Source organism: Pseudomonas sp. S30, assembly GCF_016518545.1.
Lineage (GTDB): Bacteria > Pseudomonadota > Gammaproteobacteria > Pseudomonadales > Pseudomonadaceae > Aquipseudomonas.
Window position 1 is genome coordinate 113,708 of record NZ_JACVTO010000003.1, and the last position, 56,608, is coordinate 170,315.

Genomic DNA, 56,608 nt, shown 5'->3' on the forward strand with positions numbered 1-56,608 from the left:
GGGCGTAGGGCATGCCGAACACGTAGTCCATTTCCTCGGTGCTCATGGGAATGGGCGGCGGGTTGAACCAGACGTCCACCTCACCGTGCTTCTGCACCAGCGCACGAGCATTGCCGGGGTTGGTTTCCAGGTGCAGCACGCGGTTGGCGTGGGCATAGAGCACCGGGTCGTTGCGCACCTTCTCGAACGACGGCAGGCGGATCACCGACTTCTCGCGGGTCACCCGCGGGCTGTCGAGGATCTGGATCACCTTGGCTTCGTTGGGATCTTCCACCTCGCCCTTGGCCTGCTCGATGGCGCAGGCCTGGGTGTCCTGGGTGTTGACGTAAGGGTTGATGATCTTGTCGACACGACCCGGACGGTCGATGCGGGTGGAGTCGATCTCGTACCAGCCTTCGGGGGTATCACGGCGCACGAAGGCCGTGCCGCGCACGTCGGTGATGGACTCGACACGCTCACCGTTGGACAGGCGCTGCGCCACCTCGACCACGGCACGCTCGGCGTTGCCGAACAGCAGGATGTCGGCGCTGGCGTCGATCAGGATCGAATGCCGGACCTTGTCCTGCCAGTAGTCGTAATGGGCGATCCGACGCAGCGAGGCCTCGATGCCGCCCAGCACGATCGGCACGTGCCGGTAGGCTTCCTTGCAGCGCTGGCTGTAGACCAGGCTGGCACGATCCGGCCGGCTCCCGGCCTGCCCGCCCGGGGTATAGGCGTCGTCGGAGCGAACCTTCTTGTCGGCGGTGTAGCGGTTGATCATCGAGTCCATGTTGCCGGCCGCGACGCCGAAGAACAGGTTGGGCTCGCCCAGCTTCATGAAGTCGTCCTTGGACTGCCAGTTCGGCTGGGCGATGATGCCCACGCGAAAGCCCTGGGCTTCCAGCAGGCGGCCGATGATGGCCATGCCGAACGACGGATGGTCGACGTAGGCGTCGCCGGTCACGATGATGATGTCGCAGGAATCCCAGCCGAGCTGATCCATCTCCTCCCTGCTCATCGGCAGGAACGGCGCTGGCCCGAAGCATTCGGCCCAGTACTTGGGATAGTCGTAGAGTGGTTTGGCTGCTTGCATGTCAGTGACCGGTTCTAGGTATTCAGGGAAATCGCGGGCGCGGAGAATAGCACAAATTTTGATCAAATCCGACGGCGGCGGTCGGATTCTCGCCGGCGACCGGCTGCGCCGGGGATCGCCCACGGGCCGCCGCGGCGAACCACCGCGCCCGCAGGCAGCCTGTTCTTATTCGTCGTCGTCGAAGTTGTACATGCCCGGCGCGAGGTTCTCGAAGCGGGTGTACTTGCCGATGAACGCAAGGCGCACGAAGCCGATCGGGCCGTTACGCTGCTTGCCGATGATGATCTCGGCCACGCCCTTGTGCTCGGTCTCGGGGTGATACACCTCGTCCCGGTAGACGAACATGATCACGTCGGCGTCCTGCTCGATCGCACCGGATTCGCGCAGGTCGGAGTTGACCGGGCGCTTGTTCGGGCGCTGCTCCAGCGAGCGGTTGAGCTGCGACAGGGCGATGACCGGGCAGTTGAATTCCTTGGCCAGGGCCTTGAGCGAGCGGGAAATCTCGGAAATCTCGTTGGTGCGGTTATCACCGGCCGAGCCAGGAATCTGCATCAGCTGCAGGTAGTCGACCATGATCAGGGCGATCTCGCCATGCTCGCGGGCCAGGCGCCGGGTACGCGCACGCATCTCCGACGGGCTGATGCCGGCGGTATCGTCGATGAACAGCTTGCGGTCGTTGAGCAGGTTGACCGCCGAGGTGAGTCGTGGCCAGTCATCGTCGTCCAGCTGACCGGAACGCACCTTGGTCTGATCGATCCGACCCAGTGAAGACAGCATCCGCATGACCAGCGATTCACCGGGCATCTCCAGAGAGAACACCAGCACCGCCTTGTCCGAGCGCAGTACCGCGTTCTCCACCAGGTTCATGGCGAAGGTGGTCTTGCCCATCGAGGGTCGACCGGCGACGATCACCAGGTCGGCCGGTTGCAGGCCGCTGGTCTTGCCGTCCAGGTCGGTGAAGCCGGTGGACACACCGGTGATGTCGCTGTCGGAATTGAACAGCGTGTCGATGCGGTCGATGGCCTTGGTCAGCAGCTCGTTGACCCCCACCGGCCCGCCGGTCTTGGGGCGTGCCTCGGCGATCTGGAAGATCTGCCGCTCGGCGTCGTCGAGGATTTCCTCGGCATTGCGGCCCTGGGGGTTGAAGGCGTTGTCGGCGATGTCGGTGCTGATACTGATCAGCTGACGCAGCGTGGCCCGCTCGCGGATGATCGCCGCATAGGCCTTGATGTTGGCCACCGACGGCGTGTTCTTGGCCAGCTCCGCCAGGTAGGCCAGGCCGCCCACCTGGGTGGACAGGCCTTCCTTGTCCAGCTGCTCGTGCAGCGTGACCACGTCGAACGGCTGGTTGGCGTCCACCAGCTTGTGCACGGCGCGGAAGATCAGGCGGTGGTCATGACGGTAGAAATCGCCGTCCGACACTTGGTCCAGCACCCGTTCCCAGGCATCGTTGTCCAGCATCAGACCACCGAGCACGGCCTGTTCGGCCTCGATGGAGTGCGGCGGCACCTTCAGGGCAGCCGTCTGCAGGTCGAGCTGTTCGGGATGAGTGATCTCGTTCATGGCCACGCAAGAATTCTGAGGATTGCAAAAAGACAAAGGGCACGGCCTGCAAGACAGGACCGTGCCCGATGTTAACCGCCTGGCCCGCGAGGAGCCAGCCGGTCGGCGCAGCTTAGGCTGCTACGACGACCACACGTACGGTGGCTTCGACGTCGCTGTGCAGGTGCACGGCTACGTCGTATTCGCCAACCTGACGGATGGTGCCGTTCGGCAGACGCACTTCAGCCTTGGCCACTTCGACGCCGGAGGCGGTCAGGGCGTCAGCGATGTCGTGGGTGCCGATCGAGCCGAACAGCTTGCCTTCGTCGCCAGCGGTGGCAGTGATGGTCACTTCCAGCTCGGCCAGTTGGGCAGCGCGGCTTTCAGCCGACGATTTACGGTCGGCAGCGGCTTTTTCCAGCTCTGCGCGACGTGCTTCGAATGCAGCCAGGTTAGCGGCGTTGGCAACGGTGGCCTTGCCGAATGGCAGCAGGAAGTTACGGCCGTAACCAGCCTTGACTTTGACTTTATCGCCCAGGTTGCCCAGGTTGGCGACTTTTTCCAGCAGGATCAGTTCCATTTGGTAAAACCTCTTAACTTTTAACCTTCACCGTTCGCGGCGTCATTCCCCTTGGGGGTGTGACGGGCGCGAAAATCAATCAGGCTGTCGACAATGGCCAGGACCACGAGCAACGGATAGATCAGCTGCATGAACAGCACCAGCGTGACGTACAACCCCACCAGCCAGAACCTGGCCAGGCGTTTCTGTGCCACCAGCCCATGCAGCAGGGCGATGCCCGCGAACATGAGCGGCACACTGCACAGCGGCGTGAGCAGGGCGACGGCAGAACCGAAGCTCGGCCCGAACACCATGCACGCCAGCAGCACCAGTGCCGGCAACCGAGGAATGCGCACCGCCTGAAACTCGCGGCCGAAACCTCCGGGGTTATACAACGCGGCCTGCCAGTACCGCCCCAGCACCAGGGCCAGTACGCTGACGACCTGCAGCAACGCTGCAATCAGGCCGTTGAGCACCGGTACGATGATCGCCCCCAACTGGGTCCGCTGCTCTACCGACATCTGCTGGTAGAGCCCGTCGAGCATCTGCGGCAGGGCTTTTTCAAGCGCTCGCGCCAGAGCTTCGATCGGTTCGCGGAATACCGAACCGAGGATGACAGCGTACAACAGGCCCAGGGCGATGCTGGACACCAGCACCCGGTTCCAAGAATGCCCGGCGCGCAGCAGCGCAGCCAGCCCCAGCGTCCCCAGCAGCACCATCAAGGTGCGCGGCTCGCCGAAGATCCACCAGGCCAGCGCGGGCAAGATGCCCCATGCGATGACCCAGGATGCGTCCTTGAAACCACGCCGCAGGAACACCAGGCTCCCGGCGGCGGCACTCAACCAGAACAACAGCGGCATCGCCGCACAACCAGCCACCACCAGGGTGGCCTGCACGCGACCGCGCATGATGAAATCAGCCAACGCTCGCATGCCTATCCCTTACTGCTTGTCGACGACCCGGTCTCAGCGGCCGTGGCTGTCGGTGTAGGGCAGCAGGGCCAGGAAGCGGGCGCGCTTGATAGCGGTAGCCAGCTGACGCTGATAACGAGCTTTGGTACCAGTGATACGGCTTGGAACGATCTTGCCGGTTTCGGATACGTAAGCTTTCAGGGTGTTGAGATCTTTGAAGTCGATCTCTTTCACGTCTTCAGCAGTGAAGCGGCAGAATTTACGACGACGGAAGAAACGTGCCATGGGTTAGGCTCCTCTAAAGGTCCGTGGATTACTCGTCAGCGTTATCGCTGGAGTCGCTGTCATTGCTGTCGTCGCCATCGGCGGAGTCAGCATGCTCAGGACGCTCGCGACGCTCACGGCGCTCGCTGCGGTTCTCTTCAGCCTTCAGCATCTCGGACTGACCGGTAACGGCTTCGTCACGACGGATGACCAGGTTACGGATAACGGCATCGTTGTAGCGGAAGTTGTCTTCCAGCTCGGCCAGGGCCTTGCCGGTGCACTCGACGTTCAGCATCACGTAGTGAGCCTTGTGAACGTTGTTGATTGCATAGGCCAGTTGACGACGGCCCCAATCTTCCAGGCGGTGGATCTTGCCACCATCTTCTTCGATCAGCTTGGTGTAACGCTCGACCATGCCGCCGACTTGCTCGCTCTGGTCCGGGTGAACCAGGAAGATGATTTCGTAATGACGCATGAATGCTCCTTACGGGTTGTAGTCTGCCAGCGAATCTGGTCAGACAAGGAGTGAAGGACACTGTGTGTCTCGCCCTGAGGGAAGGCGCATGCGCACCTGCCAGCCTGGCAAGGGGCGCAATTGTAGAGAAGGCCAGGAGGACAAGCAAGGAGGATTGGCGATTATTTGAACAGCCCGCGTCCACCAGACCGCGCCGCCAGATCCCCCCATGCCAGCGCTAGCGTTTGGCCTGACGCTGCCTCACCGCCTCGAACAGGCACACCCCGGTGGCCACCGAGACGTTCAGGCTGCTGACGCTGCCGGCCATGGGCAGCTTGACCAGGAAGTCGCAGTGCTCGCGGGTCAGGCGGCGCATGCCCTTGCCCTCGGCGCCCATGATCATCACCAGCGGGCCGGTGAGGTCCTGCTGGTAGATCTCCTGCTCGGCCTCGCCGGCGGTGCCGACCACCCACAGGCCGCGCTGCTGGAGCTTTTCCAGGGTGCGCGAGAGGTTGGTCACGGCCACCAGCGGGATCACCTCGGCCGCACCGCAGGCGACCTTGCGCACCACCGCGGTGAGGGTCGCCGATTTGTCCTTGGGAATCACCACCGCCGTGGCACCGGCCGCATCGGCGGTGCGCAGGCAGGCGCCGAGGTTGTGCGGGTCGGTGACGCCGTCGAGCACCAGGATCAGCGGAGCGGTTTCGCTGCGCTCGAGCAACTCCTCGAGCATCGCCTCGCCCCACACCTGGCTCGGACTGACCTCGGCCACGACGCCCTGGTGCACCCCTTCGACCCAGGCATCGAGTTCGCGCCGCTCGGCCTGGCCGACCGCGACGCGATTCTCCGAGGCCAGCGCCAGCAGGGCCTGCAAGCGCGGCTCGCTGCGCCCCTCGCTCAACCAGATCTGCTTGACCCGCCTGGGATGGTGCTGCAGCAACGCCTGCACGGCGTGCACGCCGTAGATCTTTTCCAGCTGACTCATGACTTGCTGCTCTTGCCCTTGCGCGGCGCGCCGGACTTCGACGGCCCCTTGCGATGCTTGGTCTTGCCCGACGCCTTGGCGCCCTTCTCGGTCTTGGTGGAAGCGTGCGTGCGGGCATCGCCCATCAGCGCCTTCTTCATTTCACGACTCTTGCGCACCTCGGCGTTGCGCTGCACGGCATCCTTGGGGAAGTAGGCGTCGGCAGCCTCGCTCTTGCGGCTGCGCGGCTTGGGCGAAATGCGCGCCTCGGTCGCCGGCGCTTCCTCGGCCTTGGCGGTGGCCTTGGTGCTGCTCTTGGCGCTGCTTTTACCACCGCTCTTGGCGGCAGCGGCAGGCTCGGCGGTTTCGTTGCGCCCCTTGCGCCCCACCGGCGCCTTGATCGCGGCCTCGGACAGCTCGAAGTCGATCTTGCGCTGCTCCAGGTCGACCCGCATGACCTTCACTTCGATGCTGTCGCCCAGGCGGAAGCTGCGCCCGGTACGCTCGCCGGCCAGGCGGTGGTGCACGGCGTCGAAGTGGTAGTAGTCGCCAGGCAATGCGCTGACGTGCACCAGGCCTTCGACGTAGATGTCGGTCAGTTCGATGAACAGGCCGAACCCGGTCACGGCAGTGATCACGCCGGGGAAGGTCTCGCCGACGCGATCGCGCATGTATTCGCACTTGAGCCAGTTGACCACGTCGCGGGTGGCCTCGTCGGCGCGGCGTTCGGTCATCGAGCACTGCTCGCCCATCTGCTCCAGGGCGTTTTCGTCGTACGGGTAGATACGCGCCTTGGGAATGGTCATGGCCCCGGCGCGCTTGACGTGCGGCGTGTCCATCTTCGAGCGGATCACGCTGCGGATGGCGCGGTGCACCAGCAGGTCGGGGTAGCGACGGATCGGCGAGGTGAAGTGGGTGTAGGCCTCGTAGTTCAGGCCGAAGTGGCCATTGTTCTCGACGCTGTACACCGCCTGGCTCAGCGAGCGCAGCATGACGGTCTGGATCAGGTGGAAGTCCGGACGACCGGAAATGCTCGCCAGCAGCGCCTGGTAGTCCTTCGGCGAAGGCTCCTTGCCCTTGTGCAGGGACAGGCCCAGCTCGCCGAGGAAGGCACGCAGCTTCTCCAGACGCTCCGGCGGCGGGCCGTCATGGACGCGGTACAACGATGGCACGTTGTGCTTCTGCAGGAACTCGGCGGTGGCCACGTTGGCCGCCAGCATGCATTCCTCGATCAGCTTGTGGGCGTCGTTGCGCACGGTCGGACGGATTTCGTCGATCTTGCGGTCTTCACCGAAGATGATCCGGGTTTCCTGGGTCTCGAAGTCGATGGCGCCGCGGGTGTGGCGGGCGTCGACCAGCACCTTGTACAGGGCATAGAGGGACTTGAGGTCCGGCAGCACCGCGCTGTATTCCTCGCGCAGGGCCTTGCCCTCGCGGGTGCGGGCGTGTTCCAGCATGCTGCTGACCTTGTTGTAGGTCAGGCGGGCATGGGAATGGATGACGCCTTCGTAGAACTGGTAGTCGACCATCTGCCCGGACTTGTTGATGGTCATTTCACAGACCATCGCCAGGCGATCCACGTGCGGGTTCAGCGAGCACAGGCCGTTGGACAGCTCTTCGGGGAGCATCGGCACCACGCGCTCGGGGAAGTACACCGAGTTGCCGCGCTGCTGCGCCTCGACGTCCAGGGCCGAGCCCAGGCGCACGTAGCTGGACACGTCGGCGATGGCCACGTAAAGGCGCCAGCCCCCGGAGAACAGGCGCAGCTTGCCGAGCGGTTCGCAGTAGACGGCGTCGTCGAAGTCGCGGGCATCTTCGCCGTCGATGGTGACGAACGGCAGGTGGCGCAGGTCGATGCGCTTTTCCTTGTCCTTCTCTTCCACCTCGGAACGGAACTTGCGCGCTTCCTTGATCACGTCCTTGGGCCAGACGTGAGGAATGTCGTAGCTGCGCAGGGCGACATCGATCTCCATGCCCGGCGCCATGTAGTTGCCGATCACCTCGACCACATCGCCCTGGGGCTGGAAGCGCGGCGTGGGCCAGTGGGTGATCTTGATCTCCACGAACTGCCCGATCTTCGCACCGCCGTTGCGCCCGGCGGTGACCAGCACTTCCTGCTGGATCTTCGGGTTGTCGGGGGTCACGTAGCCGATGCCGCCCTCTTCGAAGTAGCGGCCGACCACGCTTTCATGGGCGCGGGAGATGACCTCCACCAGCGCGCCTTCTCGGCGACCGCGACGGTCCACGCCACTGACCCGGGCCAGGCCGCGGTCGCCGTCGAACACCAGGCGCATCTGCGCCGGACTGAGGAACAGGTCTTCGCTGCCGTCGTCGGGGATGAGGAAACCGAAGCCGTCACGGTGACCGGACACGCGGCCGCAGATCAGGTCGAGCTTGTCTACCGGGGCATAGGTGCCGCGCCGGGTATAGATGAGCTGGCCGTCACGCTCCATGGCGCGCAGTCGTCGGCGCAGGGCTTCGATCTGGTCTTCTTCGCGCAGGCCGAATTCTTCGGCCAGCTCTTCGCGAGCGGCAGGTTCGCCACGGTCGGCCAGGCGCTGCAGGATCAGCTCACGGCTGGGGATGGGGTTATCGTATTTTTCCGCTTCGCGAGCGGCCTCGGGATCGAGGGATTGCCAATCGGCCATCAGAAGGGGTTCACCTTGGGGTATATAGATAGGAATTCTGGCATAGGCGTATTGAAACCGGAAATGTTCGCCTTGGACAGCCCCTGCCAGTCGGCTCGGCGAGGGCAATAGGTCCCTGGAATCAATGACTTGAATTTTTCGGAATATTTTTTGATCCGGGGCTTTACAGCCATCGGAGGCGTCCGTATAGTGCGCACCACGACGACGGACAGCCGACGTTGTAGTTGAGATGAAGCCTGATGTAAAGCATCATGTGACCTCGACAGAATGTGTGCCCAGGTGGCGGAATTGGTAGACGCGCTGGTTTCAGGTATCAGTGACTTAACGGTCGTGGAAGTTCGAGTCTTCTCCTGGGCACCATATAAAAACCCACTAGCTTGCTAGTGGGTTTTTTCTTGCCTGCGATTTGCCCGCCCGGCCCACCTGCATCGCTGCCCTGCCCTGCGAATTTCCCTCTGCCCAGCCACATGAGAAACGATTTCGTTTACCATTGTTTCGAAATATGTAGCCGTAAGCGAGGAAGTACCCGCATGAGGATTCGCCCGAAACCGCTGATGCGCACCCTGACCGCCGCCGTCCTGGGTCTGGTGATCGGCGTACCGGCAGCCCTGGCCGACGCGCCGGTGACGCTGACGATGTACAACGGCCAGCACAAGGAAATCGGCGAAGCCATCGCCAAGGCCTACGAGGCCAAGACCGGCATCCACATCGATATCCGCAAGGGCAGCAGCAATCAGCTGGCCAGCCAGATCATCGAGGAAGGCGATCGCTCCCCGGCCGACATCATCTACACCGAAGAATCGCCGCCGCTGAACAACCTCGGCGAGCTGGGCCTGCTGGCCAGGATCGACCAGCCCACCCTGGACATGCTGCCCAAGGAATACGTCGCGGCCAACGGCACCTGGATGGGCGTGACCGCGCGCACCCGCGTGGTGGTGTACAACCCGAAGAAGATCGACGAGAAGGACCTGCCCACCACGGTGATGGACTTCGCCAACCCGGAATGGGACCGTCGCGTCGGCTTCGTGCCTACCAGCGGCGCCTTCCAGGAGCAGGCCGTGGCCATCCTCAAGATGCACGGGCGTGAAGCTACCGAAGAATGGCTGACCGGGCTCAAGGCCTTCGGCAAGACCTACACCAACAACATGGTGGCGCTCAAGGCCGTGGAAAAAGGCGAAGTCGCGGCGGTGCTGGTGAACAACTACTACTGGTATGCCCTGGAACGCGAGCGCGGCAAGCTCGACTCCAAGCTCTACTACCTGGCCGACGGCGATGCCGGCAACCTGGTGACCATTTCCGGCGCCGGCGCGGTGAAAGCCAGCAAGCATCCCAAAGAGGCCCAGGCGCTGCTCAACTGGATGGCCAGCGAAGAAGGTCAGCGGGTCATCACCCAGACTACCGCCGAATACCCGCTGCACAAGGGCATGGTGTCCGACCGTGGCCTGAAGCCCTTCGAGGACCTGCGTCCGCCGAAGATCAGCCCCGCCGACCTGGGCAACGCCGAGGAAGCGCTGGAACTGGAACGCGAGGTCGGTCTGCTCTGATGACTGCCGCCGTGCCCGATCCGGCCCTGGTGCGCTTCGTGCCACGCCGCAAGCGTCCCTCCGTGTGGGTAGTGCTGCCTGTGCTGTGCCTGGTCGCGGCGAGCCTGCTGCCGCTGTTCTACGTGGCCATAAAGGCCTGGGAAGCCGGCGGGCACGAGGCAATGCGTCTGCTCTGGCGCCCCTTCGTGTGGGACCTGCTGCGCAACACCTTGCTGCTCATGGCCGGCGTGACCCTCGCCTGCCTGGTGGTCGGCGTGGCGCTGGCCTGGCTGCTCGAACGCAGCGACCTGCGCGGGCGACGCCTGTGGGGCGTGGTGCTGTGCCTGCCGTTCGCGGTGCCGTCGTTCGTCAGCAGTTTCACCTGGGTGTCGCTGAGCTCGGACTTCGAAGGCCTTGGCGGGGCGATCCTGGTGATGGCGCTGTCCAAGTATCCGCTGGTGTTCCTGCCGGTGGCGGCGACCCTGCGCAACCTGGACACCTCGCTGGAAGAGTCGGCGCGCACCCTGGGCTGTAGTCGACGTGGCGTTTTCCTCAAAGTGACCTTGCCGCTACTGTGGCCCAGCATGCTCGGTGGCGGGCTGTTGATCGCCCTGCACATGCTGGTGGAGTTCGGCGCCCTGTCGATCCTCGGCCTGCAAACCTTCACCACGGCCATCTACCAGCAGTTCGAACTGGAATTCAGCAATGCCAACGCGGCGATGTTGTCGGCCGTGCTGCTGGCGCTGTGCCTGGCCATGCTCTGGCTGGAACTGCGGGCGCGCGGCAAGGCTCGGCACGTGCGCATCGGCCAGGGCGTGGCGCGTCGCCCCAAGCCCCAGGCCTTGAAGGGCTGGAGCGTGCCGGCGCAACTGCTCTGCCTGGGCCTGGTGATACTGGGCAGCGGCATTCCCCTGGCGATGCTAGGCTACTGGCTGAGCGTGGGCGCCTCGGCGGCGTTCCCGGTGGCGGCCATCGGCAAGGCGCTGCTCACGTCCCTCGGCGTCTCGCTGGGCGGCGCCGGATTCTGCGTGGTGCTGGCACTGCCGATCAGCTTCCTGGTGGTGCGCTACAAGGGTCGCCTGGCGATCTGGGCCGAGCGCCTGCCCTACCTGCTGCACGCCCTGCCCGGCCTGGTGATCGCCTTGACCCTGGTGTTCTTCGCCTTGCGCTACGTGCCGGTGCTGTACCAGACCACCGCACTGCTGATCCTGGCCTATGCGCTGCTGTTCCTGCCGCTGGCCCAGGCGCCGGTACGCACGGCCCTGAACAAGGCCTCGCCGACCCTGGAAGAAGCGGCCCGCACCCTGGGTGCCAGCAGTTTTGCAGCCTTCTGCCGGGTCACCTTGCCGATCATCTTTCCGGCCCTGGCCGCTGCTTTCGCCTTGGTCTTCCTGGACGCCATGAAGGAGCTGACCGCGACCCTGCTGCTCAGCCCTACGGGCATGACCACCCTGGCCACGGAAGTGTGGGCGCACACCGCCAACGTCGAGTTCGCGGCGGCAGCACCCTATGCGGCCTTGTTGATTCTGGTGTCGGGACTGCCGGTTTATCTGCTGACCACGCGGATGTACCTGAACCGGGCGTAGTCAGCGAACGCGCGCCTCAGTACCCGAGTGCGCGCTTGTCCACAGGCGTATCGGCGACAACGCTCGGTGCGCGCAACTGCAGCACCGCGAACATCAGCAGTACCACCGCCAGGCCCCAGAGGATCGGCGTCGCGCCCTGGCTGAGCGCGACCATCTGCAGGCCCACCACGGCCAGGCGCAACAGCGCGTCGAGTCGGCCATTGGCCACCGAGGGCTCGCGCAGGCGTGCCACGCCCCAGCAGACGTAGGCCAGCGCACCCAGGTTGATGAAGAACATCGACGTGGGGTCGAGCACGCCGAAGTGGCTGCCCAGCCCCAGCCAGGCGTCGAGCCCGGCGAACAACTGCAAGGCCCAGGCGCTCAGCACCGGGATGGCGAATGGCAGCGTGGCCACGATGTCGTAGACCGCCCCCAGGCGGACGAGTGTGGCGTAACGGGACTGACTCACGGGCAAACCTCCAGATCGATGCGTTCGAGAAGATGTCTGATTTCGTAGAACTGCCCCGATTGCAGGGCGATGGCGTGACGTTTCGCCAGCAGGTCGACGATCTGCTGGGCGCGTTGCTCGGGGCTGACGATGTACCCCTCCTGCGTCGAGCGCTCGCGCAGCGCCACCAGCTCGGGGAAACGTTCGTCGGCCTGGAGGATGGTCTGGGCGACGGTGGTGTCGACGTTGCACAACCCCAGTACGGCGAAGAACACGTCCGGGTTTTCCAGGTGATACACCTTGGCCAGCGCGTTGAGCGCAGCCTTGGAGACACTGTAGGAGAGCATGCCGGCACGCTGGCGAATGCCCGACACCGAGGCGGAGAACACCACCTGGCGCACGCTCGCCTGGCGGCAGAGCAGCCGATCGAGCACCCACTTGACCGCCACCAGGTTGAGCTCCAGCACCGAGCGGAACGCGTCCACCGAGGTCTGGCTGGCGAGCTCGGGCGCGGCACCGAAGGTACCCGCGTTGAGGTAGGCCGTATCGAAGGCCGTCTCACCGATGAACGCCTGCACCAGCGACTGGCCGGGATCCTCCGCGCACAGGTCCAGGGCACGGAAATGCAGGCGGGGATGGGTGATCAGGTCGATCGGCGCGCGACGCGACACGCCCCAGACCTCGTCGCCACGGGCCAGGTGCAACCTGGCCAGGGCCAGCCCGATGCCGGTGCTGACCCCAGTGATGAATACCTGTGCCATCAGTGCCTCACTCGAACTTGCCGATGTGGTAACCGCCATCGACGCTCAGCACGCTGCCAGTGATGTAGCTGGCGCCTTCGCTCAGCAGGAACAACACGGCGCTGGCCACCTCGTCCGCCTCGCCGAAGCGCTTCATGACGGTCGCGTTGATCTTGCGCTCGGTGCCTGCAGGGTTGGCCGCCAGGCGCTGCGCCGAATTCATGCCACCCAGGATCGGTCCGGGCGCCACGGCATTGACCCGTACCGCATGACGGCCGTCGCGCTCGCGGGCATTTTCCATCGCCACCACCTGGGTCAGGGCATTGAGCCCGGCCTTGCTCGCCACGTAGGCCGCTTGATTGGGCATGGCCATGACCCCGGCGCAGGACGACAGGTTGACGATCGAGCCGCCCGGTTTGCGAGCGATCAGCCGCAGTTCATGTTGCAGGCAATACAAGGGGCCGCTCAGATTGATGCGCATGACGCGCTCCCAGTCCGCGATCTGCAAATCGGCGACTTGCGCGTAAGGCGCGGTGATGCCTGCGGCATTGACCGCCAGGTCGAGCCCGTCGAAGCGTGCTTCGATCTCGCCGAAGGCATCGTGCACCGCACCCGCCTCGGCCACATCGCACGCGATGAAGCAGGCCTGTGCGCCCAACTGCTCCACTGCGGCCTGGCCTTTCTCGACGCTGCGGCCCAGCACCACCACCTGCGCGCCTTGCTGGATCAGCTGGCCGGCGATGCCCAGGCCGATACCGCTGCTGCCACCGGTCACCACCACGGTCTTTCCTTGAAACTGCATCCGGACATTCCTTAGTCGTATCGAATCGAGGCGGGTCGCTTGTAGCGGTCGTTGACGCAGCAATACACGCGATCCAGTTGAGGGTTGCTCTTGTCGCGAAAGCAGTTGCCTTCGAACCGACAGGCGTTGACGCTTCCAGGCCGGCCCTGCAGCGACTTGTTGACCAGATCGTTGTCGGCGAACAGCGCTCGACTCATGCCGACCAGGTCGGTGACTCCCAGCTCGAGCAAGGCTTCGGCCTGGGCGAGCGAGCCGGTGAAGCCGGCGAAGCCGACCGGCAGCGAGGTCAGCTGGCGGATGTGCCGCACGCCGTGCACCAGCATGGCGTGCACCCGTGGGTCGGCGCGCAGCATGTAGTGGAAGGTCTGCTTGATCGCCGCCGAGCACATCAGCGCCGCCGCACCCGCCCGTTCCAGTGCGGGCACCACCTGTTCGAGCAGCGCCGGCTGCTGGCCTTGTTCACCCAGGCAGTCGTCGATGCCCAGCCGTACGGAGATGTCGACACCGCCTTGGGTAGCGTCCACGATGGCGTCCATCACCTCCAGCAGCAGCCTGGCCCGACGCAGGGGCGTACCGCCATAGCGATCCGTACGCCGATTGCTGTAGGGCGAGAGGAAACTGCTCAGCAGGTAACCGTTGGAGGCCTGCAACTGCACCATGCGCGCCCCGGCCTGCTGGGCCAGCCGCGCGGCATGGGCGAACTGCGCGCAGACTCGGCGGGCGTCTTCATGGGTCATGACCTTCATGCCCTTGACGCTGCGTGCGGGCGTGCTGCGACTGGGCGTCAGCAGTACGCCGCCACTGCGCCCCAGATGCCCCTGGTTGCCGTAGTGCTGCAACTGCACCACCACCGGACAGGCGTTGTGCCGTCCATAGTCGATCAACGGCGCCAGGTGCTCGGCATGGGTCGGCTCGTAGAGACACAGCCCCCCTTCGTGCAGGCGCGTGGACGCATCGACTGCCGAGTTGGCCAGCACCACCATCGCGCAGCCGCCGTCGACGATGCCCTTGTAGAAGTCGAACATCGCCGGTGTCAGGCAGCCGTCACGCCCCAGGTCGATGCCCATGGGCGCGAAGTACACGCGATTCTTCAACGCAAGGTGCCGGCCCAGCGCCAGGGGCTGGCGAGTGAGAGGAAATCCGGACGCCACCCCCGTCACCCGCTCACTCGACTGTCGCAACGCTCGCGACCGGCGTCATTGCTCGCCTGAGCCACCACGGCCAATTCCTGCAGCGGGGTGTGGAAGCAGTGGCACTTGATGACTTCCTTGAGCGTGGACAGGGTGGCACGGTCGAGCGAGTCGAACACGGCCACTTGCACCCCCTGTTGCTGCGAGGCCCGGCAGTGGTCGATCGCAAAGCTGATGAAGCCCAGGTCGCGCACATACAGGGACAGCTGCACCACTTCACCCGGCAGGTTGTCCTGCACGCGGAATCTCACCCCGCGCAGCGAGACATGCTCCAGTCGCCCCTCCACCGCCGCACCCTGGGCGGTGTGAAGCAGCACCTGGGGCAAGACACGGTCGGAAGGTGCGAACCAGTGGTTCTCCGGGAAGTTGACCGTGCGCATCCGCTTGAACAGCGGCATCTTTATGGCACTGCCGCGCAGACGCAGGGTGGTGACCAGGTTGCCGTTCTGGAAGAACATCGCCGTCTTGTCCACCGTCCTTGGCAGCGCGCGCTTTTCGCCGGCGCTGTGCTGCACCACCACTTCGACCGGATAGCTGGACTCGGTGTAGTTGCTGAACGACACGTTGAGGTCTTCGATGGAGATGGAGATCTCGCCGCGTCGATGCCCGGAATGGCTGTAGAAGTAGTGGTACATCGCCTGACGCGCCACCTCGATCAGCATCAGGCCCGGGACGTGCTCGTGCGGCTTGTTGTAGAAGAAGTAGTTGTTGGTGTCGTTCATCAGCGCGTAGGACGACAGGTTGGCGCGGTTCCAGCCCTCGAGCGCATGCAGCTGGTCAGCCAGTGCGCTGACCCGCGCACAGTCGGCGGCCGGCAGACCGAAGCGTACCTGCAGGTAGCATTCGACCTGGCGCGGCAACCAGTCGGCGGTCAGCCGGTAGGCCCCCTGGTGTTCGCCATAATAGGGCTGGGCATTGAGCTCGAAACTGCCAAGGCTGTCGAACTGCGTTGCATCCAGGGTGGCTGGCACGCTGGCCAGCACCCGCCCCGCCTGGCCATCGTCGCGGTACAGTTCGTGCAGTGCGGCAAGCCCCTGGGCATCGAGGCGGGCGAGCAGGAAGTCGGTGTCCTCCGGGCTCAGACGGGCCGGCAGGATATCCTGGAATCCTGAGAGCAGTACGTCGTCCACGGTGCCTTTGTGCAAGACCTGTGGAGTCAGGGGTAACTGACGTTCCATGTTGATTACCTAATCGGATTGGACGGGAAAGGCACGCACGGCGTTTTTCAGCATGCGCTTGACGATGGGGCCATGGGCCGGCCCGACCGGGATCATGTAGAGCCGCCCAAAGACGTTGTAGCGCTGTACCGAGGTGGTCACGCTCAGCCGCAGCACGCCCGCGCGCTGCGGGGTGAGGTCCAGGCAGACCATCACTGCCAGATGCGTATCGCGCGAAGTGAGCACCAGCCGGCGCTCGCTCAGCGCCTCCACGGTGAAGAAGTCCAGGCGTTCGCCCGGCGCTGGCACCCGATCGGCCGTCCTGGGCGTGAAGCCCTGGATATCCGCCACGCGGAACCGGCGAGACACGAAATCACGCATGCGGAACGCGGCCGACAGCCAACCCGGAATATGCGCGGTCATGGCGCAGTAGGCCTGCAATGCCGTGACCCCATCGGCGATCTGCACGGCCGCACAGTGCAGAAAGTCCAGCGCCGCGACGTCTGCCACCAGGCAGACGTCCTCGGGAGCCGACGTGCAGGCCGATACCCTCATCTGCACAGGCCTTTCACTGCTGCAGCAAGGCGATGGCCGCGAGCTCGGCCTTGAGCAGCAGTTTTTCATAGGCCTCGTCCGGCGACTCCTGGCGGCTGGTGATCAGGCCGGCGATCTCGCGAGCCGACGCATCCAGCGGCTCGTCGGCCACGAACACCGATTCGAACAACGGGATCGGCGGCAGGTAGTGCCCTTTGACGTAGGCCACGGTTTGCTGCAGCGGCCGCAGCAGTTCGTCCAGGGTGAAGCGGTTGAAACCACCGGCGCGGTAACCCGAAGACGGCGCACCGACCGTGGTGACGATGAGAAACTCCTTGTCCTGCAGTTTGTCGCCGCCGCGGGCATAGGCGAAGCCCGGGGTGAAGACATCGTCGATCCAGCGCTTCATCAGCGCCGGGCACGAGTACCAGTACAGCGGAAACAGCAGCACGATGCGCTGGTGGGCGCAGAGCAGGCGCTGCTCGGCAGCGATGTCGAAGCCTTCGCTACCCAGGGCCGCCGACAGCGGGTGCAGCGTGACATTGCTGCCCTGCAGGGCTTCGACGATGGCGGCGTTGGCCCGCGAACTGCTCAGGTCGGGATGACCGATGACGACCAGGATGTTGTCCAAGAGAAAGTCCTTTCGAATGACGATGTCCATGCCCCAGCCAGGGGCTTCAGGCGGCTCGATCAATTGAACGATAGAGGCTGGCTTTTGTAACCTCCCCTATTGTGCAGGTGGCGCCGCTCACCTCGATCCAGCAGGCGAACAGCTGGTGATCGCCAACCCGCATCGGTGGCGCCGCTCGCTTGGCACGATAACCGGCGCGGCGCAGCAGGCGCTCGATACCCAGGGGCGAAACGGTGATCAGTTGCCGCGCACCCCGTGCGGCAGCGCAGCGCAACACGGCATCGAGCAACTGCGTGGCGATCTGCGACGAGAACTGGCCCTCGCAGGCCGTTTGTGGCTGACCGAAGTCCATGGCGCAAAACCGTGACAACTCCCAGACGGCCGCATCGCGGGGCACGCGCTGCTCGCCCATCAGTTGCGCGAACACCTCGCCCAGCAGGTAGGGCTGATCGGTACGCAGCAGACGCGCAGCGCCTACCAGTTGCTCATCCTCGCCGTACGCCAGCACGTAGAGCGTTTCGTCATGATCGAACTGGTCGCGTTCACGACCGGGCTCGCAGTCCAGATCCCAACCCAGCGTCTCGACGAACACCCGGTAGCGGTAGCGGTCCAGTTGCTGGCACCGCACCGGCCCCAGTTGCTGCAGTGTTCCAACGACGATGTCCATCCCGCCTCCCGCCACGCAATGAAAAGGAGGCGTATTCGACGCGATGTGACAGGTTGGTAAAACTGCACTATTTGGCAGGTGGGCAGGTGTTCGGGCCTTGTCCCTAGCCCAACATGCCCATCAGCGCGGCCCGCGCCACCGCGGCAGTGCGGTTCGCCGCGCCCAGCTTGAGCGCGGCGTTGCGGGTGTGGAACTTCACCGTCTCGATGGACAAGGTCAGGATGTCGGCCACCTCGTTGAGCGTCTTGCCGTCGGCGGCCCAGCGCAGCACCTCGCGTTCGCGTTCGGAGAGCGGAGCCTTGGGCTTGGGTTGCCAGGTGTCGGTCAACATCCGCGAGAAGCCCTGGTGGGCGACGTTCACCAACCAGCGCATGCGTGGCTCGTGGGCGCGCAATTCGGACTCGCCGATGGCCTCGGCCGAGCGCGCCAGGGTCAACATGCCGCCGCCGTTGCGCCCTTCCAGGCAAGACTGCGCCCAGCCGTGATTCAGGCCGGCGTGGCGGGCTTCGTCCCAGAGTTGCGGGGCGCCGGCGAAGACCTCGTCGCCCCACACCACCGGCTCCATGGAGCGCTGGCAATGCAGCACCGTGGGGTCACGAAGCAGGTAGCCACTGGCGTGGTAGTGCTCGCACCATGAACGCTGGTAGTTGCTGAGCATGACGATGCGCGGTCGGGTCACCGGCAATGGCGCGCGCAGGCCGTACGCGCAGTAGTCGAACCCCAGGTGTCGCGCTGCCGCCTGCACCTCGTCGAGCAGGGTCTGTGAATCGTGCGCATCGTAAACTGCCGACAGCAGGTCGCCCATCCATTGCATTTATTGTGCTCTCCATGAGTCTGTATGCGCTGTGCCCGTACCAAGGGGGGCAGGAGCATAGCGACTTTCCAGCAGCGCCGCATTGCGCGATATCAATTCGACATGACTTATGACGAACATCGCCACACGCTGTACAGGTGCGCGGGGCCACCTCTCGTCGCCGCAGTCTAGCGACGACCCTACCCACTCAGCGTTACGAAAAGACGGACACCCCCACAGCTTTTCTCGCTCCCTGGACCCTCAGGCCCTGAACTGTCCCAGACTGGCCCGCAGTTGCGCGGCCAGGTCGTCGAGCACCTTGCTGCTGGCCGTGGTCTGCATCACCACCTCGGCCGAGCGCTCGGCCTGGGCATGAATGATCTGCACCCGTCCGCGTACCGCCTGGGCACCGCTGGCCTGTTGCTCGGCGGCGCGTGTGGCCACGCCGATGGCCGCGTGCACCTGCTCGACGGCCGCCTGCACCGATTGCTGGCGGCGCTCGTTGTCACGCAGCACCAGGAGCCCTTCGCTGGCTTGACGCCCCGCCTGGCCGATGGTCGCCACGGCCTGCTTGGCGCCCTGCTGCAAGGCCACGATATGCGCCTGGATGTCGCCGGTGGAGCTCTGGGTCTTGCTGGCCAGTGCCCGTACCTCGTCGGCGACCACGGCGAAGCCGCGACCGGTTTCCCCCGCTCGCGCGGCCTCGATGGCAGCGTTGAGCGCCAGCAAATTGGTCTGCTCGGCGATGCCGGTGATCACCGTCAGCACCACCTCGATCTGCTCGCTCTGCTTGGCCAGGCGCTCGATCACCTGGGCGCCGCTGTCCACCTCGCCAGCCAGCCGCTCGATCAGGCTGGCCAACTGGGTGGAGGTGCGGCTGTTCTCGTCGGTGGCCTGGCGAATGTCCACCACCTGCTGCAAGGCCGCCTGCATGGCTTGGCTCTCGGCCTGGGCCTCATCGGCCATGCTCGACAGGTCGCGCAGGCTCGCCGCCACTTCATCACGCTGCAAGGCCGCCGCGGCATCGGCGCCGGCCGTGCGTTGGGCCATGCTGCCGATCTCTACTCCCGTGCGCTGGGCCACCTCCCCGGCTTCGCGCACGATCGGCTGCAATTTGTCGACGAAACGGTTCACCGCCGAGGCCATGTCGCCGATCTCGTCCCGGCTGTCGAGCGCCACGCGCTTGGTCAGGTCGCCCTCGCCGGCCGCCAGGTCATCGAGCGCGGCGATCAGCAGGCGCAGCTTGCTGACCACGCGGCGCCCGAGCACCACGGCCACCAGCAGCAGCACGCCAAGACCGACCACGGCCAGCCCGAGGCCGATCCGCCAGCGCAGTTCGCTGGCGGCATCACGCACGGCCTGGGCAGTGTTGGCCTGCATGGCGGCGGCGCTGTGCTGCGCCGTCTCCAGACGCGCCTGCAAGGTTTTGCCACTGTCGGCCGCGGCGGCGCCCAGGCTCTCACCCACCAGTTGCTCGCTACTGGCGATCAATGCCGCGAAGCGCTGGTCGAGGGCTGCGAGCGTCTGCTCCACCGAGGCGGTGGACACCCCCATCAGCACCTTGCCGATGACCACGCCGTTGGGACTGATGGGCGCCTCCACGAAGTACACCGAGGGGTCCTGGCGCGCGGCGTTCAGCACCTTGTCCAGCGCCCGCTCGCCCTGGCCCTTGTCCATCAGGGCCTGGTTGATCGGATTCTGCCGATTGAGGTAGCGGGTCAGGTGCTCGCCATCGGCATTGTCATAGATCACGAACAGCACGTTGGGGTTGCGCTGGGCACGGCGAGCGAAGTCGGACAGGGTCGGTACGTCGTTGTCCCAGATCGCCCTTGGGGCGACCGAGGCCAGCAATTCGGCCATGTCGTTGGCCGAGTCCTTGAGACTCTGCTCCAAGGTGGTGCGCAATTGCTGCTGCTCGCCCTGCAATCGGCTCGAAAGGCCGGCACTCAAGCGCTGGCGGGTACTGGCCGACAGACCGTCGAGTCCCCCTCGTACATCTTGGCCAGCCTGGCCCAGCTCGTCGGCGAGCTTGCGGCTGTCGGCGCCCAGGCGCTGGCCCAGATCGGCCTCCAGCGCTGTGACCGTGGTGCGGGTGAGCATGACCGCGACCAGTACCTGCACCAGCAGGGCGATACCGAGGGCCACAAACACCGGCCGCAAGAGGCGGCTTCGTAACAGAGAGAGGATGGCAGACACGTTTTGAACCCTCGTGTTTCTGGCGCCATTACTTTGATGGCAGCTACAGACGCTTCTTACAGCAAGGGTTATGCCTGTTGCAGCGGGGGAATGCGCCGAGGTGCAGCAGTCCGGGGTAGGACTGGCGCGCTGGAACGCCGACTGGACCGGCGAAGAGGATTCCTCAGGGCTGAAACAGAAACGCCGCAGCCCCTTGCAGGGCGGCGGCGTCGGATCGACCTGGGCGGGCGATCAGGCGAACGGATGGCGCAGCACGATGGTCTCGTTGCGGTCCGGGCCGGTGGAGATGATGTCGATCGGGGCGCCGACCAGCTCCTCGATGCGCTTGATGTAGTTACGCGCGGCCTGCGGCAGCTCGTCCAGGGCCTTCACGCCCAGGGTCGACTCGCTCCAGCCCGGCATGGACTCGTACACCGGCTCCAGGCCGATGTAACTGTCGGCATCGGACGGAGCATCGATCACCGCGCCGTGCTCGTTCTTGTAGCCGACGCAGATGTTGATGGTCTCCAGGCCGTCGAGCACGTCCAGCTTGGTCAGGCAGATGCCCGAGATGCTGTTGACGTCGATGGCACGGCGCAGGATCACGGCGTCGAACCAGCCGCAGCGACGCGCGCGACCGGTGGTGGAACCGAACTCGTGACCCCGCTTGGCCAGGGTGGCGCCGGTCTCGTCGAACAGCTCGGTCGGGAAGGGACCGGAGCCCACGCGGGTGGTGTAGGCCTTGGTGATGCCGAGGATGTAATCCAGGTACATCGGGCCCACGCCGGAACCGGTGGAGATACCGCCAGCGGTGGTGTTGGAGCTGGTGACGTACGGGTAGGTGCCGTGGTCGATGTCCAGCAGCGAGCCCTGGGCACCTTCGAACATGATGTCCTTGCCGGCCCGGCGCAGGTTGTGCAGCTCGGCGGTGACGTCGAGCATCATCGGCTTGAGTTGCTCGGCATAGGCCATGCACTCGTCCAGGGTCTGCTGGAAGTCGATGGCCGGCTCTTTGTAGTAATGGACCAGCTGGAAGTTGTGGTAGTCCAGCAGTTCGCCCAGCTTGGCAGCGAAGCGCTCGCGGTGGAACAGGTCGCCCACGCGCAGGCCACGACGGGCGACCTTGTCTTCGTACGCCGGGCCGATACCACGACCGGTGGTACCGATCTTGGCTTCGCCGCGGGCTTTTTCACGGGCCTGGTCCAGTGCCACGTGGTAGGACAGGATCAGCGGCGCGGCCGGGCTGATGCGCAGGCGCTCGCGCACCGGCACGCCCTTTTCTTCGAGCTTGGTGATTTCACGCATCAGCGCATCGGGTGCAACCACCACGCCGTTGCCGATCAGGCACTGCACGCCTTCACGCAGCACGCCTGAAGGGATCAGGTGCAGAACGGTCTTCTCACCGTCGATCACCAGGGTGTGGCCCGCATTGTGGCCACCCTGGTAACGCACGACGGCGGCAGCATGTTCGGTCAGCAGATCGACGATCTTGCCTTTGCCCTCATCACCCCACTGGGTGCCCAGGACGACGACATTCTTACCCATAACACTTGTCCTCATTCACGCAATCTTGGTTGCCGGCCCATTGCCGGCGAAGAATCTCAATGGGTCAGCGGCAGAACCTGCCAGCGCCCGTCCTGCTGAATCAATTGCCGATCACAATCCGCCTCGAAGGCAGCACTCAGCGGCTGCCCAGGCAGGGCCTGGACGACACGCTGGCCTTCGTTGCGCAACTGGCAGACCTGCTGCCAGAGGGTCGCGTCGCCGCTGTCGGGCATCCAGATGCCCCCAGACGGCAGCGCGACCTCCGCCCGCCCCAGTGTCACCAGGGTCTTCAAATCGGTGGAAAAGCCGGTGGCCGGGCGTGCCCGACCGAAATCGGCGCCGATGTCGTCGTAGCGTCCGCCCTGGGCGATCGACTGACCCTCGCCAGGCACGAACACGGCGAACACCACGCCGGTGTGGTAGTTGTAGCCACGCAGTTCGCCCAGGTCGAAGTACAGCGGCAGTTGCGGGTAGCGGGCGGCCAGACGGTCGGCAATGGCCAACAGGTCATCCAGGGCCGCCAGCACGCTGGCAGGCGCACGCCCCAGCCGCACGCGCGCCTCGGCGAGCACTTCGCGACCGCCGCACAGCTCGACCAGCGCACGCAGCATGTTGCCCAGGTCCTTGGGCAGCTCGGCGGTGAGTGCATGCACTTCGTCCATGGCCTTGCGCTGCAAGGCGTCGAACAGTTGTTGCTCGACGGCGCCGGACAGGCCGGCCGCCCGTGCCAACCCACGGTAGATGCCCACGTGACCCAGGTCCATGTGCAGGTCGGCGACATCGGTGAGCTGCAGGGTGCTCAGCATCAGGCTGATCACCTCGACATCGCTGGTCGGGCTGGCATCGCCGTACAACTCGGCGCCCAGCTGGATGGGGCTGCGCGAGGTCGACAAGGCGCGCGGCTCGGCGTGCAGGACGCTACCGGCGTAGCACAGGCGGCTGGGGCCTTCACGGCGCAGCGTGTGGGCGTCGATACGCGCCACCTGGGGGGTGAAGTCGGCACGGAACCCCATCAGGCGACCGGACTGCGGATCGACCACCTTGAAGGTACGCTGGTCCAGATCCTGGCCGGCGCCGGTGAGCAGCGACTCCAGGTACTCGATATGCGGGGTGACGACCAGTTCGTAGCCCCAACTCTGGAACAGGTCCAACACCTGCCGGCGCGCGATCTCGATGCGCGCCGCTTCAGGTGGCAGTACTTCCTCGATGCCATCTGGCAGCAGCCAGCGGTCTACCGTTGTCATTACGCCATTTCCCCTCTGGTCCGGGCGGCTGCCCTTAGGCTTTGTACGAAAAGTGCCTGCGCGACGATCATTCTGCGTTGAAAACAGGCTCGGAATGCTCATTTGCAGCCAGCAAAGTCGAACGCGACTCCGACCGTTCCTCGCCTGTTTTCGCCTTGTCTGATCGCCGCTCGGCGACTTCTCGTACAAACCCTAGGGTGAGCCGTCTGTGAAGCAGGCATTGGTCACAACAGCAGGCAGCACCGATCCCAGCGCTGCCGCCGTGCCAACACCCTCGAAATCTCTGCGCACTGACCGATCGGTCAAGAGGCGAAGCGCCAATCGACCTTGCAGACGCAAAAAAGCCGGGAATTTCCCGGCTGACTTATCATACACCCCTTTTGATTCGGGATGCACCCCGCCAGGCACTTTAGCTGCCCGGCGGGGGCTTTGACGTTACGGCTTGCTCTTGTCCAGGAAGCGGAAGAACTCGTTCTTCGGATCCAGGACCAGCACGTCGCTCTTGCTGGAGAAGCTCTCGCGGTACGCTTGCAGGCTGCGGTAGAACGCATAGAAATCGGCGTCCTGGCCGTAGGCCTTGGCATAGATGGCCGCCGACTGGGCGTCGCCATCACCGCGGGTTTCTTCCGCTTCGCGGTAGGCTTCGGCCAGCAGCACGCGACGCTGACGATCGGCGTCGGCACGGATGCCCTCGGCCAGCTCGTTACCCTTGGCACGGTGTTCGCGCGCTTCCCGCTCGCGCTCGGTGCTCATGCGGTCGAACACGCTGCGGTTGACTTCCTTGGGCAGGTCGATGGCCTTGACGCGCACGTCGATGACTTCGATGCCCAGCTCCTTGTTGGCCATGCGGTTCAGCGAAGCGGTGATGTCGGCCATCAACGCGTCACGCTCGCCGGAGACCACTTCGTGCAGGGTGCGCTTGCCGAACTGGTCACGCAGGCCGCTTTCCAGACGACGGGACAGGCGCTCGTCGGCGATCTGCTTCATGCCCGAGGTGGCCGTGTAGAAACGCTCGGCATCCTTCACTCGCCATTTGGCGTAGGCATCGACCATGACCGCTTTCTTCTCCAGCGTCAGGAAACGCTGGGTCGGTGCGTCCAGGGTCATCAAGCGGGCGTCGAACTTGCGCACCTGGTTGACGTACGGAACCTTCACATGCAGGCCAGGCTGAACGTCGGCCTGGACCACGCGACCGAACTGCAGCAGTACCGCCCGCTCGGTTTGCGACACGATGTAGAAGCAGTTCCAGGCGACGATCGCCAGCACCACGGCGGCGATCAGGGCGAACAGCGATTTATTGCTCATCAGCGGCTCTCCCTCGTGCGCAGCGGCTGTTGTTGCTGTTGCAGGTCAGTGCTCGAGCGGTTGGCGTTGTCGTTGACCGACGGCGCTGCGCTACTGCCCGACACCGCATTCTTGCGGCTGCCTTCGACCATCTTGTCCAGCGGCAGGTAGAGCAGGTTGTTCTGCCCGTCCTTGGCGGTCACCAGGACCTTGCTGGTGTTGCTGTACACTTCCTGCATGGTCTCCAGGTACAGGCGTTGACGGGTGACGTCCGGCGCCTTGCGGTACTCGGCGACCAGCTTGGTGAAGCGGTCGGCCTCACCCTTGGCGCGGGCGATCACTTCATCGCGGTAGCCATTGGCGTCCTCGATGATGCGCTGCGCCTGACCGCGGGCCTCGGGCACCACGCCGTTGGCGTAGGACTCGGCCTGGTTGCGCGAACGCTGCTCGTCTTCACGGGCGCGGATCACGTCGTCGAAGGCTTCCTGCACTTCACGCGGAGCTGCCGCGCTCTGCACGTTGACCTGGGTGACGGTGATACCGGTGCGGTAGTTGTCGAGGAAGCGCTGCAGGCGCTCGCGGATGTCCACGGCCATCTGCTCGCGGCCTTCGGTGAGCACCTGGTCCATGGAGGTGGAACCCACCACGTGGCGCAGGGCGCTGTCGGTAGCGTGCTGCAGGCTCACCTCGGGCTGGTCGACGTTGAGCACGAAGTCCTGCAGGTTGCTGATCTTGTACTGCACGGTCAGCGGCACCTCGACGATGTTCTCGTCTTCGGTGAGCATCTGGCCCTGCTTGGTGTACGCCCGCTCACGCGTGACGTTTTCCATGTACTTGCGATCGATCGGCGGGAAATAGATGTTCAGACCCGGACCCACGGTTTCGTAGTACTTGCCGAAGCGCAGCACCACGGCCTGCTCCTGCTCGTCGACGACATAGACGGCGCTGTACAGCCAGATGGCCGCCAGCACGGCCAGGCCGATGCCCAGCAGGCCGAAGCCGCCGCCCTTGCCGACGTTGCGGTCACCGCCGCCGCCGCCACCGCGTTTCTTCTTGCCGCCGAACATGCCGTTGAGGCTGTCCTGCAGCTTGCGGAAGGCCTCGTCGAGATCCGGTGGCCCCTTCTTGTCGCCACCGCCGCCATTACCACCGCGGCGGCCGCCCCAGGGATCCTGATTGTTCGAGTTGCCACCCGGCTCGTTCCAAGCCATAGCGCTCTCCATCTGATAAAGCAAAGACGCGCCCACGGCGCGCCGTCCAATGCTACAGAATGCCTGTCACGGCTGCCCGGCGACCTCGACGGGCATTTATTGCAAAGTGTGTTGCGCGATGAACGCGTCTGGCTCGAGCCCTTCGCGGCTGACCATGCGGTTGAGTTCCACCCGTGGCAGACGCACGCTCAGCAGGCTGCTGCCCTCCTCGTCGTGCTCCTCGCCCTGCACGGCCCCCAGCTCGAAGAACTGCGCACGCAGACGTGCGAGTCGCTGCTCCAGACGCAGGGTACCGACGAACAGGTCGTCCCCGAGCAGTTCGGCGACCGCCTGCCCCACCAGTTCCAGACCTCGCCCGTCACGCGCCGAGACCCAGACCCGCTCCGGCTTGCCGTCGGCGTCGCGCTGGATCTGCGGCTCGACGTCTTCGAGCAGGTCGAGTTTGTTATAGACCTCGAGGATCGGCAAGCCTTCGGCACCGATCTCGCCGAGCACCGCCAGCACCTGCTCGATCTGCTCCATGCGCTCGGGCTCATGGGCGTCGATCACGTGCAGCAGCAGGTCGGAGTTGCTCGACTCTTCGAGCGTAGCGCGAAACGCCTCGACCAGCTTGTGCGGCAGGTGGCGAATGAAGCCCACGGTGTCGGCCAGCACGATCGGGCCGAGATCGTCCAGCTCGAGCCGCCGCAAGGTCGGATCGAGGGTAGCGAACAGCTGATCGGCGGCATACACGTCCGAGCGGGTCAAGGCGTTGAACAGGGTGGACTTGCCGGCGTTGGTGTAGCCGACCAGCGACACCGACGGGATATCGGCACGCCGACGCCCGCGCCGGGCCTGCTCGCGCTGGCTGCGCACCTTCTCCAGCCGTGCCTTGATCTGGCGCAGGCGCACCCGCAGCAGGCGACGGTCTGTTTCCAGCTGGGTTTCGCCCGGCCCCCGCAGGCCGATGCCACCCTTCTGCCGCTCTAGGTGGGTCCAGCCGCGCACCAGACGCGTACTCATGTGCTCGAGCTGGGCCAGTTCGACCTGCAGCTTGCCTTCGTGAGTGCGCGCCCGCTGGGCGAAGATATCGAGGATCAGCCCGGTACGGTCGAGCACGCGGCACTCGAAGACGCGTTCGAGGTTGCGTTCCTGACTGGGCGTGAGAGTGTGATTGAAGATGACCAGATCGGCTTCTTCGGTTTTGACCAGGTCGCGCAGTTCCTCGACCTTGCCGCTGCCGATCAGGAACTTCGCCGTGGGTTGGTGCCGGGCCACCGTGGCCAGATGGACGATGTCCGCTCCGGCCGACAGCGCCAGCTCCTGGAACTCCTGCGGGTCTTCGCGCGCCTCAGGGTTCTGACCTTCCAAGTGAACGAGCAGCGCCCGCTCACCACCACCGTGGCGCTCAAAGAACAATGCAGGCTCCTATCAGGCGTTGCCTGGCTCGCTGTCGCCGTGATCCGAATCGGACGGGCTTGGCAGACGAACCGGACGGGCAGGGACGACCGTGGAAATGGCGTGCTTGTAGACCATCTGGCTGACGGTGTTCTTCAGCAGCACGACGAACTGGTCGAAGGATTCGATCTGGCCTTGCAGCTTGATTCCGTTGACCAGATAGATCGACACCGGGACTTTTTCTTTTCTCAAGGTGTTCAAGTAAGGGTCTTGTAGCGAATGCCCTTTTGACATATGCCGCACTCCTGTAAGGATCGATAGTAGAAAGCTGAAGAATTCATTGATTAAGGCCGTCTGTCGCAAGAATAGACGGCATTTGCAGGGACTCAGCTCAATATGGAGGCCGAATCCAGGTATTTCAAGGTGCGGGGCAGATTGTCGCAGGCCAGGCTGTCCAGCCAGTGAACCTCGGACCAACTGCGCAGCCAGGTGAATTGCCGCTTGGCCAGCTGGCGAGTGGCGATGATACCGCGCTCGCGCATCTGCTCGGCGGTCAAAAGACCGTCCAGGTAATCCCAGACCTGCCTGTAACCCACTGACCTTATAGACGGCAGCCCCACGTGCAAGTCACTTCTGGCCCGCAATCCTCGGACCTCGTCGATGAAGCCCTGTTCCAGCATCTGTGAAAAACGTAGCGCGATGCGCGTGTGCAGGACCTTTCGATCGGCAGGGGCTATCGCCAGGCGCGCCACAGTATAGGGCAAATGTCCGCCCGCGCTCGCGTCTGCCGTGCGGCTTTCGCAGGATTGACGCGCGCGGTGGGCGGTCATGCTCTGGCCGCTGACACGGTACACCTCGAGGGCGCGCATCAGCCGCTGGGGGTCATTGGGGTGGATGCGCGCAGCCGAAACAGGATCGACCTGCGCCAGTTGCCGATGCAGCTCGCCCAGCCCCAGTTCGCGCGCCTGCATCTGCAGCTCGGCACGCACCTGGGCGTCGGCCGGCGGCATGTCGGCCAGGCCCTCGACCAGCGCCTTGTAGTAGAGCATGGTGCCACCGACCAGCAGCGGGATCTTGCCGCGAGCGGTGATCTCGGCCATGGCCTGCAGGGCATCGGTGCAGAACCGGGCGGCCGAGTAGCTCTGCGCCGGGTCGAGAATGTCGACCAGCCGGTGCGGGTGAGCCGCCAGCACCTCGGGCGCGGGCTTGGCGGTGCCGATGTCCATACCTCGGTAGACCATGGCCGAATCGACGCTGATCAGTTCGCACGGGAGGGCTTGAGTGAGGGCGATGGCCAGGTCGGTCTTGCCGGCCGCCGTCGGGCCCATGAGGAAGATCGCAGGGGGGTTGGGCTTCATTCATCGACCGCGCAGGAAGAGTTTGTCCAGCTCGTCCAGGCCCATCTGGGTCCAGGTCGGCCGGCCGTGGTTGCACTGCCCGCTGCGCTCGGTGTTCTCCATGTCGCGCAACAGCGCGTTCATCTCCGGGATCGCCAGGCGCCGATTGGCCCGCACCGCTCCGTGGCAGGCCATGGTGCCCAGCAGTTCGTTGATGTGCGCCTGAACCCGGTCGCTGGTGCCGTACTCCATCAGGTCGGACAGCACGTCCTGCACCAGCCGGTTGGCCTCGGCCTGCTTGAGCAGTGCCGGAATCTGCCGGATCGCCAGGGTTTCCGGTCCCAGGCGCTGCAGCTCGAAGCCCAGGCGCTGGAACGTGCTGGCGTGCTCTTCGGCGCAGTCGGCCTCGCGCTGGCTCACCGCCAGCGATTCGGGCACCAGCAACGGCTGGCCGCTCAGGCCCTCGCTGGCCATCGCCAGCTTCAGGCGCTCGTACATGATTCGCTCGTGGGCGGCGTGCATGTCCACCAGCACCAGACCGACAGCGTTCTCGGCGAGGATGTAGATCCCCTTGAGCTGCGCCAGGGCGTAGCCCAGGGGTGGAATGTCGCCCTGGCTTTCAGGCAGGCTGGCAGGTGCTGGCGCTGCGCCTTCCAGCGGCGCGTAGAACTCGCGATAGACCGCCTGGGCTTCGGCAGCGGGCACCGGCTGCGCAGGACGGGGCGAGTACTGGTATTGATAGCCTGCCCCGGCGCCACCGTTTGAAAACGAAGTCCGCGGCTCGGCCTGGGGCGGCTCGAGCATCGAGGCCGCCAGGCGCATCTCGCCCTGGGGACCGAACTCGCCGGCCTGCTGGCCGGTGGGGCGCACCAGCTCGCTGCTGGCCGCTGGTGTGGCCAGCTGGTCTTCGGGCCGCACATCGGCCAGGGCACGGTGCAAGGTGCCGTAGAGGAAGTCGTGCACCGTGCGTCCTTCACGGAAGCGAACCTCGTGCTTGGTCGGGTGCACGTTGACGTCGACGCCCGAGGGGTCGAGCTCCAGGAACAGCACGAAGGTGGGGTGGCGGCCATTGAACAGCACGTCGCGATAGGCCTGGCGCACGGCGTGGGCGACCAGCTTGTCACGCACCGCGCGACCGTTGACGAAGAAATACTGCAAGTCGGCCTGGCTACGGGAAAAGGTCGGCAAGCCGACCCAGCCCCACAGCCGCAGGCCGTTGCGCTCCACCTCGATGGGCAACGCCTGCTCCAGGAAACCCGGTCCGCAGATCGCTCCGACGCGGCGGGCACGGGCGACGTCGTCCGGCGCTTCGTGGAGGCTCAGGATGCTCTTGCCGTTGTGGCGCAGGTGAAAGCCTACGTCGAAGCGCGCCAGCGCCAGGCGCCGGATGACTTCCTGGAGATGATCGAATTCGGTTTTCTCGGCCTTGAGGAACTTGCGCCGGGCCGGGGTATTGAAGAACAGGTCGCGCACTTCCACCGAAGTGCCGACCGGGTGCGCCGCAGGCTGCACACGTGGCAGCATGTCCCGCCCTTCGGTCTCGACCTGCCAGGCCTCGCCCGCGTCGGCGGTGCGCGAGGTCAGGGTGAGGCGCGCCACCGAACTGATGGAAGCCAGTGCCTCACCCCTGAAGCCCAGGCTGAGCACGCCTTCGAGGTCTTCGAGCTCGCGGATCTTGCTGGTGGCGTGGCGGGCCAGCGCCAGGGGCAGGTCGTCCGCGGCGATACCGCGGCCGTCGTCGCGCACTCGCAGCAGCTTGACACCGCCCTGCTCGACTTCGATGTCGATGCGTCGGGCGCCGGAGTCCAGGCTGTTCTCCAGCAGTTCCTTGGCCACCGAGGCAGGGCGCTCGACCACCTCGCCCGCGGCGATCTGGTTGGCCAGCCGCGGGCTGAGCAGCTGGATGCGCACGGCCTGGCTCATTGCTGCGACGCCAGGGTGGTGGCCGGGATGTCCAGGTGCTGGCCGACCTTGAGCTCGTCGCTTTTGAGGTTGTTGCTGCTGCGCAGGCTGGCCACGCTGACCTGGTAACGCACGGCGATCATCGCCAGGGTTTCACCGGGACGCACGTTGTGCTCGCGCGGACCCTGGGCGATCTTGCCGGAGTCGCGCAGCCAGGCGATGTAGGTGCCGGGCGGCGGATTCTGCTGGAAGAACTGCCGCACGCCGGTGTGGATCGAACGCGCCAGGGCTTGCTGATGGCTGCGGTTGGCCAGTTTGTTGGCTTCGGCAGCGTTGGAAATGAAGCCGGTCTCGACCAGGATGGAGGGGATGTCCGGCGATTTGAGCACCATGAAGCCGGCCTGTTCCACCCGCTGCTTGTGCAGCGCGGTGATCCGGCCCATGTTGCCCAGCACCTTCTGTCCCACGTTCAGGCTGGAGCTGAGGGTGGCGGTCATCGACAGGTCGAGCAGCACGCCCGCGAGCATGCGGTCCTTGTCGTCGAGGCTGACATTGCCGGCGCCGCCGATCAGGTCGGAACGGTTCTCGCTGTCGGCCAGCCAGCGCGCGGTCTCGGAGGTGGCGCCGCGGTCGGAGAGGGCGAACACCGATGCGCCGAAGGCGGCGGTGGACGGTGCGGCATCGGCGTGGATCGAAATGAACAGGTCGGCGCCTTTCTTGCGGGCGATCTCGGTGCGCTTGCGCAGCGGAATGAAATAGTCGCCGGTACGGGTCAGCTCGGCCCGATAGCCTTTCTCGGTGTTGATCTGGCGCTGCAGTTCACGGGCGATCTGCAGCACGATGTCCTTCTCGTGCTGGCCACGCGAGCCCGAGGCGCCCGGGTCTTCACCGCCGTGACCGGCATCGATGGCGACGACGATGTCGCGCTTGCCATTGGGCACCGGCGGCAGCTTGAGCGCCGGTTGCGCCGGCGTGACGGGCACTGCAGGCGTGGTCGCCGGCGCCGTGGCGACCGGTGCGGGCGTGGGATTGCTGGCGGCGATGGCGTCGGCTTCCTGGTCGTACAGGTCGACCACCAGGCGATTGCCGTACTGGGCGTTCGGCGCCAGGGTGAAACTCTTGGGCGTGACGGCCTTCTTCAGGTCGACCACCACCCGCAGGTCGGTCGGGGTACGCTGGGCCGAGCGCACGCTGGTGATCGGCGTGTTCGAGGTGGAGACATTCAGCGGCGAAGCCAGCGTCGCACCGTTGATGTCGATGACCAGGCGATCGGGGGCGCTGAGGGTGAAGACGCTGTGCTGCACCGGCCCGGACAGGTCGAACACCAGCCGCGTGTTGTCCGGCGCGCGCCACAGGCGCACGCTCTTGACTTGAGTGACGGCCAGGGCGTCGAAGGTCAGCGCTGTCAACAGCAGCCCCACGACGGCGACCAGTGCGCGGATGCGCGGCATACCTTTCCCCACTTACTGTTTGAATTCGGCAGCCAGAGCGGCACACCAGGCTTCGCCGCGAGCCCCCTGCGGCGACAGGTTCAGCGAGCGGCCGCCCGCCTGGGGGCTTATGGTAATGGTCAGGTCGGGCTTTGGCAAAACGCCCGCACCCTTCTGTGGCCACTCGAAAAGACACAGGGGATCGCCTTCGAAATAATCGCGAATGCCCATGAACTCCAGCTCTTCGGCATCCACCAGCCGATACAGGTCGAAATGGAAAGCGCGGATATCGCCGATCTCATAGGGCTCGACCACGGTGAAGGTAGGACTTTTCACCGCGCCGCTGTGGCCCAGTCCACGGATCAGCCCCCGTGACAACGTGGTCTTGCCAGCGCCCAGGTCGCCCTCCAGGAAGATCACGCCATGGCCGCCGGTGATCCTGGCCAGGGTCGCGCCAAAGGCGACGGTGGCCGGCTCGTCGGCCAGAAACAGGGTTATGCCTGACACGCTGAATGCTCCTCCAACAAATTTCGAATGACCGGAACCAGATCGCTGGCCGCCAGGCCTCTGCCCTGCACACCCAGGCGCTCGCCGGCGCAGGCGTGCAGCCACACGCCCAGCCCGGCGGCCTGCCAGGCGTCCAGACCCTGGGCCAGAAGCGCCGCCAGGACGCCGCTCAACACATCGCCCAGCCCCGCGCCGGCCATCGCCGGGTGGCCCCGCTCGCAGATGCGCAGGCGGCCATGGGGGTCGGCGATCAGCGTGCCGGCGCCCTTGAGCACGCACACACTGTCGTAGCGACGCGCCAGCTTGCGCGCGGCGCCCGCCCGGTCGGCCTGCACCGCCTCGGTGGACAACCCCAGCAGGCGCGCCGCCTCGCCAGGGTGCGGGGTGATCAGGCTGCCATTGGGCAGTGCCAGCGGCGCTCGCGCCTGCAGGTTCAGGGCATCGGCGTCCCACACCTGCGGCACCTGCGCACCGACCACCGCCGACAGCAGGCTGCGCCCCCAGCCGGCCTGACCCAAGCCGGGGCCGACCACCACGACCGAAGCACGCTCGAGCACCGGCATGAGCTGATTGGCCGAGCTCACGCCCAGGCACATGGTCTCCGGCAGCCGAGCAAGGCCGGCAGGCACATGCTCCGGGCGAGTCGCCACGCTCACCAGCCCGGCGCCGCAGCGCAACGCCGCCTCGGCACTGAGCAGCACGGCGCCGCCGGTGCCCAGGTCGCCACCGACCACCAGCACATGGCCGAAGTCGCCCTTGTGGGCGTCGGCAGGCCGCGCAGGCAGGTGCGCGACGCTCAGGCTGCTGAGCGGTTGCGCAAGGTTGTCGGGGTGTTTGGTCTGACGCATGGGGTCAAAGGCTCCGATGTCTGGCAGAATTATACGCACCTGAGCCTGCAATGCCTTGTCCATCCATGTCCGCCTCTCTTCCAGACCTGCCAGCATTGGCCCTATCGATCAAGGATTGGGGTCACGCCCTCGGTTTTGCCCATGTGGGCATCGCCGATGTCGACCTTGGCGAGCATGAACAGCACCTGCAGCGCTGGCTGGACGCCGGGCATCACGGTGAGATGGACTATATGGCAGCGCATGGCACGAAACGTTCGCGCCCGGCCGAATTGATTCCCGGTACGCTGCGGGTGGTGTCGCTGCGCATGGACTACCTGCCGGGCGACACGCGCATGGCTCAACGCCTGGCGCAGCCGGAAAAGGCCTATGTTTCGCGCTATGCGCTGGGCCGCGACTACCACAAGCTGGTGCGCAAGCGCGTGCAGCACCTGGCCGACCGCATTCAGGAGGCCATCGGCCCGTTCGGCTACCGAGCCTTCGTCGACAGCGCCCCGGTCCTGGAAAAGGCCATCGCCCAGCAGGCCGGACTGGGCTGGATCGGCAAGAACACCCTGCTGCTCAACCGCAAGGCCGGCAGCTACTTCTTCCTGGCCGAACTGTTCGTCGACCTGCCGCTGCCGACCGACCCGGCCCAGACCAGCGAACACTGCGGGCGCTGCCAGGCCTGCCTGGACCTGTGCCCCACCGCCGCGTTCGTCGGTCCCTACCAGCTCGATGCGCGGCGCTGCATTTCCTACCTGACCATCGAGCTGCGCGACGCCATTCCGCTGGAGTTGCGCCCCCTGATCGGCAACCGGGTGTTCGGCTGCGACGACTGCCAGATCGCCTGTCCGTGGAACCGCTTCGCCAAGTCCACCGGCGAGGACGACTTCAAGCCGCGCCATGGCCTGGACAACGCCGAACTGGCCGCGCTGTTCCTGTGGGACGAAAAGACCTTCCTGAGCCGCACCGAGGGTTCGCCGTTACGCCGGGCCGGGTACGAGCGCTGGCTGCGCAACCTGGCGGTGGGGCTGGGCAATGCGCCGTCGACCATCGCGGTGATCGAGGCGCTCAAGGCGCGCCGCGAGCACCCCTCGGCGCTGGTCAGGGAGCATGTGCAGTGGGCGCTGGAGCGCCATCGGGTGGCGTGAATGGCGCGCCGGTCAACGCTCGTCGTTGTAGTGAAACTTGGGCATTTCCCAGTGGAAACGGATCGCCAGCAGCCGCAACAGCAAGCCACCGAACAACGTCAGCAGCATTGCCTGCTCGGCGGGCACCTTGAAGTACACGCACCCCAGGTAGAACCAGGCCGCCGCGAACGACACGCTGGCGTACAACTCGCGGCGAAACACCAGCGGGATGTCGTTGCAGAAGATATCCCGCAGGATGCCGCCGAACACCCCCGTGATCACCCCGCTGATGGACGCCACCAGCAGGCCCTGGCCCATTTCCAGCGCGGTCATGCAGCCGATCAGGGTGAAGGCCACCAGTCCCAGCGCGTCGAGCACCAGGAACAGGGTGCGCAGGTGGCGCATCAGCGGCGCGATGAAGATGGTCAGCAACGCGGCGAAGCTGGTGAGCACCAGGTACTCGGGGTGCTTGACCCAGGTCAGCGGGTAGTGGCCGAGCAGCACGTCGCGCACCGAGCCGCCGCCCAGGGCAGTGATGCAGGCGATCAGTACCACGCCGAACCAGTCCATGCCTCGCCGTCCGGCAGACAATGCGCCGGTCATGGCCTCGGCGGTGATGGCGATCAGATAGAGCAACAGCAGCATGGTGCACCTGAGGAGGCAGTGACGCGCGATGAAAGGCCGTAGGCACGCGGAACGTTGAACGCAGGCGCGGCGTCACGCGCTCATTCAAGCGTGTCGCTCATCGCTCGCCGAAACGCGGCCAGCGGCCTGGCGCTCAGACCTTGATGAAATGTTCGCGATAGTGCCGCAGCTCGGCGATCGATTCGCGGATGTCGTCCAGCGCCAGGTGGGTGCCGCCCTTCTGGAAGCTGTCGCGCACGTGCGGCGCCCAGCGCGCGGCCAGTTCCTTGAGGGTCGAGACGTCGAGGTTGCGGTAGTGGAAATAGGCCTCGAGTTGCGGCATGTGCCGGTAGAGGAAGCGCCGGTCCTGGCAGATGCTGTTGCCGCAGATCGGCGACTTGCCGCGGGGCACCCACTGTTCGAGAAACGCCAGGGTCTGGGCCTCGGCCTGGGCCATGTCGATGCGACTGTCGCGCACTCGCTGGGTGAGCCCCGACGCGCCGTGGGTGCGGGTGTTCCAGTCATCCATGCGCGCCAGCACCTCGTCGCTGTGGTGGATGGCGATCACCGGACCTTCGGCCAGGGTATTCAGCTCGCTGTCGGTAACGATGGTGGCCATCTCGATGATGACATCGGTGTCCGGGTCCAGGCCGGTCATCTCCAGATCGATCCAGATCAGGTTCTGTGGGTTGTGCATGCATGAGCTCCTCGAATAGGCCGCCATATTAGCCTAGTGGAGCGTGCTAAACTGCCTGCCGTTTTCTTTCAGCCTCACCACCACGGAACATTCATGGCCAAACGCCAGCTCAACCGTCGCCAGAACTGGCGCATCGAAAAGATCCAGGGCGAACGCGCCGCCCGCGCGGCCAAGCGCGAGCAGAATGCCTTGCACGAGCTGGAAGGCGGCGACCTGGGCCCGGAACAACTGGGCCTGGTGATCGCCCATTTCGGTGTCACGGTCGAGGTCGAAGCGCAGGATGGCGACCGCGCAGGCCAGGTGTTTCGCTGTCACTTGCGGGCCAACCTGCCCGCGCTGGTGACCGGCGATCGCGTGGTCTGGCGCGCCGGCAACCAGGGCAACGGCGTGATCGTCGCGCAGATGCCGCGCAGTGCCGAGCTGTGTCGCCCCAACAACCACGGCCAGCTCAAGCCGGTGGCGGCCAACGTCGACCTGATCGTGATCGTCTTCGCCCCGGCGCCCGAGCCGCAGGCCAACCTCATCGACCGCTACCTGGTCGCCGCCGAGCATGCGGGCATCCGTCCGCTGCTGCTGCTGAACAAGGCCGACCTGATCGACGCGCACAATGCCCCGACGCTCAACGCCCTGCTGGCGGTCTATCGCGATCTGGGCTATCCGCTGCTGGAAGTGTCGGCCCATCAGGGCGATGGCATGCAGCGCCTGCAACAGACCCTCGACGGCCACATCAGCGTGTTCGTCGGCCAGTCGGGGGTGGGCAAGTCGTCGCTGGTCAACAGCCTGCTGCCCCAGGCGCAGACGCGGGTGGGCGATCTGTCGGAATGGTCGGGCCAGGGTACCCATACCACGACCACCGCGCGGCTGTACCACTTCCCCAACGGCGGCGACCTGATCGATTCGCCGGGCATTCGCGAGTTCGGCCTGGCCCACGTCAGCCGGGACGATGTCGAGGCCGGCTTCATCGAGTTTCGCGACCTGCTCGGCACCTGCCGTTTCCGCGACTGCAAGCATGACCGCGAGCCGGGCTGCGCGCTGCTCAAGGCGCTGGACGAGGGCCGCATCTCGGCGCAGCGCATGCACAGCTACCGCGCGATCATCGCCAGCCTGACCCAGGATACCTACTGAGCCCCTCGCACGCCGCCCTGGCGTGCGCAGGCGTCAGTTCTCCTTGACGTCGTCGGTCTTCAGCGCGCCGTTTTCGAAGATGTTCAGCTTTTCGCGCAGCTCACGAGGCTGCATGGGTTGCCCCGGATTGCCCCCAGGCGCGGCGGCGGCGCCCGGAGTAGCCGGAGTGGCGGGTGCGCCCGGCGCCGGGGACGTGGCAGGGGCCGGCGGGGTCGAGCTGCCGGGCGCCTCCGGCTGGCTCTGCTCGCCTTCGATGTCTCGCTGGGCTTTCTTGGTCAGCACGATGATGTCGATGCGCCGGTTGACCGGGTTCTGCGGATGCTCGCGGTCGAACAGCGAAGACGAGGCGTAGCCGACCACCCGCGCCACCTGATCGTCCGGGTAACCACCGGCGATCAAGGCGCGGCGCGCCGCGTTGGCCCGGTTGGCCGACAGTTCCCAGTTGCCGAAATCGCCGGTGCCGGCGTAGGGCTTGGCATCGGTGTGGCCGCTGACGCTGATCTTGTTCGGCACCGCCTTGATGGTGTCGGCCATGGCCAGCAGGATGTCTTCGAAATACGGCTTGAGGCGCGCGCTGCCCAGGTCGAACATCGGGCGGTTCTCGGCGTCCATGATCTGGATGCGCAGGCCGTCCTGGGTGATCTCGAAGAGAATCTGGTCCTTGAACTTCTGCAGTTGCGGGTTTTCCTCGACCTTGTTCTGCAGCTCTTGCAGCAGCAGTTGCAGGCGTTCCTGCTCGACCTGCTCGGCCATGGTCTCGACCTTGTCCTTGTCCAGCTGGATGCTGGTATCGGGCGTCGGTTCGGATTTCTCTTCCGGATTGATGGTCTTGTCCGGGGCCAGCTGGGGCGAGCCGCCGAGGTCGATGACGTACGGCGTGCCGCTCTCGGAAAACCCGATCGGGTCCTTGAAATAGCCGGCGATGGCGATCTTCTGCTCAGGCGTGGCCGTGGACAGCAGCCACAGCACGAGGAAGAACGCCATCATCGCCGTGGCGAAGTCGGCGAAGGCGATCTTCCAGGCGCCGCCATGATGGCCGGCGCCGTAGCGCTTGATGCGCTTGACGATGATGGGCTGGTTGTTTTCCATGACTCAGCGACCGCGTACCGCTTGTTCCAGCTCGGCGAAGCTCGGACGGTGCTTGGGGTACAGCACCTTGCGCCCGAACTCGACCGCCAGCGACGGCGGCATGCCGGAGGCCGAGGCCACCAGCGAGGCCTTGATGGCCTCGTACACGTTCAGCTCTTCCTTGGCATCATGCTGCAGGCAGTTGGCCAGCGGGCCGAAGAAGCCGTAGGCCGCCAGGATACCGAAGAAGGTACCGACCAGCGCCGCGCCCACGTGCATGCCGATGGCCTTCTGGTCGCCCTCGCCGAGCGAGGCCATGGTCACCACGATACCCAGTACCGCCGCGACGATACCGAAGCCGGGCATGCCGTCGGCCACACCGGTGACCGCGTGCGATGGATGCTCGAGCTCTTCCTTCATGCTCAGCAGCTCCATGTCGAACAGCCCTTCGAGTTCGTGGGGTGCCATGTTGCCGGTGGACATGATGCGCAGGTAATCGCAGATGAACGCGGTCATGCGCTCGTCGGCCAGCACCGCCGGGTACTTGGCGAAGATCGGGCTGGCGGCGGCATCCTCGATGTCACCTTCGATGGCCATCATGCCCTCGCGGCGGCTCTTGTTGAGGATCTCGTAGACCAGGCCCAGCACCTCCAGGTAGAAGGTATGGGTGAAGCGGCTGCCGAACATCTTCAGCGACTTCTTGACCACGTGCAGCGTCATGTAGCCCGGGTTGGCCTGCAGGAATGCACCGAAGGCCGCCCCGCCGATGATCAGCACTTCGAACGGCTGGATCAGCGCCGCGATCTTGCCGTGGGAGAGGACGTAGCCGCCGAGCACGCTCGCGAATACGACGATGATGCCGATAATTTTAGCCATAGATTGAAAGCACTTGCTGTCGTGGTCAGGGTCTGGAACGCGAGCTTTGAAACTCTGCTTCTACTTATCGGCAGAACTGCGCCAGACTATAGCCACTGAATGCGAAAAGCCAGTTGGGACTGATGTCAAAATGCCAATCGAAAACAAGGTACCCGCGCAGGCCCCCTCCTCTCTCGACGCCTGGATAAGGCTGCTCGACGGCATCCGCGTACCGGTGCCCAAGGAGAGTCATGACCGCGTGCTGGCGGCGGTCAACGACAACCGCCGCTCGCTGCGAGACATCGCCGAACTGATGCAGGACAGCCCCTCGCTGGTGCTGTGCGTGATGCGCGAGGCCAACCATTCGGCCAACGCCAGCATGGCCGAGCCGGCCGAAAGCCTGGAAATCGCGCTGAATCGCCTTGGCCTGAGTCGCATCCTGCAACTGATGGGACGCCTGCCGGCAGTGCCGGGTGACGACATCCCGCCGGTGCTGCGCCAGTTCCTGCTGATCAGCCAGCATGCGACCCAGCAGGCCAACGGTCTGTTCGCCAGCCGCCTGGCGCGGCTGTGGCAGGAAATCCACTGGGGCAGCCTGCTGTTCCTGGCGCCGCTGTGGCCACTGGCGCTGGCCTACCCCAAGCTGCTCGATGCCTGGGAGCTGCGGGTGATCCACAAGGGCGAGGACGCCGCCGAAGTGGAGCATGCCCTGTTCGGCGTGCGCATCATGGAACTGTGCCGGGCCGTGGCCATGCACTGGCGGTTGCCGGAATGGGTCACCCAGGGCTATCGCCTGCTGCTCGAAGAGCGCGAGCAACTGGCCCAGGTGCTGAACATCGCCCGCGACCCGGACACCCTGAGCCAGCAGCATCGCCTGGACGATGAAAGCGGCCTGCGCCGCTGGTTCAACCAGCCGGCCAACACGGTGCTGCTGGCCAACGGCCTGGCGCTGTCGGCCCAGGTGGGCTGGGACAACCCGCACCTGCTGCGCTGGCAACTGCTCACCGCCCTGTACTTGCAGACCACCCTGGACGATGTCCAGCAGCAGGTCCACCAGCAGGCGGCCGCCAGCGCTCGCCACCATGCCCGCCATGCCCTGTTCCACCCGGCCGAGGCGCTGATCTGGCCCTGGCAGCAACGCCGGCCGCACCCGGACATGCTCACTGCGCCGCCGCCCACCGCCCAGGACCTGGACCACTGGCGCAGCCTGTGCGGCGAGCTGCTGGCCCAGCCCAGCCCGTTCAGCAACACCGTGCATCTGGCCGCCCAGGCCCGGGAGGCGTTGGTGGCCTGCGGCATGCAGCGAGTGCTGCTGCTGATGCTGGACAAGCCCAACAACTGCCTGCGGGTGCAACAGAGCGCCGGCCTGGCGCCGGAAACGGCCGCGCTGAAATTCGAGCTGGGATCGAGCACGTTGCTGCAAAAACTGCTGAGCAAAGCCTCGCAATTGCGGCTAACGCCCGCCAATCATGCCCAGTTCGCCCCGCTGCTGCCCGACACCCTGAGGACGCTGTTCAGCAGCGAGCATCTGTTGCTGCGCTCGCTGGCGCTCAACGACCAGGCGCTGATGCTGATCGTCGCCGACCAGCAGGGCAAGCCGCTGGCCGATGTCAGCGTGCAGGCCTTCGGTAAAACCGCGCAATGTATCGAGCGGGCCCTGGCCAGCTTCGCCAGTCGCAATGGCTGAGCGATGGTTTACAATCGCTGCTTGCCCGCCCCCGGAGACCGTGGATGACTGATTTTTCCGGCTTGCCCCTGGTGATCGAGGCCGATGACCTACTCCCGCGCCTCGACTCGCCCGAGCTGATCCTGGTCGACCTGAGCAACGCCAACCGCTACGTCAGCGGCCACATTCCAGGCGCACGCCTGGTCGATGGCAAGCGCACCCAGCTGGGTCAGCCACCGGCGCCCGGCCTGCTGCCGGCGCTGGCAGACCTGGAAAAGCTGTTCAGCGAACTGGGCCACCGCGACGACGCCGTCTATGTGGTCTACGACGACGAAGGTGGGGGCTGGTCCGGGCGCTTCATCTGGCTGCTCGACGTGATCGGCCACAAGGCCTACCACTACCTCAATGGTGGCATTCAGGCCTGGCCTGCCGACCAGCTCTCCACCGCCGTGCCACCGGCAGCGAACAGCGCGGTACGCCTGCGCCTGCACGGCGAGCCGACGGCCACCCGCGAGTACCTGCAGAGCCGCCTGGGCGCCGACGACCTGGTGGTCTGGGACGCCCGCGCGCCGCAGGAGTTTTCCGGCGAAAAGGTCCTGGCCGCCAAGGCCGGGCATATCCCCGGCGCGATCAACTTCGAGTGGACCGCCGGCATGGACCTCAACGATCGGCTGCGCATCCGCAGCGATATCGCCACCACCCTCAGGCAACTGGGCATCACACCGGACAAGGAAGTGATCACCCACTGCCAGACCCACCGCCGCTCCGGCTTCACCTACCTGGTCGCCAAGGCCCTGGGTTATCCGCGAGTCAAGGCCTATGCCGGCTCGTGGAGCGAGTGGGGCAACCACCCGGACACGCCTGTAGACGTTTAAGGAACCTGCATGAAATCCCGTCTGTTCATCATCAGTCAGTACCTGTTGCCGCATCACCTGTTGTCGCGCCTGGCCGGCTGCGTCGCCGAGTGCCGCGCCCGCTGGTTCAAGAACGCCTTCACCGCCTGGTTCGCCAAGCGCTACCAGGTCAACATGAGCGAGGCGCTGGTCGAAGACCTCACTGCCTACGAGCATTTCAACGCCTTCTTCACCCGTGCCCTCAAGCCCGGCGCACGTCCACTGGACGAGACACCTGGCGCCATCCTGTGCCCTGCAGATGGTGCGGTCAGCCAGCTGGGCAGCATCGAGCACGGGCGCATCTTCCAGGCCAAGGGCCACAGCTTCAGCGCCCAGGAACTGCTCGGTGGCGACCCGGCCCTGGCGGCGCCGTTCATGGGGGGCGAGTTCGCCACCATCTACCTTTCACCCAAGGACTATCACCGCGTGCACATGCCCCTGGCCGGCACGCTGCGCGAGATGGTCTACGTGCCGGGCCGAATCTTCTCGGTCAACCAGACCACTGCCGAGAACGTGCCAGAGCTGTTCGCGCGCAATGAGCGAGTGGTCTGCCTGTTCGATACCGAGCGCGGCCCCATGGCCGTGGTACTGGTCGGCGCGATGATCGTGGCCTCGATCGAAACGGTGTGGGCTGGGTTGGTCACGCCGCCCAAGCGCGAGCTGAAGACCTTCCGCTACGACGAGCAGAGCCGTGCGCCCATTCACCTGGAAAAAGGCGCCGAACTGGGCCGCTTCAAGTTGGGATCGACTGCGATCGTGCTGTTCGGCCCCGATCAGGTCAAGTGGGCGCAGAACCTGGGCGCCCTGTCGCCGGTGCGCATGGGCGAGGCGCTGGCGCTGCCGGCCTGAGTCGGATTGCGGACCCCGCCCCGCTGTCGGCGGGGCGGATCATGGATGTGACTCAGCCGACGACACCGACCAGAGCGAGCCCAGACTGCGCGGCATTGCCGGCGTCGCAGCCTCAGACGTGCGTGCGGCCGGCTACAACCCTTTTACCGCTCACACGCAACCGTTGCGATCGCGCCAGCCCAGCAAGTACAGCACGCCATCCAGGCCCAGCGTCGAGATGGCCTGCTTGGCCGACTGGCGCACCAGCGGCTTGGCCCTGAATGCCACACCCAGCCCGGCCAGGGCCAGCATCGGCAGGTCGTTGGCGCCGTCGCCCACGGCGATGGTCTGCTCCAGCTGCAAGCCTTCCTTGTGCGCCAGCTCCTTGAGCAGATCGGCCTTGCGCTGGGCATCGACGATCGGCTCGACGGCGACGCCGGTCACCTTGCCGTCCACCACCTCCAGTTCGTTGGCGAACACATAGTCGATACCCAGCTTGACCTGTACCTGCCTGGCAAAATATGAAAAACCGCCGGAAAGAATCGCCGTCTTGTAGCCCAGGCGCTTGAGTTCGGCGAACAGGTACTCGGCGCCCTCGGTGAGGCGCAACGACGCGCCGATCTGGTCCAGCACGCCAACGTCCAGGCCTTTGAGCAAGGCCATGCGCTCGGTGAAACTGGCGCGAAAATCCAGCTCGCCGCGCATGGCACGTTCGGTGATGGCCGAGACCTGCTCGCCCACGCCTGCCGCCTTGGCCAGCTCGTCGATGACCTCGGCCTCGATCAGCGTCGAGTCCATGTCGAACACCGCCAGGCGGCGGTTGCGACGGAACAGGTCGTCCTGCTGGAACGCGATGTCGACGCCCTGCTCGGACGACAAGGCGAAGAACTCGGCACGCAGCGCCTGGGCGTCGGCGGGCTCGCCACGTACGGAAATCTCCAGGCAGGCACGGCCACGGTCGGTGTCGGCATCCAGGGCGACCCGCGCCGACAGGCGCTCGATACGCTCGATGGTCAGGCCGTACTGGCTGATCAGGGCACTGACCCGCTGCAGCTGCTCAGGGGTGACCTTGCGGCTGAGCAGGGTGACGATGTGGCGGTTGTCGCCGTGGCCATCGGCCCATTGCTGGTAATCGGCCTCGGAAATCGGCGTGTAACGCGCCTGCAGGTTCAGCTCGTGGGCCTTGGACTGCACGCTCTGCAGCAGGGCGGTGGCTACTTCGTTGTCGGGAATGTCCACCAGGATGCCGAACGACAGCGTGCCGTGCATCACCGCCAGGCCGATGTCGAGAATGTTCACACCGCCCTGGAGCAGGACGCCGGTGAGGGCCGCAGTGAGACCCGGTCGGTCTTCACCAGTGATGTTGATCAGGACGATTTCGCGCAAGACCGTGCTCCAACTCGATGAAAAGTGCGCATTCTACCCACTTTCGGTGACCATCGGGCAGCGCCGATACTTTGCCGACAAAACGCGGCTCGCTATACTGCCCGCCATCAATTCCGCCATGAAGAGCCGCGCTCTGTGAACCGGCCCACGCCCGTCAAAACCGACAACTTCTTTCTGATGATCTTCCGAGCCCTCAGCCAGCGTCGCATTCCGCTGGCCTTGCGCATCGCCAGCCACACCATTTTCCTGGTGGCACTGGCCCTGGTCATCTATGCCTGCGTGATGGGCCTGCAGTTCAAGCAGGCCATGCACGAGCAGGCCGATGCCGTGGGCCAGAGCCTGACCACGCAGACGGCCACCTCGGCGACCGAGCTGCTGGTGTCCAACGACATCCTCAGCCTCAACGTGCTGCTGGGCAATCTGGTGAAGAACCCGCTGGTGGCCCATGCGGCCATCTACAGCCCGGACAACCGCATCCTCGCCGAAGCCGGGCAGCGACCGAAAAGCAGCCTGCTGGGCGAAGCCGAGGGCGCCTACCAGACCAAGATCACCTTCCAGGACGTGACCGCCGGGCAGCTGCGCATCAGCCTGGACATGAGCCAGTTCCAGCAGCCGATGCTCATCAGCCTGCAGAGCATGGGCATCCTGGCCGCCATCCTGCTGGCCCTGGCGCTCACCCTGAGCCTGCGCCTGGGCCGCTTCATTTCCACGCCGCTGCTGCAACTGCGGGTGTGGCTGCGCGATCCGCACCCCTATACACCGGGGATCGAGCGGCAGGACGAGATCGGCGACCTGGCCAGGCAGTTGCACGCCAAGCTGGCGCCGCCACCGCCGCCGGAACCGGAGCCCGAGGAAGACGAGACGCAGGACGATTTCGCCGACTTCGAGGTCGAGCCAGCGCCGCGCAAGGCCGTGGCGAAACCGGCCGTGGCACGTAGCAGCGTGGAGGACGACGCGTCCGACGACGACGCCTTCGCCGACCTGATGGACGAACACGACTCGGCACCCAAGGCACTGGTGGCCGCCGAACCAGACGAACCGAATACCAGCGCTGTGCTGGCCGTGCAGCTGGGCTCGCAGGAGCAGCTGCGGCGCCTGCCCCGCAGTCGCCTGACCGAGCTGCTGGAGCGTTATCGCGATTGCCTGGACCAGGCCGCCTCGCTCTACGAGGGCGAAGTCCATACCCTCAACGATGGCAGCACCCTGCTGCTGTTCCATAGCCGGGAAAGTGGCGAGGACTACCTCACCAACGCCATCTGCTGTGGCGAGTTGCTGCGCGCGCTGGGCCACGCCCTGCAGATCGAGGTGGCCGACAGCGGCATCACCCTGCAACTGCAACTGGGCCTGGCCTTGGGCGAGGACCTGCTGGACATGGACCAGGTCGACCTGCTGATGACCGAGAAAGCCCAGGCGGCCCTGGCGCTGTCGCAGCACAGCCGCAACCTGCTGCTGGTGGAACGTCAGGTCAGCGACGACGCACTCATCCGCCAGCGCGCGCGTATCCGCCCGATCGCCAGCCCCGAGGGAGCCTGTTGCGTCGAGCGGCTGATGGAGCCGTATCCCTCGATGCTGGAGCGTCAGTTGGCGCGGATGCACGAGCGCCGCGGCTGATCGCAAGGGCAGCCCTGCCACCGCTCACGAGGTGGCTGACGCTAAAACGAAAATGCCGGAGTCGCTAGGCGACTCCGGCATTTTTTTTATGTGTTGCACAGCCATCCAAGAGCAGGCCCGCTCGGGCCATTTGGTTCAGAAGCGGAAGACTTCCATATCCGTGCGAATGGGCGAAGCCATTGGAATCCTGGACTTCTCGGGTTGCTTCTTGACCTGGACCTGCGCTGGCGCCTTCTTGGTCGTCTCCTCGGCCACCACTGGCTGATTGGCCAGTGGCTTGACCGCCGAGCTCAATTGCTCGGCCAGGCGTTGCAGCAACTGCCCCTGAGCCTGCACCTGGGCCGCTTCACTGCCCTCGTGGTGCTGTTCGAGGTGGACGATGCGGTTGTCGCGCACATGGCCGCGACGATCCAGAACCCGCCACTGGGCGTCGAGAATCGCGGGCTGCTTGGCGCCGGAGTCCAGACGAGTGATCGACAGCAGGACCTGCACGTCAGGTGTGAAGCCAGTGCTGGCCGGCGCCAGGACCACACGCTGACTGTCCAGGCGCCAGGCCAGTTGGCGCACCAGCAACTGGTCGATATCCGACGAAAGGCTGCCGGCCCAGCGGCCATCGGTCGCCGCGGTCAGGCTGCCATCGGGCTGGCGTTGCAGGAAGGTTTCACGTTGCAGGTAGTCGGCGACCGAAACCGGACCGAGCACGACCGCCATGCCGGCTGCCTGCGTAGGCTGGCCGGGGTCGCCACTGTCGAGCTGGTACAGGGCCACGGGCTGGTGCACGCTGCACCCGCCCAACCCAAGCAGTCCCGTCATCAGCAGCGCAAATGGAAGGCGCAGAAATTTCATCATCCCATCCAGGCGGCTGCCCCGCGGCAACCGCAGTGATACTCGTGTGGATTGCTGGGGGCACACGGCCACGCCGGCCCCGCGAGGGGTGTATCATCCGCGAAATGGGCGGCGGACTCCAGCGTTTCCGCCCAGATCGACGCCGAAAGCGCCGTTCCAGGCGGATGCCGGGTCAGGCTAGCCGCTCCACCATCAGGCCGTCGACGCGCTGGAAGCCTCGCGGCAACTTGCTACCACGCCTGCCCCGCTCGCCCTTGTAGTGTTCCAGGTCATCCGGCTTGAGCGACAAGGTGCGTTTGCCCGCCTGCAGCACCAGGGTGCAGCCCTCGCCGATCACGGCCAGGTCGGTGACGTATTCCTCCCGGCTGGCCACGCGCTCGCCGGGAACGCCGATGATCTTGTTGCCCTTGCCCTTGCCCAGTTGCGGCAGGTCCGCCACCTTGAACACCAGCAGCCGCCCTTCGGTGGTGACGGCCGCCAGCCAGTCGTGCTCGCGATTTTCCACCGGCCGTGGCGTCATGACCTTGGCGCCGTTGGGCAGGCTCAGCAGGCCTTTGCCCGCCTTGTTCTTGGCCTGAAGGTCCTCACCCTTGACCACGAACCCGTAGCCGGCGTCGGAGGCCACCACGTACAGCGCGTCGTCTTCGGGCAGCAGCACGCAGTCGAAGCTGGCGCCAGGCGGCGGCGTCAACCGCCCGGTCAGCGGCTCGCCCTGGCCACGGGCCGAGGGCAGGCTGTGGGCCGCCAGCGAATAGCTGCGCCCGGTCGAGTCGATCAGCACCGCGAACTGGTTGGACCGCCCCGCCGCCGCCGCCTTGAAACCGTCACCGGCCTTGTAGGACAAGCCCGTCGCATCGATGTCGTGGCCCTTGGCGCAACGCACCCAGCCTTTTTCGGAAAGCACCACGGTGACCGGCTCGGTCGGCATCAGCTCGTTTTCCGACAGGGCCTTGGCCTCGGCACGTTCGACGATCGGCGAGCGGCGCGCATCGCCATAGGTCTCGGCGTCCTTGATCAGCTCGCTGCGCACCAGTTTGCGCAACTTGGCTTCGCTGCCGAGCAGGCCCTGGAGCTTGGCCTGCTCCTTGAGCAGTTCGTCCTGCTCGCCGCGGATCTTCATCTCTTCGAGCCGCGCCAGCTGGCGCAGGCGGGTCTCGAGGATGTAGTCGGCCTGGATATCGGTCAGTGCGAAGCGCTCGATCAACGCCTGCTTGGGATGCTCCTCGGTGCGAATGATATGGATCACTTCATCGAGGTTGAGGAAGGCGGTGAGCAAACCATCGAGCAGGTGCAGGCGCCGCTCGACCTTGTCCAGGCGGAACTGCAGACGACGGCGCACCGTGCCGATGCGGAACTGCAGCCACTCCTGCAGCAGCGCGCGCAGGCTCTTGAGCTGAGGGCGGCCGTCCAGGCCGATGATGTTGACGTTGACCCGGTAAGTGCTCTCCAGGTCGGTGGTGGCGAACAGGTGCTGCATCAGCTCGGCGGCATCGACCCGGTTCGAGCGTGGGATGATGACGATGCGGCACGGGTTTTCGTGGTCCGACTCATCGCGCAGGTCGGCGACCATCGGCAGCTTCTTGTTCTGCATCTGCGCGGCGATCTGCTCCAGCACCTTGGCCCCGGAGACCTGGTGCGGCAGCGCGGTGACGACGATATCGCCCTCTTCCACGCCATACACCGCACGCATGCGGATCGAACCCTTGCCGCTCTCGTACATCTTGAGGATGTCGGCGCGTGGGGTGACGATCTCCGCCTCGGTGGGATAGTCCGGGCCCTGGATGTGCTCGCACAGCTGTTCGGTGGTCGCCTTCGGTTCGTCGAGCAGGCGCACGCAGGCGCTGGCCACCTCTCGCAGGTTGTGCGGCGGCACGTCGGTGGCCATGCCCACGGCGATGCCGGTGGTGCCATTGAGCAGGATGTTGGGCAGGCGCGCCGGCAGCACCTGGGGCTCCTGCAGGGTGCCGTCGAAGTTGGGAATCCAGTCGACCGTGCCCTGGCCCAGTTCGTCGAGCAGCACCTCGGAATAACGTGACAGCCGCGCTTCGGTGTAGCGCATGGCGGCGAAGGACTTCGGATCGTCCGGCGCACCCCAGTTGCCCTGACCGTCGACCAAGGTGTAGCGATAGCTGAACGGCTGCGCCATCAGCACCATGGCTTCGTAGCAGGCCGAATCGCCGTGGGGGTGGAACTTGCCGAGTACGTCGCCGACGGTACGTGCCGATTTCTTGTGCTTGGCGTCGGCATCCAGTCCCAGTTCGCTCATGGCATAGACGATACGCCGCTGCACGGGTTTGAGACCGTCGCCGATGTGCGGCAGCGCCCGGTCCATGATCACGTACATGGAATAGTTGAGGTAGGCCTCTTCGGTGAAGTCCGCCAGGGAACGGCGTTCGACGCCTTCGAGACTGTCCAGTAAGTCGCTCATGCGAGCCTCGTCATTTCAGGTTCTGGCGCAGCAGCATGGTGCCGCCGCGCTGAGTGAATTCAAGTTGTTTCAACGCGCTCATGCCCAGCAGCACCCCCTCGCCATCCAGACCGGGGACCACCAGCGCGCGCACCTGCTGCAGGCGGATGTCGCCCAGTTGCAGGCTGTCCAGTTGCGTGCGGTAGCCTTGCGTGCGGCCGTTGGCGGTACTGAGGGTCACCGCAGCGCCACGCTGCAGGGACAGCTCGCGGGCCAGCGCCTCGGGAATCGCCACGTCGGTGGCGCCGGTGTCGAGCATGAAGTGCACCACCTGCCCGTTGATCGCGCCGTCGGCCACGAAATGCCCTTGGCCATTGGCCAGCAACCGCACCTCGATGAAGTCCTCACCGTGCTCGGACTGCACCTGCGCATTGGGATTGAGCTGGCGCTCTTCCCAGTGGCCGAAGAATCGCGTGGCCAGGAACAGGCCCGCCACCCAGGCGAGGATCATCAGCACCCGCCCGGCGCGCTTGCCCGGTGGCGGGTTCAAGGCTTGGCGCTCCAGCCACCGGCCGGCGCCGCGAAGCGCCAGACGATGGGCCGGGTTTCACCATCGGCGCGCGAGCCATTATTGTTGTCCAGACCGATCCAGGCGCCGTCCTTGTCGATTACCAGCGCCTCGGCCAGGCCGTAGGGCTGGTCGTAGCGGCGTGACTCGACCAGTGCGTCGGCGGCGAACGACCAGCAGCGCTCGACCGCCCCGCTGTCGGCGTCACGGCGGCACACCCGGAAGGCATTGCGTTCCAGGGTGAACAACTTGCCCTCGAACAGCGCCAGGTCGGCGAAATCCCGCGAGACCGGCCGGGCATTGGGCATCTGCGGCGGCTGCATTTCCACGCCGGCCTCGCTGAGCAGCACGCAACCGACCGCGCAGGTCCACAGCGACTGCTGGCGGCGGATCGAGATCAGGCCACGGCGCTCGCGCTCGGCAGCCAGCCACAGGCGGTCGCCCGCCGGGTTGATCGCCAGGCCCTCGAACAAGGCATTGAAGTGCAGCAGCATGCCGCTGGCGCGCGCCTGACGGACCATGGCCGGGTCGATGCGCAGCCAGTTCGGCTCGCCTGCCACAGGCAACTGCAGCACGGCGGCGTGGGCCTCGCTGACCACATACAGGTTGCCCTCGGCGTCGCAGGTGATGCCCTCGAAGTCCAGCTCGCCGCCGCGCACGTAGGACGCGGCCCAGTTACGCGACTTGAGCCCCCATGGCAATCCGCTTTCCGGCACGGGTGGGGCGGTGAAGGTCAGCGCTTGGCTCTGCCACACCCCGTCCTTCTGTTCGAAGCGGTAGATACGGTCGTCGTCGCGGTCGGACACGCCCCACAGGGCGCCCCGGCATTCGGCCAGCCCGGAGAGGTTGCCGCCGCGCATGCCTTCGATCGGATGCTCGGCCGTCAGGGCGAGCTCCGGCCACGCGTCGGCCAGCGCCGAGAGGCTGGCCAGCGCCAGCAGGACCGCGAGCAGGCCGCGAATCACACCAGGACCTCGGCCAGATTGCCCTTGGTCTCCAGCCATTGCTTGCGATCGCCGGCGCGTTTCTTGGCCAGCAGCATGTCCATGATCTCGGTGGTGCCGCTCAGGTCGTCGAGGGTCAGTTGCAGCAGGCGCCGGGTGTTGGGGTCCATGGTGGTCTCGCGCAACTGAGGCGGGTTCATCTCGCCCAGGCCCTTGAAGCGGGTGACCTGCGGTTTGCCACGTTTCTTCTCGGCGACCAGCCGATCGAGAATGCCATCGCGCTCGGACTCGTCCAGGGCGTAGAAGATCTCCTTGCCCAGGTCGATACGGTACAGCGGCGGCTTGGCCACGTAGACGTGCCCGGCTTCGACCAGCGGGCGGAAATGCTGGACGAACAGCGCACACAGCAAGGTGGCGATGTGCAGACCGTCGGAGTCGGCGTCGGCGAGGATGCAGATCTTGCCGTAGCGCAGTTGCGTGAGGTCGGTGGCACCTGGGTCGACGCCGATGGCCACGGCGATGTTGTGCACCTCCTGGCTGGCCAGCACCTCACCGCCATCGACTTCCCAGGTGTTGAGGATCTTGCCGCGCAGCGGCAGGATGGCCTGGTACTCCTTGTCTCGCGCCTGCTTGGCCGAGCCACCGGCCGAGTCGCCCTCGACCAGGAACAGTTCGGCACGCATCGGATCCTGGCCCGCGCAGTCGGCCAGCTTGCCGGGCAGCGCCGGGCCCTGGGTGACGCGCTTGCGTTCGACCTTCTTGCTGGCCTTAAGCCGCCGCCCGGCATTGCTGATGGCCAGCTCCGCCAGCTGCATGCCAAGCTCCGGGTGGGCGTTGAGCCAGAGGCTGAACGCGTCCTTCACCACCCCGGAGACGAACGCGGCGGCTTCGCGCGAAGACAGGCGTTCCTTGGTCTGGCCCGAGAACTGTGGTTCCTGCATCTTCATCGACAGCACGAAGGTGATGCGCTCCCAGACGTCCTCGGGCGCCAGCTTGACGCCGCGTGGCAGCAGGTTGCGGAATTCGCAGAACTCGCGCATGGCGTCCAGCAGGCCCTGGCGCAGGCCGTTGACGTGGGTACCGCCCTGGGCGGTCGGAATCAGGTTGACGTAGCTTTCCTGAACGCTGTCGCCCCCTTCGGGCAGCCACAGCAGCGCCCAGTCGACGGCTTCCTTGTTGCCGGCCAGGCTGCCGCAGAACGGCTCGTCGGGCAGGCGCTGGAACTCGCTGACCGAGTCGACCAGGTAGGAACGCAGGCCGTCCTCGTAGTGCCACTCCACCTTCTCGCCGGTGCCCTTGTCCTCGAAGCTGATCGACAGCCCCGGGCACAGTACGGCCTTGGCCTTGAGTACATGCTTGAGGCGGCTGATGGAGAATTTGGCCGAATCGAAATACTTCGGATCGGGCGCGAAATAGACGCTGGTGCCGGTGTTGCGCTTGCCGACCGTTCCCACCACCTCCAGCTCTGTGGCCTTGAAACCATCGGCGAAGGTCATCTGGTATTCGTTGCCATCACGCTTGACCCGCACCCGCACCTGGGTGGACAGCGCGTTGACCACCGAGATGCCCACCCCGTGCAGGCCGCCGGAGAACTGGTAGTTCTTGTTGGAGAACTTGCCGCCGGCGTGCAGCTTGGTGAGGATCAGCTCGACGCCCGACACCCCTTCCTCGGGGTGAATGTCCACCGGCATGCCGCGTCCATCGTCGCTGACCTCCAGGGAGTGGTCGGCATGCAGCACGACCTGGATCGAACGTGCGTGACCGGCCAGGGCCTCGTCGACACTGTTGTCGATGACTTCCTGGGCCAGGTGGTTGGGCCGGCTGGTGTCGGTGTACATGCCCGGCCGCTTGCGGACCGGGTCGAGGCCGGAGAGGACTTCGATGGCGTCTGCGTTATAGGCGCTAGCGCTGGGGTTGGCCATGGGTTCTCGTCGTCAGTCTGGTGAATGCAAAAAAGGGGTCAGGATACCGGCAGGTCGAGCAGCGGGTACTGCTCGCGAACAATACCGGCGAAGGTCAGCAAGGCCGGCAGACGCTCGGCGAAGCCCTGGAAACCATGGTCGCCACCGGCCTGGATGCGCAGGGCACAGGCTCGGTAATAGCGCTCGGCATGGCGATAGTCCAGGGTTTCGTCGCCGGTCTGCAGCCACACCTGATAGCGCGCGGCGTCCTGCGGCGGTGGTACTTCGAGTTCGGCCAGGGCCTGCACGTGATCGAGCGTCAATTCCCAGGTTTCACCGCTGTAGTGGTTGCGCTGGGTACCCAGGTAGCCGTCGAAGTGCTGGTGCGGGGTGACCGCCGGGTTGATCAGCAGGGCCTTGAGCCCGTGGCGCTCTGCCAGGTGAGTGGCATAGTAGCCGCCAAGCGAGCTGCCGACCAGCAATGGCCTGCCCAGCTCGGCGATGCTCGCCTCGAGCTGCGCCATCGCCTGGCGCGGATGATGGTGCAGCGCCGGGACGCGCAACTGCTCGGCCAGCCCGAGCTGGCCCATCATGGCCTCCAGCTGGCGGGCCTTGGCGGACGATGGCGCACTGTTGAAGCCATGGATATAGAGGATCGAACCCGACATGCTGCCCCCGGCATCTGTGGCGTGTCGCCCGTCATAATGGGCGCAGGTCGCGCAGTTTAGCCTGTTCGCCGGGGTTTGAGGAAAGGACAGGCTTTTACCAACACGATCTTCGGACAAGCCGTAGCCGGTGGCAACCCTCGCAGCTAAGCCGCGAGGGTCAAACCTGCCCGCAAATCAATAACCGGGGCTGGAGAAGTCCAGCTTCACCTGGAAATCCTGCGCCCGCTCGACGCCGGTTTCCACCCGCCCGTCCTCGTGCAATCGCAACCAGCGATAGCCAGGTTGCTCTTCACTGACCTGGAAATCCTCGCTGCCTGGCGCGAACTGGATGCAGGTAGAAGGGGTGGCCAGCAGTCGCAGGCCTTCGCGCACTTCGTCCCACTCCTGATGCACATGCCCCCACAGCACGGCCTTGACCTGGCGATGGCGAGCCACCCGCGCCAGCAGCTCGTCGGCGTTGCGCAAGCCGATCGGCGCCATCCAGGCGCAGCCGATATCCACCGGCTGGTGATGGCAGCAGACCAGGCAGTGACGCCCGTCGGCACTGGCCAGCGCATCGTCCAGAAGCGCCAGTTGCGCTGGCGCCAGGCAGCCGTGGGTGGCGCCGGGCACCGCCGAGTCGAGCATGACGATGCGCCACGCGCCCAGGTCGGTGACCGCCTGCATCAGCGCACTGCCCTGGGCCACCTGGCCCATGACCCTGGTGTCGTCGTGGTTGCCTGGCAGCCAGCGGGTAGCTTGCGAGAGCCCGTCAGTCAGTGCGCAAAAGGCCTGGTAGGACGCCGCGCTGGCATCCTGGGACAGATCGCCGGTACACAGCAGCAGGTCGATGCGCGGCTGCTGGCGACGCACCTGGGCGATGACATGACGCAGGCTGTCACGGGTGTTGAGCCCGAGCATGGAGCCGGCCGGATCGGCGAACAGATGAGGGTCGGTCAACTGCACCAGGTGCAGCGGTGCGCGAGGCGTGGGTGAGTGCGACAACGGCCGTCTCCTGGGCTCTGCCTGAAAAACCTTGTGTGGAATCGACAGGATTATGGACGCTGCGCGGCACGGCGCAAACACAGCAAAGCCCGAGCGCGTCACATTTCAGCGCACGGTTTCGTACTCGTGACCGCAGGCCAGGCAGTGGCTCAGCCACTCGCCAAGGAACAGGTTGAGCTGGGCCTTTTCGTCAGGCTGGTGCATGTCGGCATTGGGATACGGGTAGATGCTGCGCAGGCGGCGGGCGTGCTCGGCGCTGATCACTTCGGCCATGCGCGCGTCGTGATACACCTGCACTTCGAGCTGCGGCACCGGCAGCCACGGCAAACTGTGCTCCTGACGCACGCGCAGGGTGGTGGTGTAGGGGCAGGCCAGCACCACTTCCAGCACCAGCACGCCGATCATCTGGTCGCCCTGGGTCATGCCGATGCGACGTGAACTCTGGGTGTCACGCATGTCCGGCAGCAGGCGCATCAGGCGGGCATAGTTGGCCTCGCAGGCGGCCTGGAGCCCGGCCAGATCGACCCGATAGCGTTCACGCAACAGGTTCACTTCCACATCCCCCGGACTTCGTCACGGTTCAGCGCCAGCCACTGCAACGCGATGATGCTCGCCGCATTGGCGATGCGCCCGTCACGCACGGCCTGCAAGGCATCGTCGAAGGGCCAGACGCGCACGCGAATGTCCTCGCCCTCGGTCTCCAGGCCATGCACGCCACCGGCGCCCTCGCTGCTGCAATGGCCCAGGAACAGGTGGACGTATTCGTCGCTGCCGCCCGGCGAGGGGAAATAGCGCGTCATCGGCCACAGCGCCGAGAACGTCAGCCCCGCTTCCTCGTCGGCTTCGCGGTGGGCCACTTCCTCGGGCTGCTCGTCCTTGTCGATCAGGCCGGCCACCAGTTCGGTCAGCCAGGGGTTGTCGGTCTTGCCCAGGGCGCCGACGCGGAACTGCTCGATCAGCACCACTTCGTCCCGACGTGGATCGTAGGGCAGCACGCACACCGCATCGTGGCGCACGAACAGCTCGCGGCTGATTTCGCGGCCCATGCCGCCTTCGAACAGCTCGTGGCGCAGGCGCACCTTGTCGAGCTTGTAGAAGCCCTGGAAGCAATTGACGCGCTCGACGATCTCGACCGCACGGGGCACCGAATTCAAGGTGTCTGACATGAAATTCCTCGCTACATCGACTACTGCGTCGCGCCATCCTACTCTGCGTGTCGTCACCTTTCACCCCCTTCCGGCGACCGGGACAGGTCGGGCCGACTCTGTTAGCTTAGTGGCGAACCGAAGGCCGTGCCGACGGTCCAAGACCGATCAATCCCGTTGTGCAAGGACTCCAATGACGCTCGTCAAACTGACCGCCGTCGCCCTGCTGGCGATGACCCTCGGCGCCTGCCAGAGCCTGTTCGCGCCCAATTACCGCGCGCCGGTCGAGGTCAAGCGTGAAGCCTGGGAACACGTCAAGCCAGGTTGCAGCGAACGCGACTGCCCTCTGGTGAATATCGACACCGTGCACTTCCCGACGTTGCCCAAGCTCGATGCGCTGGTCGAACGGCGTCTGCTGCAACTGACCGAGGACAACCAGCGCGTCGCCACCCCGAGCACCCTGCAGCAGTACGAACAGCAATACCTGGCCAGCGCCCCGGCGCGCAACAGCAGCTACCTGCAGGCCAAGGTACGCGAGCAGCATGACGGGCTGGTGATCGTCGAGCTGTCCAGCTACCTGGACAGCGGCGGCGCCCACGGCATGCCGGGGCGCGCGTTCATCAACTACTCGCGCAAGCTGGACAAGGTCCTGACCCTGCAGGACATGCTCCTGCCCGGCCAGGAAGAGACGTTCTGGAAGACCGTCGAGGAGTCGCACCGCGCCTGGCAGATCAGCACCGGGGTGGACAAGGACGCCGAGTTCGTCAAGACCTGGCCGTTCAGGAAGTCGCCGCACATCGCCCTGACCTATGGCGCGGTGGTGGTGAAATACGAAGTTTCCAGCATTGCGCCTTACTCCATGGGCCACGTCGAACTGAAAATCCCCTACCCGCGCCTGAACGGCGTGATCCGACCGGAGCTGTTCCCCGGTCGCGGCTGAGCCATCCACCCGAAGGAGCGGGCGCACCCGCTCCTGTCGCCGTCACACCTTGTGGTACAGCTGGCTGCCTTCCTGACGGAAGCGCTCGGCCTGCTCGCGCATGCCCTGCTCGGCGGTGACGTCGACCGTCTCGATCTTCGCCGCGTACTCGCGCACCTCCTGGGTGATCTTCATCGAGCAGAACTTCGGCCCGCACATCGAGCAGAAGTGCGCGACCTTGGCCGACTCTTTGGGCAGCGTCTCGTCATGGAAGGCGCGCGCGGTGTCCGGGTCCAGGCCCAGGTTGAACTGGTCCTGCCAGCGGAATTCGAAGCGCGCCTTGGACAAGGCGTTGTCGCGGATCTGCGCACCGGGGTGGCCTTTGGCCAGGTCGGCGGCGTGGGCGGCGATCTTGTAGGTGATGATGCCGGTCTTGACGTCGTCCTTGTTCGGCAAGCCCAGGTGCTCCTTGGGCGTGACATAGCAGAGCATGGCGCAACCGAACCAGCCGATCATCGCCGCGCCGATGCCCGAGGTGATGTGGTCGTAGCCTGGCGCGATGTCGGTGGTCAGCGGGCCGAGGGTGTAGAATGGCGCCTCGTCGCAGCATTCGAGCTGCTTGTCCATGTTCTCCTTGATCAGTTGCATGGGCACGTGGCCCGGGCCTTCGATCATGCACTGCACGTCGTGCTTCCAGGCGATCTTGGTCAACTCGCCGAGGGTTTCCAGCTCGCCGAACTGGGCGGCGTCGTTGGCATCGGCGATCGAGCCGGGACGCAGCCCGTCACCCAGCGAGAAGCTGACGTCGTAGGCCTTCATGATTTCGCAGATCTCGTCGAAGTGCGTGTACAGGAAGTTCTCCTGGTGGTGCGCCAGGCACCACTTGGCCATGATCGAGCCGCCACGACTGACGATACCGGTGACGCGCTTGGCGGTCAGCGGCACGTAGCGCAGCAACACACCGGCGTGGATGGTGAAATAGTCCACGCCCTGCTCGGCCTGCTCGATCAGGGTGTCGCGGAACAGCTCCCAGGTGAGGT

The 56,608-nt window shown here is 65.5% G+C and carries 52 protein-coding genes, 1 tRNA gene and 2 pseudogenes (2 of these 55 cut by a window edge); 10 read left to right on the forward strand and 45 right to left on the reverse strand.

Annotation, left to right across the window (positions count from 1 at the left end):
* From IAE34_RS05025 to rnr, 8 genes are all read right to left on the reverse strand, one after another.
* A protein-coding gene (locus tag IAE34_RS05025) for a YgiQ family radical SAM protein (protein WP_200137763.1) crosses the window boundary here: on the reverse strand, positions 1 to 1,072 show its beginning. The gene continues 1,229 nt to the left of window position 1, outside the view; the window shows 1,072 of its 2,301 coding nt (coding positions 1-1,072); its start codon is at positions 1,070 to 1,072; its stop codon lies beyond the left edge, outside the window.
* 165 nt (positions 1,073 to 1,237) lie between these two features.
* Positions 1,238 to 2,635, reverse strand: a complete 1,398-nt coding sequence (gene dnaB, locus IAE34_RS05030) for a replicative DNA helicase (RefSeq protein ID WP_200137764.1) — start codon at positions 2,633 to 2,635, stop codon at positions 1,238 to 1,240.
* Between the two features lie 112 nt (positions 2,636 to 2,747).
* Positions 2,748 to 3,194 carry a 50S ribosomal protein L9 gene (gene rplI, locus IAE34_RS05035; protein WP_200137765.1) on the reverse strand — a complete coding sequence of 149 codons (447 nt, stop codon included), beginning with the start codon at positions 3,192 to 3,194 and terminating at the stop codon, positions 2,748 to 2,750.
* Positions 3,195 to 3,214: 20 nt separating this feature from the next.
* Positions 3,215 to 4,105, reverse strand: a complete 891-nt coding sequence (locus IAE34_RS05040) for a hypothetical protein (protein ID WP_200137766.1) — start codon at positions 4,103 to 4,105, stop codon at positions 3,215 to 3,217.
* 33 nt (positions 4,106 to 4,138) lie between these two features.
* The gene (rpsR, locus tag IAE34_RS05045) at positions 4,139 to 4,369 is read right to left on the reverse strand and encodes a 30S ribosomal protein S18 (protein ID WP_003249563.1); all 231 of its coding nucleotides are present in this window, start codon (positions 4,367 to 4,369) and stop codon (positions 4,139 to 4,141) included.
* 28 nt (positions 4,370 to 4,397) lie between these two features.
* The gene (gene rpsF, locus IAE34_RS05050; protein WP_029612766.1) at positions 4,398 to 4,823 is read right to left on the reverse strand and encodes a 30S ribosomal protein S6; all 426 of its coding nucleotides are present in this window, start codon (positions 4,821 to 4,823) and stop codon (positions 4,398 to 4,400) included.
* Positions 4,824 to 5,040: 217 nt separating this feature from the next.
* Complete coding sequence (gene rlmB, locus IAE34_RS05055; protein ID WP_200137767.1) at positions 5,041 to 5,787, reverse strand: 23S rRNA (guanosine(2251)-2'-O)-methyltransferase RlmB; 747 nt, start codon at positions 5,785 to 5,787, stop codon at positions 5,041 to 5,043.
* Positions 5,784 to 8,414, reverse strand: a complete 2,631-nt coding sequence (rnr, locus tag IAE34_RS05060; protein ID WP_200137768.1) for a ribonuclease R — start codon at positions 8,412 to 8,414, stop codon at positions 5,784 to 5,786. The genes rlmB and rnr overlap by 4 nt, the downstream gene beginning before the upstream one ends.
* Before the next feature lie 273 nt (positions 8,415 to 8,687).
* Between rnr and IAE34_RS05065 the strand changes: the two genes are divergently transcribed.
* The 3 genes from IAE34_RS05065 (at position 8,688) to IAE34_RS05075 (ending at position 11,523) form a co-directional block, all read left to right on the forward strand.
* Positions 8,688 to 8,774 (forward strand) — tRNA-Leu (locus tag IAE34_RS05065).
* A gap of 170 nt (positions 8,775 to 8,944) precedes the next feature.
* Entirely contained in the window at positions 8,945 to 9,958 is a 1,014-nt protein-coding gene (locus tag IAE34_RS05070; RefSeq protein ID WP_200137769.1) for an extracellular solute-binding protein, read from the forward strand.
* Positions 9,958 to 11,523, forward strand: coding sequence for an ABC transporter permease (locus tag IAE34_RS05075; protein ID WP_200137770.1), 1,566 nt, complete (start codon positions 9,958 to 9,960; stop codon positions 11,521 to 11,523). The genes IAE34_RS05070 and IAE34_RS05075 overlap by 1 nt, the downstream gene beginning before the upstream one ends.
* Positions 11,524 to 11,539: 16 nt before the next feature.
* Here IAE34_RS05075 and IAE34_RS05080 read toward each other — a convergent pair whose 3' ends face one another.
* The 22 genes and pseudogenes from IAE34_RS05080 to IAE34_RS05180 form a co-directional block, all read right to left on the reverse strand.
* Complete coding sequence (locus IAE34_RS05080) at positions 11,540 to 11,971, reverse strand: hypothetical protein (RefSeq protein WP_200137771.1); 432 nt, start codon at positions 11,969 to 11,971, stop codon at positions 11,540 to 11,542.
* Entirely contained in the window at positions 11,968 to 12,711 is a 744-nt protein-coding gene (locus IAE34_RS05085) for an SDR family NAD(P)-dependent oxidoreductase (RefSeq protein ID WP_200137772.1), read from the reverse strand. The genes IAE34_RS05080 and IAE34_RS05085 overlap by 4 nt, the downstream gene beginning before the upstream one ends.
* A gap of 7 nt (positions 12,712 to 12,718) precedes the next feature.
* Entirely contained in the window at positions 12,719 to 13,492 is a 774-nt protein-coding gene (locus IAE34_RS05090; RefSeq protein WP_200137773.1) for an SDR family NAD(P)-dependent oxidoreductase, read from the reverse strand.
* A gap of 11 nt (positions 13,493 to 13,503) precedes the next feature.
* Positions 13,504 to 14,643: an oxidoreductase gene (locus tag IAE34_RS05095; RefSeq protein ID WP_200137774.1), complete on the reverse strand. Its 1,140-nt coding sequence runs from the start codon at positions 14,641 to 14,643 to the stop codon at positions 13,504 to 13,506.
* A gap of 5 nt (positions 14,644 to 14,648) precedes the next feature.
* Positions 14,649 to 15,860 (reverse strand): AfsA-related hotdog domain-containing protein, encoded by a 1,212-nt coding sequence (locus tag IAE34_RS05100; RefSeq protein ID WP_200137775.1) that lies wholly within the window; start codon positions 15,858 to 15,860, stop codon positions 14,649 to 14,651.
* Between the two features lie 9 nt (positions 15,861 to 15,869).
* Complete coding sequence (locus IAE34_RS05105; protein WP_200137776.1) at positions 15,870 to 16,394, reverse strand: DUF2867 domain-containing protein; 525 nt, start codon at positions 16,392 to 16,394, stop codon at positions 15,870 to 15,872.
* A gap of 13 nt (positions 16,395 to 16,407) precedes the next feature.
* Positions 16,408 to 17,004, reverse strand: coding sequence for an NAD(P)H-dependent oxidoreductase (locus IAE34_RS05110; RefSeq protein WP_200137777.1), 597 nt, complete (start codon positions 17,002 to 17,004; stop codon positions 16,408 to 16,410).
* Positions 17,005 to 17,050: 46 nt separating this feature from the next.
* The gene (locus IAE34_RS05115) at positions 17,051 to 17,671 is read right to left on the reverse strand and encodes an acyl-homoserine-lactone synthase (RefSeq protein ID WP_200137778.1); all 621 of its coding nucleotides are present in this window, start codon (positions 17,669 to 17,671) and stop codon (positions 17,051 to 17,053) included.
* A 103-nt stretch (positions 17,672 to 17,774) separates the two neighbouring features.
* Positions 17,775 to 18,485, reverse strand: coding sequence for an autoinducer binding domain-containing protein (locus tag IAE34_RS05120; protein WP_200137779.1), 711 nt, complete (start codon positions 18,483 to 18,485; stop codon positions 17,775 to 17,777).
* A 240-nt stretch (positions 18,486 to 18,725) separates the two neighbouring features.
* Positions 18,726 to 19,235 (reverse strand): annotated as a pseudogene (locus IAE34_RS24675) (methyl-accepting chemotaxis protein); the annotation flags it as partial.
* A gap of 396 nt (positions 19,236 to 19,631) precedes the next feature.
* Positions 19,632 to 20,564: pseudogene (locus IAE34_RS24680) on the reverse strand (methyl-accepting chemotaxis protein); the annotation flags it as partial.
* 327 nt (positions 20,565 to 20,891) lie between these two features.
* Positions 20,892 to 22,184, reverse strand: a complete 1,293-nt coding sequence (locus IAE34_RS05130) for an adenylosuccinate synthase (RefSeq protein WP_200137781.1) — start codon at positions 22,182 to 22,184, stop codon at positions 20,892 to 20,894.
* 56 nt (positions 22,185 to 22,240) lie between these two features.
* Positions 22,241 to 23,428 carry an ATP phosphoribosyltransferase regulatory subunit gene (locus IAE34_RS05135; protein ID WP_200137782.1) on the reverse strand — a complete coding sequence of 396 codons (1,188 nt, stop codon included), beginning with the start codon at positions 23,426 to 23,428 and terminating at the stop codon, positions 22,241 to 22,243.
* 435 nt (positions 23,429 to 23,863) lie between these two features.
* Complete coding sequence (hflC, locus tag IAE34_RS05140) at positions 23,864 to 24,733, reverse strand: protease modulator HflC (RefSeq protein WP_200137783.1); 870 nt, start codon at positions 24,731 to 24,733, stop codon at positions 23,864 to 23,866.
* On the reverse strand, positions 24,733 to 25,923 hold the full coding sequence (hflK, locus tag IAE34_RS05145) for an FtsH protease activity modulator HflK (RefSeq protein WP_200137784.1): 1,191 nt from the start codon (positions 25,921 to 25,923) through the stop codon (positions 24,733 to 24,735). The genes hflC and hflK overlap by 1 nt, the downstream gene beginning before the upstream one ends.
* 96 nt (positions 25,924 to 26,019) lie before the next feature.
* The gene (hflX, locus tag IAE34_RS05150; protein WP_200137785.1) at positions 26,020 to 27,321 is read right to left on the reverse strand and encodes a ribosome rescue GTPase HflX; all 1,302 of its coding nucleotides are present in this window, start codon (positions 27,319 to 27,321) and stop codon (positions 26,020 to 26,022) included.
* Positions 27,322 to 27,333: 12 nt separating this feature from the next.
* On the reverse strand, positions 27,334 to 27,594 hold the full coding sequence (hfq, locus tag IAE34_RS05155; RefSeq protein WP_023533024.1) for an RNA chaperone Hfq: 261 nt from the start codon (positions 27,592 to 27,594) through the stop codon (positions 27,334 to 27,336).
* Positions 27,595 to 27,686: 92 nt separating this feature from the next.
* Positions 27,687 to 28,658 (reverse strand): tRNA (adenosine(37)-N6)-dimethylallyltransferase MiaA, encoded by a 972-nt coding sequence (gene miaA, locus IAE34_RS05160; protein WP_200137786.1) that lies wholly within the window; start codon positions 28,656 to 28,658, stop codon positions 27,687 to 27,689.
* The gene (gene mutL, locus IAE34_RS05165) at positions 28,659 to 30,560 is read right to left on the reverse strand and encodes a DNA mismatch repair endonuclease MutL (protein ID WP_200137787.1); all 1,902 of its coding nucleotides are present in this window, start codon (positions 30,558 to 30,560) and stop codon (positions 28,659 to 28,661) included. It lies immediately after the preceding gene.
* Positions 30,557 to 32,002, reverse strand: coding sequence for an N-acetylmuramoyl-L-alanine amidase (locus IAE34_RS05170; RefSeq protein ID WP_200137788.1), 1,446 nt, complete (start codon positions 32,000 to 32,002; stop codon positions 30,557 to 30,559). The genes mutL and IAE34_RS05170 overlap by 4 nt, the downstream gene beginning before the upstream one ends.
* Complete coding sequence (tsaE, locus tag IAE34_RS05175) at positions 32,003 to 32,467, reverse strand: tRNA (adenosine(37)-N6)-threonylcarbamoyltransferase complex ATPase subunit type 1 TsaE (protein ID WP_442793186.1); 465 nt, start codon at positions 32,465 to 32,467, stop codon at positions 32,003 to 32,005. It abuts the gene before it with no gap.
* Positions 32,464 to 33,324: an NAD(P)H-hydrate dehydratase gene (locus tag IAE34_RS05180; protein ID WP_200137790.1), complete on the reverse strand. Its 861-nt coding sequence runs from the start codon at positions 33,322 to 33,324 to the stop codon at positions 32,464 to 32,466. Before IAE34_RS05180 ends, tsaE begins: the two co-directional genes overlap by 4 nt.
* A gap of 65 nt (positions 33,325 to 33,389) precedes the next feature.
* On the opposite strand from IAE34_RS05180, the gene queG reads away from it, so the two are divergent.
* On the forward strand, positions 33,390 to 34,454 hold the full coding sequence (gene queG / locus IAE34_RS05185) for a tRNA epoxyqueuosine(34) reductase QueG (protein ID WP_200137791.1): 1,065 nt from the start codon (positions 33,390 to 33,392) through the stop codon (positions 34,452 to 34,454).
* A 12-nt stretch (positions 34,455 to 34,466) separates the two neighbouring features.
* On the opposite strand, the gene IAE34_RS05190 is transcribed toward queG, so the two are convergent.
* Both IAE34_RS05190 and orn read right to left on the reverse strand, forming a co-directional pair.
* Entirely contained in the window at positions 34,467 to 35,078 is a 612-nt protein-coding gene (locus IAE34_RS05190) for a trimeric intracellular cation channel family protein (protein ID WP_200137792.1), read from the reverse strand.
* A 133-nt stretch (positions 35,079 to 35,211) separates the two neighbouring features.
* Positions 35,212 to 35,754: an oligoribonuclease gene (orn, locus tag IAE34_RS05195; RefSeq protein ID WP_200137793.1), complete on the reverse strand. Its 543-nt coding sequence runs from the start codon at positions 35,752 to 35,754 to the stop codon at positions 35,212 to 35,214.
* A 93-nt stretch (positions 35,755 to 35,847) separates the two neighbouring features.
* On the opposite strand from orn, the gene rsgA reads away from it, so the two are divergent.
* Entirely contained in the window at positions 35,848 to 36,879 is a 1,032-nt protein-coding gene (gene rsgA / locus IAE34_RS05200; protein ID WP_200137794.1) for a small ribosomal subunit biogenesis GTPase RsgA, read from the forward strand.
* A gap of 33 nt (positions 36,880 to 36,912) precedes the next feature.
* On the opposite strand, the gene motB is transcribed toward rsgA, so the two are convergent.
* Positions 36,913 to 37,968 carry a flagellar motor protein MotB gene (gene motB / locus IAE34_RS05205; protein ID WP_200137795.1) on the reverse strand — a complete coding sequence of 352 codons (1,056 nt, stop codon included), beginning with the start codon at positions 37,966 to 37,968 and terminating at the stop codon, positions 36,913 to 36,915.
* A 3-nt stretch (positions 37,969 to 37,971) separates the two neighbouring features.
* A complete protein-coding gene (gene motA / locus IAE34_RS05210) occupies positions 37,972 to 38,823 on the reverse strand; it encodes a flagellar motor stator protein MotA (RefSeq protein WP_200137796.1) in 852 nt (283 codons plus the stop codon).
* 130 nt (positions 38,824 to 38,953) lie between these two features.
* Between motA and IAE34_RS05215 the strand changes: the two genes are divergently transcribed.
* From IAE34_RS05215 to asd, 3 genes are read left to right on the forward strand one after another with little or no spacing between them, the layout of a single operon-like run.
* Positions 38,954 to 40,489, forward strand: a complete 1,536-nt coding sequence (locus IAE34_RS05215) for an HDOD domain-containing protein (protein ID WP_200137797.1) — start codon at positions 38,954 to 38,956, stop codon at positions 40,487 to 40,489.
* A gap of 44 nt (positions 40,490 to 40,533) precedes the next feature.
* Positions 40,534 to 41,343 (forward strand): rhodanese-like domain-containing protein, encoded by an 810-nt coding sequence (locus IAE34_RS05220; RefSeq protein ID WP_200137798.1) that lies wholly within the window; start codon positions 40,534 to 40,536, stop codon positions 41,341 to 41,343.
* A gap of 9 nt (positions 41,344 to 41,352) precedes the next feature.
* Positions 41,353 to 42,210: an archaetidylserine decarboxylase gene (gene asd / locus IAE34_RS05225; RefSeq protein ID WP_200137799.1), complete on the forward strand. Its 858-nt coding sequence runs from the start codon at positions 41,353 to 41,355 to the stop codon at positions 42,208 to 42,210.
* 150 nt (positions 42,211 to 42,360) lie between these two features.
* On the opposite strand, the gene serB is transcribed toward asd, so the two are convergent.
* A complete protein-coding gene (serB, locus tag IAE34_RS05230) occupies positions 42,361 to 43,575 on the reverse strand; it encodes a phosphoserine phosphatase SerB (RefSeq protein ID WP_200137800.1) in 1,215 nt (404 codons plus the stop codon).
* A 135-nt stretch (positions 43,576 to 43,710) separates the two neighbouring features.
* On the opposite strand from serB, the gene IAE34_RS05235 reads away from it, so the two are divergent.
* Positions 43,711 to 45,186, forward strand: coding sequence for an AhpA/YtjB family protein (locus tag IAE34_RS05235; protein ID WP_200137801.1), 1,476 nt, complete (start codon positions 43,711 to 43,713; stop codon positions 45,184 to 45,186).
* A 135-nt stretch (positions 45,187 to 45,321) separates the two neighbouring features.
* Here the strand turns inward: IAE34_RS05235 and IAE34_RS05240 are convergent, their stop codons facing one another.
* The 9 genes from IAE34_RS05240 to IAE34_RS05280 form a co-directional block, all read right to left on the reverse strand.
* Positions 45,322 to 46,032, reverse strand: coding sequence for a PqiC family protein (locus IAE34_RS05240; protein ID WP_200137802.1), 711 nt, complete (start codon positions 46,030 to 46,032; stop codon positions 45,322 to 45,324).
* 172 nt (positions 46,033 to 46,204) lie between these two features.
* Positions 46,205 to 48,460, reverse strand: a complete 2,256-nt coding sequence (parC, locus tag IAE34_RS05245; protein ID WP_200137803.1) for a DNA topoisomerase IV subunit A — start codon at positions 48,458 to 48,460, stop codon at positions 46,205 to 46,207.
* Positions 48,461 to 48,470: 10 nt separating this feature from the next.
* Positions 48,471 to 48,989, reverse strand: coding sequence for a retropepsin-like aspartic protease family protein (locus tag IAE34_RS05250; RefSeq protein WP_200137804.1), 519 nt, complete (start codon positions 48,987 to 48,989; stop codon positions 48,471 to 48,473).
* Positions 48,986 to 49,972 (reverse strand): esterase-like activity of phytase family protein, encoded by a 987-nt coding sequence (locus IAE34_RS05255; protein WP_200137805.1) that lies wholly within the window; start codon positions 49,970 to 49,972, stop codon positions 48,986 to 48,988. The genes IAE34_RS05250 and IAE34_RS05255 overlap by 4 nt, the downstream gene beginning before the upstream one ends.
* Positions 49,969 to 51,873 (reverse strand): DNA topoisomerase IV subunit B, encoded by a 1,905-nt coding sequence (gene parE / locus IAE34_RS05260; RefSeq protein WP_200137806.1) that lies wholly within the window; start codon positions 51,871 to 51,873, stop codon positions 49,969 to 49,971. Before parE ends, IAE34_RS05255 begins: the two co-directional genes overlap by 4 nt.
* A 38-nt stretch (positions 51,874 to 51,911) precedes the next feature.
* Complete coding sequence (locus IAE34_RS05265; RefSeq protein WP_200137807.1) at positions 51,912 to 52,520, reverse strand: YqiA/YcfP family alpha/beta fold hydrolase; 609 nt, start codon at positions 52,518 to 52,520, stop codon at positions 51,912 to 51,914.
* A gap of 174 nt (positions 52,521 to 52,694) precedes the next feature.
* The gene (cpdA, locus tag IAE34_RS05270; protein WP_267908829.1) at positions 52,695 to 53,504 is read right to left on the reverse strand and encodes a 3',5'-cyclic-AMP phosphodiesterase; all 810 of its coding nucleotides are present in this window, start codon (positions 53,502 to 53,504) and stop codon (positions 52,695 to 52,697) included.
* A gap of 105 nt (positions 53,505 to 53,609) precedes the next feature.
* Positions 53,610 to 54,062, reverse strand: coding sequence for a DUF1249 domain-containing protein (locus IAE34_RS05275; protein WP_200137808.1), 453 nt, complete (start codon positions 54,060 to 54,062; stop codon positions 53,610 to 53,612).
* Positions 54,053 to 54,670: an NUDIX domain-containing protein gene (locus tag IAE34_RS05280; protein ID WP_200137809.1), complete on the reverse strand. Its 618-nt coding sequence runs from the start codon at positions 54,668 to 54,670 to the stop codon at positions 54,053 to 54,055. The genes IAE34_RS05275 and IAE34_RS05280 overlap by 10 nt, the downstream gene beginning before the upstream one ends.
* A 172-nt stretch (positions 54,671 to 54,842) precedes the next feature.
* Here IAE34_RS05280 and IAE34_RS05285 point away from each other — a divergent pair, with 172 nt between their 5' ends.
* Complete coding sequence (locus IAE34_RS05285) at positions 54,843 to 55,589, forward strand: RsiV family protein (protein ID WP_200137810.1); 747 nt, start codon at positions 54,843 to 54,845, stop codon at positions 55,587 to 55,589.
* Between the two features lie 42 nt (positions 55,590 to 55,631).
* Here IAE34_RS05285 and thiC read toward each other — a convergent pair whose 3' ends face one another.
* Positions 55,632 to 56,608, reverse strand: partial view of a phosphomethylpyrimidine synthase ThiC gene (gene thiC / locus IAE34_RS05290; protein ID WP_200137811.1) — the 3' portion only. It continues 904 nt past the right edge of the window; the window shows 977 of its 1,881 coding nt (coding positions 905-1,881); the start codon falls outside the window, past its right edge; its stop codon occupies positions 55,632 to 55,634.

Excerpts from the sequence above, each read along its gene's own strand:
- dnaB (WP_200137764.1), bottom strand. The coding sequence starts at position 2,635 with ATGAACGAGATCACTCATCCCGAACAGCTCGACCTGCAGACGGCTGCC.
- rplI (WP_200137765.1), bottom strand. The coding sequence starts at position 3,194 with ATGGAACTGATCCTGCTGGAAAAAGTCGCCAACCTGGGCAACCTGGGC.
- IAE34_RS05040 (WP_200137766.1), bottom strand. The coding sequence starts at position 4,105 with ATGCGAGCGTTGGCTGATTTCATCATGCGCGGTCGCGTGCAGGCCACC.
- rpsR (WP_003249563.1), bottom strand. The coding sequence starts at position 4,369 with ATGGCACGTTTCTTCCGTCGTCGTAAATTCTGCCGCTTCACTGCTGAA.
- rpsF (WP_029612766.1), bottom strand. The coding sequence starts at position 4,823 with ATGCGTCATTACGAAATCATCTTCCTGGTTCACCCGGACCAGAGCGAG.
- rlmB (WP_200137767.1), bottom strand. The coding sequence starts at position 5,787 with ATGAGTCAGCTGGAAAAGATCTACGGCGTGCACGCCGTGCAGGCGTTG.
- rnr (WP_200137768.1), bottom strand. The coding sequence starts at position 8,414 with ATGGCCGATTGGCAATCCCTCGATCCCGAGGCCGCTCGCGAAGCGGAA.
- IAE34_RS05070 (WP_200137769.1), top strand. The coding sequence starts at position 8,945 with ATGAGGATTCGCCCGAAACCGCTGATGCGCACCCTGACCGCCGCCGTC.
- IAE34_RS05075 (WP_200137770.1), top strand. The coding sequence starts at position 9,958 with ATGACTGCCGCCGTGCCCGATCCGGCCCTGGTGCGCTTCGTGCCACGC.
- IAE34_RS05085 (WP_200137772.1), bottom strand. The coding sequence starts at position 12,711 with ATGGCACAGGTATTCATCACTGGGGTCAGCACCGGCATCGGGCTGGCC.
- IAE34_RS05090 (WP_200137773.1), bottom strand. The coding sequence starts at position 13,492 with ATGCAGTTTCAAGGAAAGACCGTGGTGGTGACCGGTGGCAGCAGCGGT.
- IAE34_RS05100 (WP_200137775.1), bottom strand. The coding sequence starts at position 15,860 with ATGGAACGTCAGTTACCCCTGACTCCACAGGTCTTGCACAAAGGCACC.
- IAE34_RS05105 (WP_200137776.1), bottom strand. The coding sequence starts at position 16,394 with ATGAGGGTATCGGCCTGCACGTCGGCTCCCGAGGACGTCTGCCTGGTG.
- IAE34_RS05115 (WP_200137778.1), bottom strand. The coding sequence starts at position 17,671 with ATGGACATCGTCGTTGGAACACTGCAGCAACTGGGGCCGGTGCGGTGC.
- IAE34_RS05120 (WP_200137779.1), bottom strand. The coding sequence starts at position 18,485 with ATGCAATGGATGGGCGACCTGCTGTCGGCAGTTTACGATGCGCACGAT.
- IAE34_RS05130 (WP_200137781.1), bottom strand. The coding sequence starts at position 22,184 with ATGGGTAAGAATGTCGTCGTCCTGGGCACCCAGTGGGGTGATGAGGGC.
- IAE34_RS05135 (WP_200137782.1), bottom strand. The coding sequence starts at position 23,428 with ATGACAACGGTAGACCGCTGGCTGCTGCCAGATGGCATCGAGGAAGTA.
- hflC (WP_200137783.1), bottom strand. The coding sequence starts at position 24,733 with ATGAGCAATAAATCGCTGTTCGCCCTGATCGCCGCCGTGGTGCTGGCG.
- hflK (WP_200137784.1), bottom strand. The coding sequence starts at position 25,923 with ATGGCTTGGAACGAGCCGGGTGGCAACTCGAACAATCAGGATCCCTGG.
- hfq (WP_023533024.1), bottom strand. The coding sequence starts at position 27,594 with ATGTCAAAAGGGCATTCGCTACAAGACCCTTACTTGAACACCTTGAGA.
- miaA (WP_200137786.1), bottom strand. The coding sequence starts at position 28,658 with ATGAAGCCCAACCCCCCTGCGATCTTCCTCATGGGCCCGACGGCGGCC.
- mutL (WP_200137787.1), bottom strand. The coding sequence starts at position 30,560 with ATGAGCCAGGCCGTGCGCATCCAGCTGCTCAGCCCGCGGCTGGCCAAC.
- IAE34_RS05180 (WP_200137790.1), bottom strand. The coding sequence starts at position 33,324 with ATGCGTCAGACCAAACACCCCGACAACCTTGCGCAACCGCTCAGCAGC.
- queG (WP_200137791.1), top strand. The coding sequence starts at position 33,390 with ATGTCCGCCTCTCTTCCAGACCTGCCAGCATTGGCCCTATCGATCAAG.
- IAE34_RS05190 (WP_200137792.1), bottom strand. The coding sequence starts at position 35,078 with ATGCTGCTGTTGCTCTATCTGATCGCCATCACCGCCGAGGCCATGACC.
- orn (WP_200137793.1), bottom strand. The coding sequence starts at position 35,754 with ATGCACAACCCACAGAACCTGATCTGGATCGATCTGGAGATGACCGGC.
- rsgA (WP_200137794.1), top strand. The coding sequence starts at position 35,848 with ATGGCCAAACGCCAGCTCAACCGTCGCCAGAACTGGCGCATCGAAAAG.
- motB (WP_200137795.1), bottom strand. The coding sequence starts at position 37,968 with ATGGAAAACAACCAGCCCATCATCGTCAAGCGCATCAAGCGCTACGGC.
- motA (WP_200137796.1), bottom strand. The coding sequence starts at position 38,823 with ATGGCTAAAATTATCGGCATCATCGTCGTATTCGCGAGCGTGCTCGGC.
- IAE34_RS05215 (WP_200137797.1), top strand. The coding sequence starts at position 38,954 with ATGCCAATCGAAAACAAGGTACCCGCGCAGGCCCCCTCCTCTCTCGAC.
- IAE34_RS05220 (WP_200137798.1), top strand. The coding sequence starts at position 40,534 with ATGACTGATTTTTCCGGCTTGCCCCTGGTGATCGAGGCCGATGACCTA.
- asd (WP_200137799.1), top strand. The coding sequence starts at position 41,353 with ATGAAATCCCGTCTGTTCATCATCAGTCAGTACCTGTTGCCGCATCAC.
- IAE34_RS05240 (WP_200137802.1), bottom strand. The coding sequence starts at position 46,032 with ATGAAATTTCTGCGCCTTCCATTTGCGCTGCTGATGACGGGACTGCTT.
- parC (WP_200137803.1), bottom strand. The coding sequence starts at position 48,460 with ATGAGCGACTTACTGGACAGTCTCGAAGGCGTCGAACGCCGTTCCCTG.
- parE (WP_200137806.1), bottom strand. The coding sequence starts at position 51,873 with ATGGCCAACCCCAGCGCTAGCGCCTATAACGCAGACGCCATCGAAGTC.
- IAE34_RS05265 (WP_200137807.1), bottom strand. The coding sequence starts at position 52,520 with ATGTCGGGTTCGATCCTCTATATCCATGGCTTCAACAGTGCGCCATCG.
- IAE34_RS05280 (WP_200137809.1), bottom strand. The coding sequence starts at position 54,670 with ATGTCAGACACCTTGAATTCGGTGCCCCGTGCGGTCGAGATCGTCGAG.
- IAE34_RS05285 (WP_200137810.1), top strand. The coding sequence starts at position 54,843 with ATGACGCTCGTCAAACTGACCGCCGTCGCCCTGCTGGCGATGACCCTC.